The sequence below is a fragment of the Mycobacterium sp. ITM-2016-00318 genome (genome assembly GCF_002968285.2).
Lineage (GTDB): Bacteria > Actinomycetota > Actinomycetes > Mycobacteriales > Mycobacteriaceae > Mycobacterium.
The window spans coordinates 4,948,605-5,004,057 of sequence record NZ_CP134400.1; the positions used below are offsets into that span (position 1 = coordinate 4,948,605).

General features: G+C 66.6%; 58 protein-coding genes and 1 tRNA gene (2 of these 59 only partly in view). 28 read left to right on the plus strand and 31 right to left on the minus strand.

What is annotated here, in order from left to right; translation table 11 throughout:
• On the minus strand, positions 1-143 hold the 5' portion of the coding sequence (gene cspA / locus C6A82_RS24350) for a cold shock protein CspA (protein ID WP_066982775.1). 61 nt of this gene lie to the left of the window's left edge; the window shows 143 of its 204 coding nt (coding positions 1-143); its start codon is at positions 141-143; the stop codon falls past the left edge of the window.
• 265 nt (positions 144-408) lie between these two features.
• Here cspA and C6A82_RS24355 point away from each other — a divergent pair, with 265 nt between their 5' ends.
• Together C6A82_RS24355 and C6A82_RS24360 are read left to right on the plus strand one after the other, a co-directional pair.
• On the plus strand, positions 409-2,727 hold the full coding sequence (locus tag C6A82_RS24355; RefSeq protein WP_105348391.1) for a DEAD/DEAH box helicase: 2,319 nt from the start codon (positions 409-411) through the stop codon (positions 2,725-2,727).
• A 294-nt stretch (positions 2,728-3,021) separates the two neighbouring features.
• Positions 3,022-4,131 carry a PAS domain-containing protein gene (locus C6A82_RS24360; RefSeq protein WP_105348393.1) on the plus strand — a complete coding sequence of 370 codons (1,110 nt, stop codon included), beginning with the start codon at positions 3,022-3,024 and terminating at the stop codon, positions 4,129-4,131.
• 15 nt (positions 4,132-4,146) lie between these two features.
• Here C6A82_RS24360 and C6A82_RS24365 read toward each other — a convergent pair whose 3' ends face one another.
• The 8 genes from C6A82_RS24365 to ssd are packed head-to-tail and all read right to left on the minus strand — an operon-like array spanning position 4,147 to position 9,843.
• Positions 4,147-5,394 carry an oxygenase MpaB family protein gene (locus C6A82_RS24365; RefSeq protein ID WP_105348395.1) on the minus strand — a complete coding sequence of 416 codons (1,248 nt, stop codon included), beginning with the start codon at positions 5,392-5,394 and terminating at the stop codon, positions 4,147-4,149.
• 12 nt (positions 5,395-5,406) lie between these two features.
• Complete coding sequence (locus C6A82_RS24370; protein ID WP_233217130.1) at positions 5,407-5,745, minus strand: Rv3654c family TadE-like protein; 339 nt, start codon at positions 5,743-5,745, stop codon at positions 5,407-5,409.
• Positions 5,711-6,016, minus strand: coding sequence for a TadE family type IV pilus minor pilin (locus C6A82_RS24375; RefSeq protein ID WP_105348419.1), 306 nt, complete (start codon positions 6,014-6,016; stop codon positions 5,711-5,713). Before C6A82_RS24375 ends, C6A82_RS24370 begins: the two co-directional genes overlap by 35 nt.
• A gap of 23 nt (positions 6,017-6,039) precedes the next feature.
• On the minus strand, positions 6,040-6,243 hold the full coding sequence (locus C6A82_RS24380) for a DUF4244 domain-containing protein (protein WP_105348399.1): 204 nt from the start codon (positions 6,241-6,243) through the stop codon (positions 6,040-6,042).
• A 42-nt stretch (positions 6,244-6,285) separates the two neighbouring features.
• Positions 6,286-6,855: a type II secretion system F family protein gene (locus C6A82_RS24385; protein ID WP_105348400.1), complete on the minus strand. Its 570-nt coding sequence runs from the start codon at positions 6,853-6,855 to the stop codon at positions 6,286-6,288.
• Entirely contained in the window at positions 6,852-7,619 is a 768-nt protein-coding gene (locus C6A82_RS24390) for a type II secretion system F family protein (RefSeq protein WP_105348402.1), read from the minus strand. Before C6A82_RS24390 ends, C6A82_RS24385 begins: the two co-directional genes overlap by 4 nt.
• A complete protein-coding gene (locus C6A82_RS24395; RefSeq protein ID WP_105348404.1) occupies positions 7,616-8,782 on the minus strand; it encodes a TadA family conjugal transfer-associated ATPase in 1,167 nt (388 codons plus the stop codon). Before C6A82_RS24395 ends, C6A82_RS24390 begins: the two co-directional genes overlap by 4 nt.
• Positions 8,779-9,843 carry a septum site-determining protein Ssd gene (gene ssd / locus C6A82_RS24400; RefSeq protein ID WP_105348405.1) on the minus strand — a complete coding sequence of 355 codons (1,065 nt, stop codon included), beginning with the start codon at positions 9,841-9,843 and terminating at the stop codon, positions 8,779-8,781. The genes C6A82_RS24395 and ssd overlap by 4 nt, the downstream gene beginning before the upstream one ends.
• 418 nt (positions 9,844-10,261) lie before the next feature.
• Here ssd and C6A82_RS24405 point away from each other — a divergent pair, with 418 nt between their 5' ends.
• Entirely contained in the window at positions 10,262-11,119 is an 858-nt protein-coding gene (locus tag C6A82_RS24405; RefSeq protein WP_311101520.1) for an HAD-IB family hydrolase, read from the plus strand.
• Between the two features lie 415 nt (positions 11,120-11,534).
• Here the strand turns inward: C6A82_RS24405 and C6A82_RS24410 are convergent, their stop codons facing one another.
• Positions 11,535-12,278: an oxidoreductase gene (locus tag C6A82_RS24410; protein WP_105343112.1), complete on the minus strand. Its 744-nt coding sequence runs from the start codon at positions 12,276-12,278 to the stop codon at positions 11,535-11,537.
• 93 nt (positions 12,279-12,371) lie between these two features.
• Here C6A82_RS24410 and acs point away from each other — a divergent pair, with 93 nt between their 5' ends.
• Positions 12,372-14,321, plus strand: a complete 1,950-nt coding sequence (gene acs, locus C6A82_RS24415) for an acetate--CoA ligase (RefSeq protein WP_105343114.1) — start codon at positions 12,372-12,374, stop codon at positions 14,319-14,321.
• Between the two features lie 4 nt (positions 14,322-14,325).
• Here acs and C6A82_RS24420 read toward each other — a convergent pair whose 3' ends face one another.
• Entirely contained in the window at positions 14,326-15,018 is a 693-nt protein-coding gene (locus C6A82_RS24420; protein ID WP_396836653.1) for a S1 family peptidase, read from the minus strand.
• Between the two features lie 138 nt (positions 15,019-15,156).
• Between C6A82_RS24420 and C6A82_RS24425 the strand changes: the two genes are divergently transcribed.
• Complete coding sequence (locus C6A82_RS24425) at positions 15,157-15,726, plus strand: phage holin family protein (RefSeq protein WP_396836655.1); 570 nt, start codon at positions 15,157-15,159, stop codon at positions 15,724-15,726.
• Positions 15,726-16,673, plus strand: a complete 948-nt coding sequence (locus tag C6A82_RS24430; RefSeq protein WP_105343119.1) for an alpha/beta fold hydrolase — start codon at positions 15,726-15,728, stop codon at positions 16,671-16,673. Before C6A82_RS24425 ends, C6A82_RS24430 begins: the two co-directional genes overlap by 1 nt.
• Here the strand turns inward: C6A82_RS24430 and marP are convergent.
• From marP to nth, 4 genes are read right to left on the minus strand one after another with little or no spacing between them, the layout of a single operon-like run.
• Positions 16,670-17,857, minus strand: coding sequence for an acid resistance serine protease MarP (marP, locus tag C6A82_RS24435; RefSeq protein ID WP_105343121.1), 1,188 nt, complete (start codon positions 17,855-17,857; stop codon positions 16,670-16,672). The two genes, C6A82_RS24430 and marP, sit on opposite strands and share 4 nt — an antisense overlap.
• Entirely contained in the window at positions 17,854-18,636 is a 783-nt protein-coding gene (locus tag C6A82_RS24440) for a CoA pyrophosphatase (RefSeq protein ID WP_105343123.1), read from the minus strand. Before C6A82_RS24440 ends, marP begins: the two co-directional genes overlap by 4 nt.
• Positions 18,633-19,277 carry a TlpA disulfide reductase family protein gene (locus tag C6A82_RS24445; RefSeq protein WP_105343125.1) on the minus strand — a complete coding sequence of 215 codons (645 nt, stop codon included), beginning with the start codon at positions 19,275-19,277 and terminating at the stop codon, positions 18,633-18,635. The genes C6A82_RS24440 and C6A82_RS24445 overlap by 4 nt, the downstream gene beginning before the upstream one ends.
• A gap of 16 nt (positions 19,278-19,293) precedes the next feature.
• Positions 19,294-19,974, minus strand: a complete 681-nt coding sequence (gene nth, locus C6A82_RS24450) for an endonuclease III (protein WP_199193649.1) — start codon at positions 19,972-19,974, stop codon at positions 19,294-19,296.
• 251 nt (positions 19,975-20,225) lie between these two features.
• Here nth and C6A82_RS24455 point away from each other — a divergent pair, with 251 nt between their 5' ends.
• Positions 20,226-20,528 carry a hypothetical protein gene (locus C6A82_RS24455; RefSeq protein ID WP_105343133.1) on the plus strand — a complete coding sequence of 101 codons (303 nt, stop codon included), beginning with the start codon at positions 20,226-20,228 and terminating at the stop codon, positions 20,526-20,528.
• A gap of 98 nt (positions 20,529-20,626) precedes the next feature.
• Positions 20,627-21,301, plus strand: a complete 675-nt coding sequence (crp, locus tag C6A82_RS24460; protein ID WP_041312815.1) for a cAMP-activated global transcriptional regulator CRP — start codon at positions 20,627-20,629, stop codon at positions 21,299-21,301.
• Between the two features lie 48 nt (positions 21,302-21,349).
• On the opposite strand, the gene C6A82_RS24465 is transcribed toward crp, so the two are convergent.
• The 3 genes from C6A82_RS24465 to C6A82_RS24475 all read right to left on the minus strand — a co-directional run bounded on the left by C6A82_RS24465 (position 21,350) and on the right by C6A82_RS24475 (position 22,795).
• Positions 21,350-22,102, minus strand: a complete 753-nt coding sequence (locus C6A82_RS24465) for an MBL fold metallo-hydrolase (protein ID WP_311101928.1) — start codon at positions 22,100-22,102, stop codon at positions 21,350-21,352.
• Between the two features lie 79 nt (positions 22,103-22,181).
• On the minus strand, positions 22,182-22,637 hold the full coding sequence (locus C6A82_RS24470; protein WP_105341862.1) for a RidA family protein: 456 nt from the start codon (positions 22,635-22,637) through the stop codon (positions 22,182-22,184).
• Entirely contained in the window at positions 22,634-22,795 is a 162-nt protein-coding gene (locus C6A82_RS24475) for a DUF4177 domain-containing protein (protein ID WP_014817956.1), read from the minus strand. Before C6A82_RS24475 ends, C6A82_RS24470 begins: the two co-directional genes overlap by 4 nt.
• A gap of 48 nt (positions 22,796-22,843) precedes the next feature.
• Here C6A82_RS24475 and C6A82_RS24480 point away from each other — a divergent pair, with 48 nt between their 5' ends.
• Both C6A82_RS24480 and C6A82_RS24485 read left to right on the plus strand, forming a co-directional pair.
• The gene (locus C6A82_RS24480) at positions 22,844-23,863 is read left to right on the plus strand and encodes an ArsA family ATPase (RefSeq protein ID WP_105341864.1); all 1,020 of its coding nucleotides are present in this window, start codon (positions 22,844-22,846) and stop codon (positions 23,861-23,863) included.
• Complete coding sequence (locus C6A82_RS24485; RefSeq protein ID WP_105341865.1) at positions 23,860-24,993, plus strand: ArsA family ATPase; 1,134 nt, start codon at positions 23,860-23,862, stop codon at positions 24,991-24,993. The genes C6A82_RS24480 and C6A82_RS24485 overlap by 4 nt, the downstream gene beginning before the upstream one ends.
• A 15-nt stretch (positions 24,994-25,008) precedes the next feature.
• Here the strand turns inward: C6A82_RS24485 and C6A82_RS24490 are convergent, their stop codons facing one another.
• Positions 25,009-25,365, minus strand: a complete 357-nt coding sequence (locus C6A82_RS24490; protein ID WP_105341867.1) for a WhiB family transcriptional regulator — start codon at positions 25,363-25,365, stop codon at positions 25,009-25,011.
• Positions 25,366-25,656: 291 nt separating this feature from the next.
• On the opposite strand from C6A82_RS24490, the gene ponA2 reads away from it, so the two are divergent.
• From ponA2 to C6A82_RS24510, 4 genes are all read left to right on the plus strand, one after another.
• A complete protein-coding gene (ponA2, locus tag C6A82_RS24495) occupies positions 25,657-28,104 on the plus strand; it encodes a transglycosylase/D,D-transpeptidase PonA2 (protein WP_311101521.1) in 2,448 nt (815 codons plus the stop codon).
• A gap of 27 nt (positions 28,105-28,131) precedes the next feature.
• The gene (locus C6A82_RS24500) at positions 28,132-29,088 is read left to right on the plus strand and encodes a metallophosphoesterase (protein WP_105345424.1); all 957 of its coding nucleotides are present in this window, start codon (positions 28,132-28,134) and stop codon (positions 29,086-29,088) included.
• On the plus strand, positions 29,085-30,191 hold the full coding sequence (locus C6A82_RS24505) for a PLP-dependent cysteine synthase family protein (protein WP_105345423.1): 1,107 nt from the start codon (positions 29,085-29,087) through the stop codon (positions 30,189-30,191). Before C6A82_RS24500 ends, C6A82_RS24505 begins: the two co-directional genes overlap by 4 nt.
• A 295-nt stretch (positions 30,192-30,486) precedes the next feature.
• A tRNA-Pro gene (locus C6A82_RS24510) sits at positions 30,487-30,560 on the plus strand.
• A gap of 257 nt (positions 30,561-30,817) precedes the next feature.
• Here the strand turns inward: C6A82_RS24510 and C6A82_RS24515 are convergent.
• Positions 30,818-32,098: a serine/threonine-protein kinase gene (locus tag C6A82_RS24515; RefSeq protein ID WP_105345430.1), complete on the minus strand. Its 1,281-nt coding sequence runs from the start codon at positions 32,096-32,098 to the stop codon at positions 30,818-30,820.
• A 1,160-nt stretch (positions 32,099-33,258) separates the two neighbouring features.
• Positions 33,259-34,140: a YncE family protein gene (locus C6A82_RS24520; protein WP_233216933.1), complete on the minus strand. Its 882-nt coding sequence runs from the start codon at positions 34,138-34,140 to the stop codon at positions 33,259-33,261.
• Positions 34,141-34,418: 278 nt separating this feature from the next.
• Between C6A82_RS24520 and C6A82_RS24525 the strand changes: the two genes are divergently transcribed.
• The 3 genes from C6A82_RS24525 (at position 34,419) to C6A82_RS24535 (ending at position 37,048) form a co-directional block, all read left to right on the plus strand.
• Positions 34,419-34,844 (plus strand): metalloregulator ArsR/SmtB family transcription factor, encoded by a 426-nt coding sequence (locus C6A82_RS24525; RefSeq protein WP_105345428.1) that lies wholly within the window; start codon positions 34,419-34,421, stop codon positions 34,842-34,844.
• 116 nt (positions 34,845-34,960) lie between these two features.
• Positions 34,961-35,893: a cation diffusion facilitator family transporter gene (locus tag C6A82_RS24530; RefSeq protein ID WP_199193782.1), complete on the plus strand. Its 933-nt coding sequence runs from the start codon at positions 34,961-34,963 to the stop codon at positions 35,891-35,893.
• 135 nt (positions 35,894-36,028) lie between these two features.
• A complete protein-coding gene (locus C6A82_RS24535) occupies positions 36,029-37,048 on the plus strand; it encodes an iron-containing redox enzyme family protein (RefSeq protein ID WP_396836838.1) in 1,020 nt (339 codons plus the stop codon).
• Here C6A82_RS24535 and C6A82_RS24540 read toward each other — a convergent pair.
• Together C6A82_RS24540 and C6A82_RS24545 are read right to left on the minus strand one after the other, a co-directional pair.
• Positions 37,028-37,249 (minus strand): CDGSH iron-sulfur domain-containing protein, encoded by a 222-nt coding sequence (locus tag C6A82_RS24540; RefSeq protein ID WP_105345420.1) that lies wholly within the window; start codon positions 37,247-37,249, stop codon positions 37,028-37,030. The genes C6A82_RS24535 and C6A82_RS24540 overlap by 21 nt on opposite strands.
• Entirely contained in the window at positions 37,246-37,938 is a 693-nt protein-coding gene (locus C6A82_RS24545; protein WP_105345419.1) for a HemK2/MTQ2 family protein methyltransferase, read from the minus strand. Before C6A82_RS24545 ends, C6A82_RS24540 begins: the two co-directional genes overlap by 4 nt.
• Before the next feature lie 115 nt (positions 37,939-38,053).
• Between C6A82_RS24545 and C6A82_RS24550 the strand changes: the two genes are divergently transcribed.
• On the plus strand, positions 38,054-38,704 hold the full coding sequence (locus C6A82_RS24550; RefSeq protein ID WP_105345418.1) for a phosphodiesterase: 651 nt from the start codon (positions 38,054-38,056) through the stop codon (positions 38,702-38,704).
• 3 nt (positions 38,705-38,707) lie between these two features.
• Here the strand turns inward: C6A82_RS24550 and C6A82_RS24555 are convergent, their stop codons facing one another.
• A complete protein-coding gene (locus C6A82_RS24555) occupies positions 38,708-38,860 on the minus strand; it encodes a hypothetical protein (RefSeq protein ID WP_199193781.1) in 153 nt (50 codons plus the stop codon).
• Between the two features lie 104 nt (positions 38,861-38,964).
• Between C6A82_RS24555 and C6A82_RS24560 the strand changes: the two genes are divergently transcribed.
• On the plus strand, positions 38,965-39,549 hold the full coding sequence (locus tag C6A82_RS24560) for a hemerythrin domain-containing protein (protein WP_105345427.1): 585 nt from the start codon (positions 38,965-38,967) through the stop codon (positions 39,547-39,549).
• Positions 39,550-39,602: 53 nt separating this feature from the next.
• Here the strand turns inward: C6A82_RS24560 and C6A82_RS24565 are convergent, their stop codons facing one another.
• From C6A82_RS24565 to C6A82_RS24580, 4 genes are all read right to left on the minus strand, one after another.
• Positions 39,603-40,499: a manganese catalase family protein gene (locus C6A82_RS24565; protein WP_105345417.1), complete on the minus strand. Its 897-nt coding sequence runs from the start codon at positions 40,497-40,499 to the stop codon at positions 39,603-39,605.
• A gap of 72 nt (positions 40,500-40,571) precedes the next feature.
• The gene (locus C6A82_RS24570; protein ID WP_105345416.1) at positions 40,572-41,555 is read right to left on the minus strand and encodes an LLM class F420-dependent oxidoreductase; all 984 of its coding nucleotides are present in this window, start codon (positions 41,553-41,555) and stop codon (positions 40,572-40,574) included.
• Between the two features lie 36 nt (positions 41,556-41,591).
• Positions 41,592-42,056: a GatB/YqeY domain-containing protein gene (locus C6A82_RS24575; RefSeq protein ID WP_105345415.1), complete on the minus strand. Its 465-nt coding sequence runs from the start codon at positions 42,054-42,056 to the stop codon at positions 41,592-41,594.
• Between the two features lie 10 nt (positions 42,057-42,066).
• Entirely contained in the window at positions 42,067-42,750 is a 684-nt protein-coding gene (locus C6A82_RS24580; RefSeq protein ID WP_105345414.1) for an SIMPL domain-containing protein, read from the minus strand.
• Positions 42,751-42,815: 65 nt separating this feature from the next.
• Between C6A82_RS24580 and C6A82_RS24585 the strand changes: the two genes are divergently transcribed.
• The 5 genes from C6A82_RS24585 to C6A82_RS24605 are packed head-to-tail and all read left to right on the plus strand — an operon-like array spanning position 42,816 to position 48,096.
• On the plus strand, positions 42,816-43,973 hold the full coding sequence (locus tag C6A82_RS24585; RefSeq protein ID WP_105345413.1) for a glycerophosphoryl diester phosphodiesterase membrane domain-containing protein: 1,158 nt from the start codon (positions 42,816-42,818) through the stop codon (positions 43,971-43,973).
• A 1-nt stretch (position 43,974) separates the two neighbouring features.
• Positions 43,975-44,628 carry a DUF4129 domain-containing protein gene (locus tag C6A82_RS24590; RefSeq protein ID WP_105345412.1) on the plus strand — a complete coding sequence of 218 codons (654 nt, stop codon included), beginning with the start codon at positions 43,975-43,977 and terminating at the stop codon, positions 44,626-44,628.
• Positions 44,625-45,767, plus strand: coding sequence for a DUF4350 domain-containing protein (locus C6A82_RS24595; RefSeq protein ID WP_105345411.1), 1,143 nt, complete (start codon positions 44,625-44,627; stop codon positions 45,765-45,767). Before C6A82_RS24590 ends, C6A82_RS24595 begins: the two co-directional genes overlap by 4 nt.
• On the plus strand, positions 45,764-46,774 hold the full coding sequence (locus C6A82_RS24600) for an AAA family ATPase (RefSeq protein ID WP_396836665.1): 1,011 nt from the start codon (positions 45,764-45,766) through the stop codon (positions 46,772-46,774). The genes C6A82_RS24595 and C6A82_RS24600 overlap by 4 nt, the downstream gene beginning before the upstream one ends.
• Positions 46,774-48,096 (plus strand): DUF58 domain-containing protein, encoded by a 1,323-nt coding sequence (locus C6A82_RS24605; protein WP_311101522.1) that lies wholly within the window; start codon positions 46,774-46,776, stop codon positions 48,094-48,096. The genes C6A82_RS24600 and C6A82_RS24605 overlap by 1 nt, the downstream gene beginning before the upstream one ends.
• A 57-nt stretch (positions 48,097-48,153) precedes the next feature.
• Here C6A82_RS24605 and C6A82_RS24610 read toward each other — a convergent pair whose 3' ends face one another.
• A complete protein-coding gene (locus tag C6A82_RS24610; protein ID WP_105348293.1) occupies positions 48,154-49,146 on the minus strand; it encodes a stage II sporulation protein M in 993 nt (330 codons plus the stop codon).
• 28 nt (positions 49,147-49,174) lie between these two features.
• Here C6A82_RS24610 and C6A82_RS24615 point away from each other — a divergent pair, with 28 nt between their 5' ends.
• Positions 49,175-50,029 (plus strand): RDD family protein, encoded by an 855-nt coding sequence (locus tag C6A82_RS24615; RefSeq protein ID WP_105348294.1) that lies wholly within the window; start codon positions 49,175-49,177, stop codon positions 50,027-50,029.
• A 71-nt stretch (positions 50,030-50,100) separates the two neighbouring features.
• On the opposite strand, the gene C6A82_RS24620 is transcribed toward C6A82_RS24615, so the two are convergent.
• Complete coding sequence (locus C6A82_RS24620) at positions 50,101-51,441, minus strand: carotenoid oxygenase family protein (RefSeq protein WP_105348296.1); 1,341 nt, start codon at positions 51,439-51,441, stop codon at positions 50,101-50,103.
• Between the two features lie 77 nt (positions 51,442-51,518).
• On the opposite strand from C6A82_RS24620, the gene C6A82_RS24625 reads away from it, so the two are divergent.
• From C6A82_RS24625 to C6A82_RS24635, 3 genes are all read left to right on the plus strand, one after another.
• The gene (locus tag C6A82_RS24625) at positions 51,519-52,049 is read left to right on the plus strand and encodes a PadR family transcriptional regulator (protein WP_105348355.1); all 531 of its coding nucleotides are present in this window, start codon (positions 51,519-51,521) and stop codon (positions 52,047-52,049) included.
• 186 nt (positions 52,050-52,235) lie between these two features.
• On the plus strand, positions 52,236-52,961 hold the full coding sequence (locus C6A82_RS24630) for a PadR family transcriptional regulator (RefSeq protein ID WP_105348298.1): 726 nt from the start codon (positions 52,236-52,238) through the stop codon (positions 52,959-52,961).
• A gap of 49 nt (positions 52,962-53,010) precedes the next feature.
• On the plus strand, positions 53,011-53,892 hold the full coding sequence (locus tag C6A82_RS24635) for an oxidoreductase (protein ID WP_105348300.1): 882 nt from the start codon (positions 53,011-53,013) through the stop codon (positions 53,890-53,892).
• A gap of 51 nt (positions 53,893-53,943) precedes the next feature.
• Here the strand turns inward: C6A82_RS24635 and glpK are convergent, their stop codons facing one another.
• A protein-coding gene (gene glpK / locus C6A82_RS24640; RefSeq protein WP_105348302.1) for a glycerol kinase GlpK crosses the window boundary here: on the minus strand, positions 53,944-55,453 show its 3' portion. The gene runs 8 nt beyond the window's last position; the window shows 1,510 of its 1,518 coding nt (coding positions 9-1,518); its start codon lies off the right edge, out of view — the gene reads right to left on this strand; it ends in the stop codon at positions 53,944-53,946.

A 55,453-nucleotide genomic window follows, 5' to 3' on the forward strand; every position in this document is an offset into this window, starting at 1 on the left:
ACCTTCTGGTTCTCCTCAAGAGTCCGGAAGCCGGATCCCTGAATTTCCGTGTAGTGGACAAACACATCGGCGGAGCCGTCCTCGGGGGCGATAAAGCCGAAGCCCTTCTCCGCGTTGAACCACTTCACAGTTCCCTGTGGCATCTTTCGATATTTCCTTCTCTTCTACCGGGTGCGGTCCACCGACTTCCGGCGTCCCGGGCCCGTTCCGACCGCCATACCAACGCGTGTGTCGCCGGAACTTGACCCGACCTACAACCCTCGCAGGGACCGCGATCGCAACGTCGATCCTGCGGGTGCATATACACGAACACAGAAGCTGCGACCACCCTTAGTCAATCATGTTCCAAGCCCCAGCGACAGTCTTGTCGCGGCAACTAGGGGACAATTCGTGTGCAGGAGGGCAACGATGTCGGATTTCGGCCGCGAGCTGCTCGCCTGCGCGGTCGAAGGCACCGATCCGGAGGAGAAGCCGCTTCGCCATGTCGCGGATCTGCCGCCGCGACAGGCGCGACCTCAGGCCTGGCCCCACTGGGCCGACCCGGATGTGGTGCGGGCGTTCCATGATCGCGGAATCACCGCGCCGTGGTCGCATCAGCTCGAGGCCGCCGATCTCGCACACGGCGGCCGCCATGTCGTGGTCAGCACCGGCACGGCGTCGGGCAAGTCGCTGGCATACCAGCTGCCGATACTGACGGCGTGCGCAACCGATCCGCGTGCGCGCGCGCTGTATCTGTCACCGACGAAAGCCCTCGGTCACGACCAACTGCGCACCGCGCAGGCCCTCACCGATGCGGTGAGCTCCCTTGGTACCGTCGCACCGAGCGCCTACGACGGCGACAGCCCAAGCGAGGTAAGGCGTTTCGCCCGCGAGCGGTCGCGGTGGATCTTCTCCAACCCCGACATGATCCATCTGTCGTTGCTGCGCAACCATGCCAGGTGGGCGGTCTTCCTGCGCAATCTCCGCTACATCGTCGTGGACGAATGCCATTACTACCGCGGCGTTTTCGGCTCGAACGTGGCGCTGGTGCTGCGCCGCCTGCTCCGGTTGTGCACGCGCTATTCCGCGGCACCGACCGTTATCTTCGCCAGCGCGACGACGGCATCACCAGCAATCACCGCCTCGGAATTGATCGGCCAGACCGTACTCGAGGTCACCGAGGACGGTTCGCCGCAGGGAGCTCGCACCGTCGCTCTGTGGGAGCCCGCGCTACGCACGGATCTGGTCGGCGAGAACGGTGCACCGGTTCGCCGTTCGGCAGGCGCCGAAGCGGCACGGGTGATGGCCGACCTGATCGCCGAAGGTGCGCGCACCCTGACGTTCGTCCGCTCGCGGCGCGGAGCCGAGCTCACCGCGTTGGGTGCCCGCGCGCGGCTCGAGGACGTCGCACCCGACCTGGCCGGCCGGGTGGCGTCATACCGGGCCGGCTATCTCGCCGAGGACCGTCGGGAGTTGGAACGCGCACTGGCAGAGGGTGATCTGCGCGGACTCGCCAGCACCAACGCGCTCGAGCTGGGCGTCGACATCGCGGGGCTCGACGCCGTCGTGTTGGCCGGCTTTCCCGGCACCGTGACGTCGTTCTGGCAGCAGGCCGGCCGGTCCGGTCGACGCGGGCAGGGCGCATTGATTCTGTTGATCGCACGTGACGACCCCCTGGACACCTATCTGGTGCACCATCCGGCGGCCCTGCTGGACAGGCCGATCGAGCGGGTCGTCATCGACCCTCAGAACCCCTATGTGCTGGGCCCGCAATTGCTCTGCGCCGCAACGGAACTTCCCCTCACCGACGCGGAGGTGCGTGCCTGGAGCGCCGAAGCAGTGGCAGAGACACTCGTCGATGACGGGCTTCTGCGTCGTAGGCCGAGCGGCTACTTCCCAAGCCCTGGCGTCGATCCGCATCCGGCCGTCGACATCCGCGGGTCGTCGGGCGGACAGATCGCGATTCTGGAGACCGAGACCGGCCGCCTGCTCGGCAGCGCTGATGTCGGGCGCGCACCGTCAACCGTTCACCCGGGCGCCGTTTACCTGCACCGAGGCGAGTCGTACCTGGTGGACTCACTCGACTTCGAGGACGGCGTCGCATTCGTGCATGCCGACGATCCCGGTTACACGACATTCGCGCGCGAGGTCACCGACATCGCTGTCACCGGACCGGGCGAACGGAATACGTTCGGGCCTATCACCATTGGGCTTGTTCCGGTTTCGGTGAGCAACACGGTGATCGGCTATCTACGGCGGGAGCTGACCGGCGAGGTGATCGACTTCGTCGAGCTCGACATGCCGACCCGCACGTTGGAAACCAAAGCGGTCATGTGCACCATCACCCCGGAAGCGTTGCGAGACAGCAATGTCGAACCGCTACGCATCCCGGGTTCACTGCATGCGGCCGAGCATGCCGCCATTGGGTTGCTGCCGTTGATCGCCAGTTGCGATCGCGGAGATATCGGCGGATTGTCCACTGCAGTGGGACCGGTCGACGGTCTGCCGACGATATTCGTCTACGACGGCTATCCGGGCGGCGCCGGCTTCGCCGACCGCGGGTTCGAGCAGATCGCGACGTGGTGGGGCGCGACGGCCGACGCGATCCAAGCATGCGAATGCCCACTCGGCTGTCCGTCATGTGTGCAGTCGCCGAAGTGCGGTAACGGAAACGACCCGCTCGACAAGGTGGGCGCCGTTCGTGTGCTGCGGTTGGTACTGCGCGAACTGCGGCGAGGGAAGAACTGAAGTCCACGGCGACGGCCGACCCCTCGACGGCCGCCCCCGTGGACCAGCAATCGACGGTGCCGGATGCTTGGGCACGCCGAGCGCCTCGGCGTTGAGACGACACGGAGTACAACGCAATCCGTATGTTGCCTCTCACTGTTAGGCGCAGACGTAAATTACCTCGTCGGAGCACTGAAAGCAACTCAAATGGCCATTTGCGGGAACGTCAAATCGATGGTCTATACCAAGAAACTGCGGATTCCGTAGCTCGGTCACCTGCAGTTTCGTAAACCGCAGCCCGGTAGAATGTCCGCAATGACCCACGACTGGCTGCTCGTGGAGACGCTTGGCAGCGAGCCGGTTGTGGTCGCGGACGGGCGTCAAACCAAGAATCTCATCCCCATCAGCGTCTTTCTGCGACGAAGTCCTGACCTGATGGCCATTCAGACCGCGATATCCGATTCAGTGCGCGCAGCCGAGGCGATGAGCACCATCACCCCGAGGAACGACCGCGTAATCCGTACCGAACCCGTAGTCATGTCAGACGGGCGCGTTCACGGCGTGCATGTATGGATCGGGCCGCTCGAGATGGAACCGCCCGAACGATTCGCTCCCGGCCCGCTGAAGTGGGACCTCACCGCGGGGGTCGCCACCGACACGCCCGAGTCGATCTACAACAGCGGCCGAGATCCGTCGACCGAGGCCACCCACGGCCGGACGTTCGCCGAAGATCTGCCGATGCGCGCCCTCAACGCGGACGAGGCCGAGGTGCTGGCGATGGCGATCAAGGGCAAGCCCGGCATGAAGATGTGCAGCACGTGGACCGTCACCGACTATCAGGGTGAAACAATCAACGTCGGCTTCGTTGCCCGTGCGAACCCGGAGACCGAAGACGACGGCAGCGAACACCTCATCTGTCGCGCCATGAACTGGCGCGCCGAACCCGAAGGCCCGTCGCTGCCGCCCGTTCACCTGGCACAACGGATCCTCGACGGCCTCGCGTGCCCCGGCGTGCACCGCGCGCTGGTCGACCCGGTCAATTGGACGCTACTGAAATGGCTCGACGAGCCCGCGCCGTTCTTCGACTGGCGCGCGCGCGAGGCGGGACGGCCATCGGTCAATCCCGCGGACGCGATGCACATGGCGCGGATGACGCTGGAATTCGCCAACGGCGCCACAAGCGGGATTCTGCGGTTGCGCACGACCGACGACGACTGGACGCCGGTGCACATGACGATCAATCGAATCGAACTCGAGCCCGGCACTTTCGCCGCTTTGATGGCGCTGCGCCTGCCGACCGAGGCGGAGTTGGAGGTGGTGGAGTTTGCCTCCGACGGCGACGATGACGAGCCGGCACCGGGTACGAAGCCTCGAAAAGACAAGAAGCGCAAGAAGAACAAGCAAAAGAAGTCCGGGGGCGACTAGGGCGGCGACCGGCCCTCAGCGTCGCAGGGGCGTCGCGGCTTCGAACTCCGCCGCCTTTCCGGCCGACTGCCATCGCAACCAGGCGTCCCACCGTCTGACATTGGCCTGCTGCCATCGACGGTCCACCCGTGACGATGCCCGCCGCATCAATTCAACGGCGACGATGAGCGGAGATCGCAACAGCAGCAGGACGATTCCGGGAAGTGCCGACGGTAGGCGGTAGCGTCGGCGATTCCACGGCAGCATGTACAAGCCCAGGTACCCGGCCTGTACGCGGTAGTGGTATTCGGCGCGCAACCGCGCAAGGCCACGGTGGGATGCCGTGGGCGCAAACGCGGGCACGAAGGATTCGACGAGTTCGGCACCGCTGTCGGCACTGTCGTAACTGCGCGCCGTGTCTGCCATCAACAGGATGCGCCAGGCGTCGCCGACGGTCTCGGGAAAGTAGCCGTCGCAGCGCACACCGACGAGGTGCCCGCAGTAGCGGTTGAAGTGCAGGACGGCGCGCATCTCGCGCGGCGAGGTCAGATGCCCGAGAAGGAAGAGACCGAACGCCGGAGCGACGCTCCCGCCGAGCAACGTCAGCAGCATCGCCGACTGGCTGATCGGCAGACCCCAGCGTTCGGCATCCCACTCCGGATGCTGCCGCACCCGGTCGCGGACGCTGACGTGCATGATCCGCACATGCAGGGAGATGTTGCGGCCCAACGACCCTGGCGTGAGGATGGCGCCGGGTCGGCAGACCTCGATCCACCACCGCGACGTTTCGAGGTAGCGGTGCAGGGCGCGTCGGCCCGCATAGCCACCCGATAGTGACAGCGGCACGGCGAGCCAGCCCTCGGTGTAGGTGTCGTTGGTGCCCGCGTTGCCGAGCGCTCCGAGCGCATAGGCCCAGCGGCGCCAAACGGCCGCGCCTTCTTCCACGAGTTCGGGAACGACCCAATCCGGCAGCTGCTCGAACTCCTCGAAGAGCACGCGCATGGACTCGGGCGCCTCTGGCACCTTGTCGATGCCGTCTCGCTGAGCCTTCTCGACGAGATCGCGAGCGTGCCGCGCGCCGAGCTCGCCGTGATAGGTCTCGGCGACGAACCGCTCTGCGACCGGGTCGCCGTCGTTGAGCCCGTCGATGAAAGCCTGCGCCACGGCGTCGGACGGCAGCAGATCGACGCCGCTGAGCCGCTTCACCAGCGCGCGTAGCCGAACGCGTCGGCCGCCCGCGTTCGGATACCGGAATGCGGTGGGCGCGGCGGCTGAAATCGCCATGGCTCAGTCATATCAGGCCGGACCCGCCCGCGCGGCGGCGTGAGCCTTCCCGGCCGCGACGGTGATCACGACGTCGAGGTCATCCACCGCGCAGTCGATGACGGCCACGTTCATCGCCTGCGCGATCACCGAAGCCCGACCGCAGGCCGCGGCGACGCCCTCCGGCAGCTGTGCAGCGGCAGCCAACGCCGCCAGATCGGCGGCGGCCTGCGCGCGGTGCCGGGCGACGACAGCCGACCCGATGTGGAACCCGCCGACGGTGAACGCCAGCAGCACTGCCATCATCGCGACGGCGATCAGTGTCGCCGAACCTGCCTCATCCCGCAGCCGGCTCGACAGCGGCCACCGCACTCGCACCGATCGCGATGCCCGGCAACAGGACCGAGCGCGACGCGACCGTTGCGACGACCACATCGCCGTCTCTGCGAATGTCGAGTGCGGCGTCGACCGGCGCGATGGCGCGGCCCGTCTGCGCAGCCACCGCATCGTCGCCGCGTGCCGCGAGCCGGGCCGCCTCCCTGGCCGCATCGATGCACCGCACCTGCATCGACATCGCGGTGAGCCCGGCGACGCACAGCGCCAGCACCGCCACAAGCGCGGAGATGGCGAAGGCCGCCTCGATAGTGGTAGCGCCGCGTTCACCGGTCAGACGTTGGTGTTGAGCGCCCGGTTGATGATGTTCGTCAGCGCGGTGACGATCGAGTCGCCGGTGACGACCGTGTATAGGATCGCGCCGAACGCCGCGGCCGCGATCGTGCCGATGGCGTACTCCACCGTCGACATGCCGCTGTCGTCGACCAGCAGGAGCATCATTCGCGCCTTGGTTCGGCGAATCATCCTCTGCATCATGCTTTTCCCTCTCCGTTGGTTTACTGGACAGTCCGCGAAACGTCATGCCAGCCCCGACCCAAGCACGTCGCCTGCCAGGCCGGCGACGATCGGCACGATGCCGAGGCACACGAAGGCAGGCAGGTAGCACAGGCCGAGCGGGCCCGCTATCAGGACCGAAGCCCGTTGGGCCCTCGCATCGGCAGCGGAAGCAGCAGCGTGGCGGGATTGGTCGGCCAGCTCGGAAACACCCTGGGCTAGCGCGGCTCCCGATGTCGCCGAGCGGCGCGCGAGCCGAAGAAGAGCTTCGCCGTGGTCGTCGAGCGGCAGGTCCGGATTCGACCATGCCGCAGACGCATCCGCACCGAGCGCCAACATGTCGGCGGCTCGGCGGAGCACCGCGCCGAGCCGGATCGGTGCCGACGGCGCGGCTGCACCAGCCGCTGATGACACCGCCATACCCGATGTGAGGCAGGCAGCGAACACGTCGAGGGTGGATGCGACAGCGAGCGCATCCGAGTCGCTCGACGGCGCGATACGCGTTGAGGCGCTGTCGACTGCGGCGCGTCGGCGAACGCGCGACGGCGCACCGGCAACCAGCAGTGCGGCCGCGAGCAGACAAGAGGGAATCATGCCTGCGCCCTACCTGTGATGGCATCCGACCACAGCAGTCCGCAGCAGGCGAGGATGACACCGGCGACGAGTAGCCAACCGCCGACACCGCCCGAGAGCAGGAATCGCACCGGGTCGGCTCCGATGAGTTGGCCGAGGCCGATGCCGAGCACGGGCAGTCCCGCCAAAACCGCAGCCGTGGTACGGGCGCCCGCCATCCCGGCATCGACGCGTGCCGAGAACCGCTCCCGCTCGACGATGTCGCGGTGCGCGGCGCGCATCAACGTGGCGATCGCCAAACCGTGAGCCTGCGCCAGTAGCCAGAACAACGCCAGCCGCTCCCAATGCCCGGGCAGTCGCGACGACGCCGCGAAGCTCCGCAGCCCCGCCGCGACGTCTGCGCCAAGCCGGGCCCGTGCCGCCACGGCACTCAAGCTGCTCGCGACGGCGCCGTCGACCTCTGCGGCGGCGACCTCGAACGCGGACACGGGATGTGCGCCGATGCGCAATTCGCTCACCAGTACCTCGAGCGCACTCTGCAGCGCAGCAGCTTCCACGGCGCGCACGCGCCGGATTGCCATGCGTCGCCTGCGCACCAACACGGTGCCGACGACCACGGCGGCTGCCACCGCAACCGACATGGGCAGCACCACCGCCACCGCGGCGCCGAGAGCAACCGCTGCCGCCATCATCGGCAACCGACGCCGACGGAGTAGTGGCAGCAGCCGATGCCGCGACGGTACGACGACGACCGCCAATGCCAGCACAAGGGCCGCGACGGTCACGCGGCAACCCGCCTCTGCAGCATCGTCTCCAGTTGATCAGTGCCGCTGCCGAATCCGCGGTCAGCGTGCCAGGCCGTCGCAACTCTTACCAAACCGCCGTCATCGCGAAGAAGCACCGCGATCTCGTCGAGCCTTCGCTTGCCATCGCAGTCCCGACCGACGTGCAACAGCACCTGAACCGCGGCCGCGAGCTGGCTGTGCAACGCGAAGCGGTCGAGGCCGCCCAGGGCAGCAAGTGCTTCGAGGCGAGCGGGTACTTCAGCGGGATTATTGGCGTGCACCGTTCCCGCCCCGCCGTCATGACCGGTATTGAGGGCGGCCAGCAGGTCGACGACCTCCGCGCCGCGCACCTCGCCGACGACGATGCGATCGGGTCGCATCCGCAACGCCTGCCGCACCAGGTCGCGCACGGTGATCTCGCCTACCCCTTCGACATTCGCGCACCGTGCAACGAGCTTCACCACGTGTGGGTGTCGCGGCTGCAGCTCAGCGGCGTCTTCGACGCAGATGATGCGCTCACTCGGCGCGACCGCACCGAGGGCGGCGGACAGCAGCGTCGTCTTGCCCGCCCCGGTACCGCCGGAGACCAGGAGCGCCAGCCGCGCGGCGATGATCCTGTCGAGCAGCACCGCGGCCTGCGCCGCGATCGCCCCCACCCGGGTGAGCGTCGCAAGGTCCTGCGTCGCGGGCCGCAGCACTCGCAACGACAGACACGTGCCCGCCGATGCGATCGGCGCGAGCACCGCGTGAAGTCGAACAGTGAACTGGTCGGCGGTCACGCCGACCAACTGGCCGTCGACCCACGGTTGCGCCTCGTCGAGTCGGCGTCCCACGCTCAATGCGAGCCGCTGCGCCAGCCGCCGCACCGCACTCTCATCGGCAAACCGGATAGAGCTGCGCCGCAACCCCTTTCCGTCGTCGACCCAAACGGCGTCAGGCGCCGTGACCAAGACATCCGTCGTGCCTTCGGCACGAAGCAGCGGCTCGAGGACTCCGACGCCGGTCAGCTCCGTCTGCAGCGTCCGCAGATTGCTCAGCACCTCCGTGTCACCGAGCACCCCTCCCGATTCGGCGCGAATCGCCGCGGCGACCACGTTCGGGCGTAGCGGAGCCGACTCGGACGCAAGCCGCTCACGGACCCGGTCGATCAACGACTCACTCATGCCACCTCCGCCGACGGATGCTGCGCCAACACCGAAAGCACCTGTCGTGCCGCGGTGGCGAGCGGCGACCGCCTGCCCATCCGCAGGCCGCCCCGTTCCAGCATCGACGCGAGATTGGGCTGCGCCCGCATGGCGGCCAGCAGCGGCAACCCGACAATGCGCGCCACATCAACCGAGCGCAGACCCGCAGGCGACGGCCCACGAACCACGAGCCCGACATTCGGGTTGATCGCGCCGAGCGCCGATGCGACCGCCGTCGCCGAAGCGCAGCTGCCGACATCCGCCGTCGCGACGAGTACCACCAGATCCGCTGCGTCCGCGACGATCTCGACCGATCTGCTGATCTGTCGGGGTAGATCGCAGATCACGGTGGCGCCACCCCGCCGGCCCGCATCGATGACCGCCGCCAGCGGCCCCTGCTCGACGTCGTTGCCCGAACGGACACCCGACAAGACGCTCAGCCCGTCGAGCCTGGGCAATGCCTGACGCAACGCCGCGAAGTCCAACCGGCCGTGCTCCAGCGCCAGATCGGGCCACCGCAGTCCCGGCTTGTCCTCACTGCCGACGACGAGGTCGATCCCCCCGCTCCATGGATCGGCGTCAATCAGGAGGGCTTGGCGTGCCGACTGCGCGAGTGCGGTGGCGAACAGCGAGGCCCCCGCACCGCCACGACTTCCCATCACGGCGACGACCGCACCTCTGCGCTCGGCATCGCGGCCCGACTCGGCGGCTTCTGACAGCGCGGCGACGAGCCGGCCCTCGTCGGCGGGCATCGTCATCACGTCCCGGGCGCCCACGGCGATCGCCGTCTGCCATCCGGTGGCGTTCGGCTCGCCGCTGCTGAGGATGAGGACGTGGCTGCGTCGAGGCAGCCCGGCGGAGGCACAACCGACCGCCGCCGCGACGTCGAGCAGTACTGCCGATGCGCCGCTCCAGGCTTGCCGGCCCGGCGGCTGCGCAACGTGAACGACCGCCACGCCTGCAGCTGCTGCGACGCGGTCCACTGCGTCGCGCATCGCAGTTTCAGCGACCATCGCGAGCACACTGCTGCGTGCGTTCATCAGCCCACCGTGCTGCAGCAATCCGGCACGGGCCAGAGCCGTTTCGCGCTCTGTGGACTACGCCTCAACTGTGCATGGAACGTGTGGCAACTCGCACAGCGAAAATGCGATTCCGCAACCTAACGGGACTTCCCCACCTATCCGGCCAACGAAAGGGCTCCAGAAAAGGGACGACCCCCGCCAGGGGGGAGGAGGCGGAGGTCGTCGTGTATCAGCCCCGGGGGGTCGGGCTGATGCACACCCGGCATAAGCCGAGTAATCCTCACTATACACACGGAAAGCCCAAGAGGCGCAAGTACTGCTTGCCATAGGAAGCACCCGGCATCGCCGCAGAGGGCGGCCATCGGCACCTGTCGTGAACTGCCATTTTGAATGCTTGGCCGGTGCCCCGCCGTGGCCGCGCCCTATGCTGGGCGTCGTGACCGCAACCGACTCGGCGGCCGCGGAGGGTGACGCACCGCAGACGACGCCGGAAACCGGGCAGCCCGTTCGCACGGCGGCCTTCTTCGACCTCGACAAGACGGTGATCGCGAAGTCCAGCACGCTGGCTTTCAGCAAACCCTTCTTCGACCAAGGGCTAATTAATAGACGGGCAGTACTCAAGTCGACTTACGCACAGTTCCTGTTCCTCATGTCGGGCGCTGACCACGACCAGATGGACCGTATGCGCAACTACGTAACCAATATGTGCGCCGGGTGGGACGTCGAACAGATCAAGTCGATCGTCGGCGAAACACTGCATGACATCGTCGACCCGTTGATCTTCGCCGAGGCGGCCAATCTCATCGCCGACCACAAGCTGTGCGGACGCGACGTGGTCGTCGTCTCGGCCTCGGGCGAGGAAGTCGTCGGTCCGATTGCCAGCGCCCTTGGCGCCACCCACGCGATGGCCACGCGAATGGTCGTCGTGGACGGGAAATACACCGGCGAGGTGGCGTACTACTGCTTCGGCGAGGGCAAGGCCGAGGCCATCCGCGAACTGGCCGCACGCGAGGGATATGCGCTCGAGCACTGTTACGCCTACTCGGATTCGGTCACCGATCTGCCGATGCTCGAAGCGGTCGGCCATCCGACTGTGGTGAACCCCGACCGAGGGCTGCGCAAAGAGGCGGTCGCGCGCGACTGGCCGGTTCTGACGTTCTCGCGGCCGGTCCCGCTGCGCGACCGCCTTCCCACTCCCTCCGGCGCTGCTGTCGCCACCACGGCGGCAGTCGGCCTCACCGCCTTGTTGGCCGGTGCACTGACGTACTCGCTGCTGCGTCGATTCGCCATCTGACGTCCGACCGTACGTAGTAGCTGACGCGCCGACGGTAACGATCGAATTTCACGCACGATTCGCTCTTGCTGTGATCGGGGTCACGGAGTACAAAGGAACCAAGGAAGCCTGGCAAGGCCAAGCGCGAGCCGGAAGAGAAGGCTCGAGCTCCCGCGACAGGCTACCCAGCACGGATCCCGGCACCCACGCGGAGCTAAAGCCGCGAAATAGGCAAAAGTGTTGCGGGCCTGCGTAATTGTGAAGAGCGGACGACCACGACGGCCTCTTGGGTGGGGCTGCAGCCGTAGCGCATCGCAGGGACGCCGAGGCCACCCACGCACACCCGACCAGCACGCTTGGTAACCGGAATCCGTGCTAGCGGGCGGCGAGCCGAACCAGTTTCGGAGCGTCGCCCGCTTTCACTTTGCTGGAGGCACTACTTCGAGGCACCTTCTGCGATCGAGAGCGCCTCCCTCGCACCCGCTCGCAGCGCCTCGCTGCTGAGCACCAACCACGCAGCAAGTCCGTCGGGCGTGCCGGAGGCGAAGCCGCGCGCGCCCGCGTGGTAGTCACCCGAACGTCGCATCCAGGCGACCTCGGGGACCCCGAGCCCGTGCGGGTCCAGCCCGCTGGCGATCGTCACCAGCCGCGACACCCCGCGAGCGACGATTCCGTCGGCGGTGCCGAAGGGAGCCAACGTCAAGAGCTCCCCGTGTGCGACGGCGGCCAGCACCGTGGCGGGCACTGCGGATTTGCCGGTGACGAGCTCGATCAGGAGTTCCAGCCGCGGAACGACGTCGGCGTCAACGCGCGGCCGTCCGAGTCGCTCGTCGTCGACGAGATCTGCGGCGGCCAGGGCGTGCATTCGCGCCAGTGCCTGGCTCGGCGCCTTCTGCCAGACGCTGACAAGAGACGTCGCGCCGCCCTCGAGTGCCTCCGACACTCGAAGTGCCCCTGCGAGCAGCGGGTCGGGTTTCCCGGTTTCGGATTGATGCAAGGAGCCGCCCTCGAGCACGGCGGACGCCCTGGCGGCCCGCAACGCGGCTTCCGCAGCGGTGGCGGGCCACCCCCGGAGGTTGGTGCGGTGGCGGTGGGCCTTGCCGAGCGCCTCGCGGGCCTCCTCTCCGGCGGCCGCGACACCGGGCAGCTCGGCCAGCGGGGCCAATGGGTGCGATGTCATTCGGGCAAGGCTACGGCGTGCGACCGGGTACTGAATTGGGATGCAACCCAACGCAACGTTGCTGCATCGCGCCAGGTGACTAGGCTCACAATCATGTCGCAATCCCACGCCGAAGGGCCATCCACGTATCCCCCAGCCGACGACTTCGCCGCGCAGGCGAACGCGACCGCCGAGCTGTACAGCGAGGCCGAGAAGGATCGCCTGACGTTCTGGGCGAAGCAGGCCAACCGGCTGGCCTGGGACACCCCGTTCGACGAGGTCCTTGACTGGTCCGAGGCCCCGGTCGCGAAGTGGTTCGTCGGTGGCAAGCTCAACGTCGCCTACAACTGCGTCGACCGACATGTGGAGGCGGGCAACGGCGATCGGGTCGCGATCCGCTGGGAGGGCGAACCCAAGGACGACAGCAGGGAGATCACCTACTCCGAGCTGCTCGCCGAGGTGTCGAAGGCGGCCAATGCGCTGACCGACCTCGGCCTGGTCGCAGGCGACCGGGTCGCGATCTACATGCCGATGCTGCCCGAGGCCATCGTGGCGATGCTGGCCTGCGCCCGCCTCGGTGTGCTGCACTCGGTGGTGTTCGCCGGGTTCTCGTCGTCGGCGCTCGCGGCCCGCATCGAGGACGCCGAAGCCAAACTCGTCATCACCGCCGACGGCCAGTTCCGGCGGGGCAAGCCCGCCTCGCTGAAGGAATCAGTCGACGAGGCGGTTAACGGGCAGAAGTGTGTCGAGCATGTGCTTGTGGTGCGCCGCACCGGGATTGACACGCCGTGGACCGATGGCCGTGACCTGTGGTGGCACGACACCGTCGACAAGGCATCGCCCGAGCACACACCGGAGGCGTTCGACTCCGAGCACCCGTTGTTCCTGCTCTACACGTCGGGCACCACGGGCAAGCCCAAAGGCATCATGCACACCTCGGGTGGCTTCCTGACCCAGGCGTCCTACACGCACCACTATGTCTTCGACGTCAAACCCGAATCCGACGTCTACTGGTGCACAGCGGATATCGGCTGGGTCACCGGCCACACGTACATCGTTTACGGACCCCTGTCCAACGGTGTCACCCAGGTCGTCTACGAGGGCACGCCGAACTCTCCCAACGAACACAGGCACTTCGAAGTCATCGAAAAGTACGGCGTGACAATCTATTACACCGCGCCGACGCTGATCCGGATGTTCATGAAGTGGGGTCGCGAGATTCCCGACGCTCACGACCTGTCGAGCTTGCGACTGCTGGGCTCGGTCGGCGAGCCGATCAACCCCGAGGCGTGGCGATGGTATCGGGATGCCTTCGGCGGCAACAGGACTCCGATCGTGGACACCTGGTGGCAGACGGAGACCGGCGCGATCATGATTTCACCGCTACCCGGTGTCACGGCGGCCAAGCCCGGCTCGGCGATGACACCGTTGCCGGGAATCTCGGCGATCATCGTCGACGAGGACGGCAAGGAGCTGGTGCCGGGCGCCGACGAGGCCGAACACGTGACCGGTTATCTGGTGCTCGACCAGCCGTGGCCGGCGATGCTGCGCGGCATCTGGGGCGACCCCGAGCGCTACCGGGAGACCTACTGGTCGCGGTACGCCGACCAAGGCTGGTACTTCGCAGGCGACGGGGCCCGCGTCGATTCCGACGGCAACATCTGGCTGCTCGGCCGCATCGACGACGTGATGAATGTGTCCGGCCATCGGATTTCGACGACAGAGGTTGAGTCGGCTCTCGTCGGTCACTCCGGTGTTGCCGAGGCTGCCGTTGTTGGCGCCTCCGACGAAACCACCGGCCAGGGCATCTGCGCGTTCGTCATCCTCGAATCGCACGCCAAGGACAACGACAACATGGTCGACGAACTGCGTGAGCAGGTGGCGAAGGAGATCGGAAAGATCGCGCGCCCGCGCGAGATCCACGTCGTGCCCGAACTCCCGAAGACCCGTAGCGGAAAGATCATGCGACGGCTGCTGCGCGACGTCGCCGAGGGACGCGAGCTCGGTGACACGTCGACGCTGGTCGATCCCTCCGTGTTCGAGGCGATCAAGGCGAGCAAGTAGGGCGCTATACCGGGGGAGCCGCTCCCACGGGTACGAAGCCCGAGCCGGGCCGGTTCTTGGCGACGATGTCGGCCAGCTGCGTGTTGATCGACATCGCGACGGCCGGCGTGTGCAACGGGATGAACTTCACGACGCAGGTCGGTAGGTCTTCGGCGAATGCGCCGTGGATCATGCCGACCAGCCGATTGTTGACCGTGACCGGTGCCCCCGAGTCGCCGGGCTGCCCGCACACCTGGCTGACGATAGTGCCGGGCTCCTGGCCCGGGCCCCACACGACGCCGCACGAGTAGCCGGTGGTGCGGCCGAGCTTGCAGGCCACATCACCGGTCACGGGGTCGGGTCCCAGGCCGTCGATCTGGAAGTTGTCGACGTTGTTGAGCGGAGTGACCTTCTGCGGGTCGAATTGAATCACCGCGTAGTCGAGCGCATCGTTGCCTGCCACCATCGCGCCGAGGACACCGCTGCCCTCCGTGCCTTCAGCGCCAACCTGTGCACCCGGGCCGCCGCAGTGAGCGGAGGTGAAGCCGATCAAGTTTCCGCGGTTGTCGTTACCGATCGAGGTCAGCGTGCACATCGTGTCGCCGTTGACGACCAGCCCGGACCCGCCGCCCAGCGGCACCGGCTCGTCGGCGTGCGCCACCGGCGTGAACGAAACCAACAGGGCGACGGCCGTCAGCATCGCGGCAATCGAACTCATGCGCCATCGGTGTTCGGTCCTCAAGAACCCATCCCCCATCAACGTCCCGACCACCTACTCGACTGTGACGGTCAGTCTAACGTTCGGCCGGCATCGTCTGGCTCGACGCTACGTGGCAACATGATTTCCCAAGAAACAATGAAATCGGGAGGATCATCCGTGAGCAGTGCTGACGGGAAGAATGGCGTACCCACCACGGTGACCTCGATACCGTTGGTCGATCCGCATGCTCCCAAGCCAGATCCGTCGATCGGTGACCTCGTCAAAGACGCGACGGCGCAGGTGTCCACACTGGTGCGCGCCGAGGTGGAACTGGCCCGCGCCGAGATCACCCGCGATGTCAAAAGGGGCCTGACGGGCAGCGTCTTCTTCATCCTCGCGCTCGTGGTCCTCTTCTACTCCACGTTCTTTTTCTTCTTCTTCGTCGCCGAACTCCTCGACACCTGGCTATGGCGGTGGGTGGCGTTCCTGATCGTGTTCGGCATCATGGTCCTCGTCACCGCCGTGCTCGCCCTGTTCGGCTACCTCAAGGTGCGCCGCATCCGCGGCCCGCAGAAGACCATCGAATCGGTCAAGGAGATTCCCGAGGCGCTGACGCCCGGCCACGACAAAACCAAGGCGTTGGCTGGTTCTTCGGACGCGAGGAGCGGCACGGCCAGAGACGGAAAGGCCGCGGCGAACCCGACCGCGGACCCGTCCGGCTGGTAATGGCCCCACCCGACCCGTCGATCGTCCGTATCGACGGTCCGTGGCGCCATCTCGAGGTGCACGCCAACGGCATCCGGTTCCACGTCGTGGAAGCTGAGACCAGGGCCGACGACTCCGCTGAGCCGCTCACCGAGCGGCCGTTGGTCATCCTCCTTCACGGGTTCGGCTCGTTCTGGTGGTCGTGGCGACACCAGCTGCGCGGCCTGCGCAACTCCCGCGTCGTCGCCGTGGACCTGCGCGGATACGGCGGCAGCGACAAACCGCCGCGCGGTTACGACGGCTGGACGCTGGCCGGCGACACCGCAGGCCTCGTCCGGGCTCTCGGCCATCCGTATGCGACGCTGGTCGGCCATGCCGATGGCGGACTTGTCTGCTGGGCAACCTCGGTGCTGCATCCCCGCATGGTCCGCGCGATCGCGGTGATCAGCTCACCGCATCCTGCGGCGCTTCGCTCCGCGGCGCTGACGCGGCGCGATCAAGGACGGGCACTGCTGCCGTGGATGCTGCGTTACCAGGTGCCGATATGGCCGGAGCGCTCGCTGACGCGGCACAACGCAGCCGAGCTGGAGCGGCTGGTGCGCAGTCGCGGCAGCGCGAAATGGACTGCCTCAGAGGACTTTTCCGAGACCATCGCATGTATGCGGCAGGCCATCCAGATCCCGTCGGCAGCTCACTCGGCGCTGGAGTACCAGCGCTGGGCGGTGCGCAGCCAGCTGAAGAGCGAGGGCAGGCGCTTCATGCGGTCGATGAAACGGCCCCTCACCGTGCCGATGTTGCACATCCGCGGCGATGCCGATCCGTACGTGTTGGCCGAGCCGGTCAATCGCACGCAGCAGTACGCTCCGCACGGCCGTTACGTATCCATCGCCGGCGCAGGGCATTTCGCTCACGAAGAGGCGCCGGACGCGGTCAACGAGGAGCTGACGCGTTTCCTGGAACAGCGCTAGGTGACGCAGGTGCCGGTGGGGACCTGCGCGGTATTGCCGATCTTGCCGAGCTGGTGACCGACCTCCCTGGTGGTCAGCACGAAGCCGGTCTCCGCGTCGTCGACCGCGGCGCCGAACACCACGCCGAGAACCTGACCCTGGCGATCGATCATCGGGCCACCCGAGTTGCCCTGTCGCACAGTGCCTCTGATGGTGTACACCTCACGATCGACCGTCTTGGTCTTGTAGATGTCGGGACCCTTGAGCTCGATCGTCTCGCGCACGCGCGCAGGCGTCGCCTGGAAATCGCCGCCGCCGGGATACCCGAGCACCAGTGCGTCGGTTCCGCTCTTGGCCGGCTCCTGTGCGAACGGCAGCGGCGCGGCGGGCAGGCCGGGGACGTCGAGGACCGAGATGTCGGCGTCCGGGTCGTAGGACACCACCGTCGCGTCGAACGTCTGGCCGTCGGACTCGACCGTCACGGTCTCGGCGCCTGCGACGACGTGCGCGTTGGACATCACGCGATTAGGCGCGACGACGAAACCCGTGCCCTCCAAGACTTTTTGGCAGCCGGGCGCGACACCGCGGATCTTGGTGATGCTCGGCCGCACGGCCGCGACGACAGGGTCGTTGATCAGCGCCGCATCGGGGGCGTCGACGTTGGCGATCGGTGTGCGACCGAACGGCTGAAGCACTTCCGGCAGACCGGAAGTGTCCAGCAGCGCCTTGAGACGGTTGGGCACGGCCTTCAGCCACGGCGGGGCCACCGAGTCGACCTGGCTCAGCACCTTCGAACCGCGCACGGCGGCGGCCAGGTTCGGCTGGTTGGTCGACGTCAGCGGCGTCGCAAGCAGATACGCCACCACGGCGACCGCCAACACCATCACGCCGACGCCGATCACCGAGTCGAAGGTGCGCAGCGTGCGGTTGCGGATCGCGCCGCGCACCGCCCGGCCCAGCACCACGCCCGCGATCTCGCCGATGACCACCAGCCCAAGGATCAGGAACAGCGTGACGAAGAGTTGCGTTCGCGTGCCGGTGAAATTCGTGACGATGTGCGGCGCAAGCAGCACTCCGGCGACGGCGCCGAGCACCACGCCGATGAACGACAGCAGCGAGCCAAGCGCGCCCGATCGCCAGCCCGAGATCGCCGCGACGAACGCGACCGCCAGCACGGCCATGTCGAGCCACTGCGAAGACGTCATAGTTGGTCCTCCCGGTCGGTCTCATCATGACCGACAAGGGCCATCGCGTCGTCCAGCTCCCGCACGTCGTCGGTGTTCCAGGGCTCCGCCCACCCCGCCACGTCGAGAATCGCCGAGATCACCTGACCAGTGAACCCCCAGACGAGCATTTCGTTCAGCAGGAAGGCCGGCCCGGCGAGGCGCCGCGTGTTCTCCCTGCGGTACACCATCAACCGATTCTCCGGATTGATGAACGCCCGGACCGGCACCCGCGCCACGACCGCTGTCTCGGATTCGTCGACGACAGCCACCGGGCCGGGATCCGGCGAGTAGGCAAGCACCGGCACGACGTGGAAGCCCGATGGCGGGATGAACAACTTCTCCAGCGTCGCGAGCGGCGCCAACCTGCCGATGTCGATGCCGGTCTCCTCGTTCGCCTCGCGCAGCGCGGTGTGTATCGGACCTTCGTCACCCGGATCGGCTGCCCCGCCGGGGAACGCCGCCTGTCCGGCGTGGTGGCGCAGCGTCGACGCCCGCACGGTGACGAGTAGATCGGCGTCGTCGGGCAGCCCGCCGGTGGGTGAGTCCTGTGGGCCGGAGAAGAGCACGAGGACCGCGGCGTCGCGGCCCGAACCGGTCAGCGCGGCCTTCGCGTTTGCGGCGGTGACGACCGCGAGCAGTTCGGCGGGCACCCGGCGTCGATAGGCCTTCTTGACGGCGTGAGCGTTGTCGACCAGCGGCTTCAGCCAGGCCGGAGCGGCGTCGGGAGTCAGCAGACTCCATTCGCTCTCCGAATTCACCCCGGCACTCCTATCTCTGGATCGACCGCGGCGGCTATTTCCTCGGCACTGGCGAACGAACGCGGCAGGATTTCGGCAACGCTACCGTCCGGCCGCAGCACCACCGTCGCGGGCATCACGTTGGGCACCTGCAGAGCCGCGGCGATCAAACGCCTGCCGTCCTGCAGCGTCGGCAGGTGTACGCCCAGTTCGGCGAGCCGCAGCAGCGCGGCGGTCTCGTTCTCGTCCTGGTGCACCGTCACCACCGTCACCGCCGCACCGGCGCGCCGCTGATACTCGGCCATCGCGGGCAGTTCCTCGGCGCACGGCCCACACCAGTAGGCCCACAGATTGAGCACCACCGCCCGGCCTGCCACTGCCTCGGCGACGTCGACGTCCGCGCCGTTTCCCGCGCACTCGACGGTGATCCCCCGCAGCTTCTGGGGTCCCCGGCCCGGCCCGTTCCCTGGGCACGGGGCCAGCGCGGCGCGGGCGCGTGGTTCGGCGAGCGCTTCGGGGGTGTCGGCGTCGCGGTGTTGGCGTGCGGGCGCCGGACCCGACTCGCCGGTCGAGGTGTCGTGGTCCAGCTGCATCCACAGTCCCGCACCGAGCGCGACGATGACGACGAGCACCACCACGGTCCATCGGGTCGACGAGCTCATGACGCGGGTCGGTCGGCTACAGTCCGGCAAGCGCCAGCAGGTGTTCGGTCTCCGGGCCTTTGACCAGCGGCGCGGCGATGAGCGGATCGGTCGGTCCTGCCCCGAAGGACGGGCAGTCCTTGGCGAGCACGCAAACCCCGCAGGCCGGCTTACGGGCGTGGCACACCCGGCGGCCGTGGAAGATCACGCGGTGGCTGAGCAAGGTCCACTCCTTGCGCTCGATCAGCTCGCCGACCGCGTGCTCGACTTTGACCGGGTCTTCGAGATCGGTCCACCGCCAGCGCCGCACCAGCCTGCCGAAGTGGGTGTCGACGGTGATGCCCGGAATACCGAAGGCGTTGCCGAGGATCACGTTGGCGGTCTTACGACCGACGCCGGGCAGCGTGACGAGCTCGTCGAGAGTGGCGGGCACCTGGCCGTCGAAACGCTCGACGAGCTCCTGACCCAAGCGGATCAGCGAGCTGGCCTTGTTCCGGTAAAAGCCCGTCGGGCGGACCATTTCTTCGAGTTCGGTGCGATCTGCCTGTGCGTAGTCCTTGGCGGTGCGGTATTTCGCGAACAACGCGGGCGTGGTCAGGTTGACGCCCTTGTCGGTGCTTTGCGCCGACAGGATGGTGGCCACCGTGAGCTCCAGCGGATTGGTGAAGTCCAGTTCGCAGTACACGTGCGGAAACGCATGCGTCAGTTCGCGATTCATTCGCCGCGCACGTCGGACCAGGCCGATGTGGGTCTCCGAGTCCCACTTGCGCGCAGACGGCCGCCTCGGCGGCTTTGGCTGCGATTTTTTTCCGGTCGAAGGCTCACCAACAGTCACGGCTGCAAGCGTACTGAGACGGCCGACAATTGATACTGCGGACCGGTGACAATTCGTGATCCCGCCGAGACCTTCGCCGTGTTAACTACCTGCTTGTGTCGTGGTTGCTCGTGGTGTTCATCCCGGGGTTGCTGATGCTGGCCACCTTCGGGCTCCAGCGCCTCGAATCGGGCCTCGACAGCGAGACCTTCTCGGCCACCGACGTCGCCGAATTCCTGGAGCAGGCTCGGGCCGACGACGTCCGCACGCTAGTCCGGGAGGGTATGCCGGAAGCGCTGGACGGGATGCATCGCCGGTTACAGGAACGCGTTTACGAACTCGAGATCGCCAAGCTCTACATCGCCGACGACGAGTGGTCGAATTTGCCCACACCGCGCTATGCCGACAACGTCGCGAATACTGAATTTCAGCAGTCTCCGCATGCCAATCGTGTGTAGCGTGGCTACGCACGAAATGACCAGCCTCTAGACTGATCTCGAACGCGGTTAGAGGTCGGCGCGCCTGTCATATCACTCAACAGCTTAAGAGGGGCAACGTGGACGAGATCCTGGCAAGGGCCGGAATCTTCCAGGGAGTCGAGCCGAGCGCCGTTTCCGCGCTGACGAAGCAACTGCAGCCCGTCGACTTCCCGCGGGGGCACACCGTGTTCGCCGAGGGCGAGCCCGGCGACCGGCTGTTCATCATCATCTCGGGCAAGGTGAAGATCGGCCGCCGGTCTCCGGACGGACGCGAGAACCTGCTCACGATCATGGGGCCGTCGGACATGTTCGGCGAACTGTCGATCTTCGACCCGGGCCCGCGGACGTCGAGCGCCACCACGATCACCGAGGTGCGTGCGGTGTCGATGGACCGCGATGCTCTACGCGCCTGGATCGCCGATCGGCCCGAGATCGCCGAGCAATTGCTGCGCGTCCTGGCCCGCCGCCTGCGTCGCACCAACAACAACCTCGCTGATCTGATCTTCACCGACGTGCCGGGCCGGGTGGCCAAGCAGCTGCTGCAGCTGGCGCAGCGCTTCGGCACCCAGGAGGGTGGCGCGCTGCGAGTGACGCATGACCTCACCCAGGAGGAGATCGCCCAGTTGGTCGGTGCCTCCCGAGAGACGGTCAACAAGGCCCTCGCCGATTTCGCCCACCGCGGCTGGATTCGGCTGGAGGGCAAGAGCGTGCTGATTTCCGACAGCGAGCGGCTGGCCCGCCGCGCCCGTTAGCGATTTCGGCGCGGCTGGTCACGCTGAGCGTCGATTAGCGCGCCGAAATCACGAGGCGCGGAGGTAGTCGAGCTGGGCCTGCACGCTCCATTCCGCGTAATCCCATAGCTTTTCGTCGACGTCGGTGTAGACGTGCTCGACGACCTGACGTGCGGTGGCGTCGTCGCCGAGCGCCCGAAGCGCGCCGCGCACCTGCTCCAACCGTTCCTCGCGGTGCGCCAGGTACATGGCGGTGACGGCCTCGAGGTCGTCGAGATCAGGGCCGTGCCCCGGCAGCACAGCGCGGGGGCCGAGACCCTGCAACCGCTGCAGTGAGTCCAGATACTCGCCGAGAGCGCCGTCCTCGGAGTCGATCACCGTCGTGCCCTGACCGAGCACCGTGTCCGCTGTCAACACGGCGTCGTCGAGTACGAACGATAGGGAGTCGGCGGTATGCCCCGGCGTCGCCATCACCGTGATGCGCAGGCCCGCGGCGTCGATCACCTCGCCGTCGGTCAGCGGGCCGCCGAGACCGCGCAGGAAACCGCTGCCGACCGCGCGGACCACCGCCCCGGTGCGCTCGACGACCTTGTCAATGGCGCCGGTGTGGTCGTCGTGCTTGTGGCTGATCAGCACCAGCGGGATCTTGCCGAGTGCGGCGATGTTGCCGATGTGCTCGTCGTCGTCGGGTCCGGGATCGACGATCACCATCTCGTCGCTGTCCTTGCCGCGCAGCACCCATGTGTTGGTGCCGTCGAGTGTCAACAGTCCCGGGTTGTTGCAGAGCAGCACCAATGCCGTATCGGTCACCGGCCGCAACATCCCGTAGGCGGGATGCCGCACGTCGCTCACGCGACCTCTGCCTGATCGTCGCTCAGCGCGACCTCTGCCGGATCGTCGCTCACGCGACCTCGACGATCAGCTCCACCTCAACCGGCGCGTTCAGCGGCAGCTCGGACACCCCGACCGCGGACCGGGCATGCGCCCCGGCGTCGCCGAAGACCTCGCCGAGAAGGAGCGAAGCGCCGTTGATGACGCTCGGCTGACCGCCGAACCCCGGCGCGGAGGCGACGAAGCCGACCACCTTGACGATGCGGACGATGGAGTCGAGCCCGACGAGCGAATCCACGGCGGCCAGAGCGTTGAGCGCGCAGATCCGCGCCAGCTGCCTGCCCTGCTCCGGAGTGACCTCGCCGCCGACCTTGCCGGTTCGGGCCATCTCACCGGCCACCATCGGCAGCTGTCCTGCTGTGTAGACGAGGTTCCCGGTCTGGACCGCCGGCACGTAGGCGGCGACGGGTTTGACCACGGACGGCAGCTCGATGCCCAGCTCGGACAGCTTTGCCGACCAGCTCATTTCGGTCGCTTCAGATACGCGACGTGCTGCTCGCCGGTCGGTCCGGGCAGCACCGAGACCAGCTCCCAGCCGTCCTCGCCCCACTGATCGAGAATCTGCTTGGTGGCATGGGTCAGCAGCGGGACGGTGGCGTACTCCCAGCGGGTCGGTTCGCTCATGTGGCTGAGCTTATCGGGCGGTGCACGAGGCTTGGCTAGCATGCAGTGATGGCTACCGAAGCGAATGACCGCAGGGGGGTCGGCTGGCCTTCACGCCTGACGAAGGCACGGCTGCACTTCGTCACCGGCAAGGGCGGGACCGGCAAATCGACGATAGCGGCATCGCTGGCCTTGGCGCTGGCCGCGGGCGGCCGGAAGGTGCTCCTGGTCGAAGTCGAAGGGCGCCAAGGCATTGCGCAGCTCTTCGATGTTCCGCCGCTGCCTTACGAGGAGGTCAAGATCGCGACCGCCGACGGCGGCGGCACGGTCAACGCGCTGGCCATCGACATCGAGGCGGCGTTCCTCGAGTACCTGGAGATGTTTTACAACCTCGGGCTGGCAGGCCGCGCCATGCGCCGGATCGGCGCCGTCGAGTTCGCCACGACGATCGCACCCGGCCTGCGCGACGTGCTGCTCACGGGCAAGATCCGCGAGATCGTCACCCGGGCGGAGAAGGGTAAGCACCCCGTCTACGACGCCGTCGTGGTCGACTCGCCCCCGACCGGACGCATCGCCCGCTTCCTTGACGTGACCAAGGCGGTGTCGGATCTGGCCAAGGGCGGCCCGGTGCACTCTCAGGCCGAAAGCGTCGTCAAGGTGCTGCACTCCGACCTGACCGCCATCCATCTGGTCACGCTTCTGGAGGCGCTGCCGATGCAGGAGACGCTCGAAGCGATCGACGAGCTGCAGGCCCTCGAGCTGCCGATCGGCAGCGTGATCGTCAACCGGAACATCCCGGCCTACCTGTCGCCGGACGCTTTGGCCAAGGCGGCCGAGGGTGACGTCGACGCCGACACCGTGCGCGCCGATCTGACCAAGGCGGGAATCACGTTGTCCGACGATGATTTCGCCGGGCTGCTGACGGAAGCGATTCAGCACGCCACCCGCATCACCGCACGCGCTGAGAGCGCCGAGCAGCTCGAGGAGTTAGAGGTGCCGAGGCTCGAACTACCCGCGATACCCGACGGTGTCGACCTCGGCAGCCTCTATGAACTCGCCGAAGCGCTCAACCACCAGGGGGTCAGATGAGCACCACCACACCGCCCGCACTCGATCTGGCGTCGATCCTGCACGATACGTCCAACCGCGTCGTGGTCTGTTGCGGCGCAGGCGGTGTCGGCAAGACCACCACCGCCGCGGCGATGGCGTTACGGGCGGCGGAATACGGCCGCACTGTGGTCGTGCTGACCATCGACCCGGCCAAGCGGCTCGCCCAGGCGCTCGGCATTAAGGACCTCGGGAACACCCCGCAGCGGGTTCCGCTGGCCCCCGAGGTGTCCGGTGAACTGCACGCGATGATGCTCGACATGCGGCGGACGTTCGACGAAATGGTGATCCAGTATTCGGGACCCGAACGCGCACAAGGGATCTTGGACAACCAGTTCTATCAGACCGTGGCGACCTCCTTGGCGGGCACTCAGGAGTACATGGCGATGGAGAAGCTCGGTCAGCTGCTGGCCGAGGACCGGTGGGACCTGGTCGTCGTCGACACGCCGCCGTCGCGCAACGCCCTGGACTTCCTGGACGCACCGAAACGCCTTGGCGGCTTCATGGATAGCAGGCTGTGGAAGCTGCTGCTAGGCCCCGGCCGCGGCATCGGCAAGCTGGTGTCGGGAGCGATGGGGCTGGCCATGCGGGCTTTGTCCACCGTGCTCGGCTCCCAAATGTTGTCCGACGCGGCCGCTTTCGTTCAGTCGTTGGACGCCACCTTCGGCGGTTTCCGCGAAAAGGCCGACCGCACGTACGAGCTGTTGAAGCGGCGCGGCACTCAGTTCGTGGTGGTTTCCGCGGCCGAACCGGACGCGCTGCGCGAAGCCTCGTTCTTCGTCGACCGGCTGTCCGAGGAACACATGCCGCTGGCGGGCCTGATCCTCAACCGGACTCATCCGACATTGACGTCTCTGCATGCCGAGAAGGCCGCTGACGCGGCGGACGTGCTGGCGGCCGAGGATCCCGAGTCATTGACCGCCGCGGTGCTGCGGATTCACGCTGACCGGGCCGGGACGGCCAAGCGGGAGGTCCGGCTGCTGTCGCGGTTCACGGGCGCCAACCCGCACGTGTCGATAGTGGGCGTGCCGTCGCTGCCGTTCGACGTGTCGGATCTCGAGGCGCTGCGCGTGATCGCCGATCAGATCACCGGCGAAGTGGAAGCCGCGTAGGGCGGCTCAGGAAACTTAGACGGCGCTGCGATGTTTGCGTTGGGCGGCGAAGAAGTCAGCCCAGGAAACGACTTCGGGGTGCTGCTTGAGCAGTGCGCGACGCTGACGCTCGGTCATCCCGCCCCAGACGCCGAACTCCACCCGGTTGTCGAGGGCATCGGCGCCGCACTCGAGGATCACCGGGCAGTGCCTGCAGATGACGGCGGCTTTGCGCTGCGCCGCACCGCGGACGAACAATTCGTCGGGGTCGGCCTGCCGGCAACGAGCTTGGGAAACCCACGCGATACGGGCCTCGGCCTCGGCGCCCTGGACCGAACTGGTGGGAAGAGAGGTAGTAGTTGTCCTGCGCGCAACTGGCCTTGTGCTCGACACCAGCGTTTCCCCTTAAGTCCAGCCGCCGTTACTTGACGGCTCAGTCCCTCGGTGTAGAACGCTGATGCGATCTACGCCACATTGCGCAGGTCTTTGTTACCTGAATCGCACTGTAGGTACAAGCTAGGTGGTCACACGCTATTTACGCAACAGTTTGTTTGCCCCTTTTTTGGGACAACCGTCCAGACTCGCCGACGGGGAGCTTCGCAATCTGGACCGTGATCCCGTTTATGCTGGGAATCTTAGGTGCGCGGAGCGAGACCGGGCGCCTATCTGGCTACTCTGTAGGGCATGCCGGAGCGCCCGACGAATCGACCGCCGGCCACGGTCACGGTAATCAAGCTGGCGTGGTGTTGCCTGCTGGCCAGCGTCGTCGCCGCCGGAATGATGTTTCCGGTCGTCGGCGGGTTCGGCCTGATGTCGAACCGGGCCTCGGATGTGGTTGCTAACGGTTCGGCCCAGCTCGTCGAGGGCGAGGTGCCCGGGGTGTCGACGATGGTGGACGCCAAGGGCAACGTCATCGCGTGGCTGTATTCGCAGCGCCGGTTCGAGGTACCGGGTGACCAGATTGCGAACACCATGAAGCTGGCCATTGTCTCGATCGAGGACAAACGGTTTGCCGAGCACAACGGTGTGGATTGGCAGGGCACCCTGACGGGCCTTTCGGGCTACATGTCGGGCAATCTGGACACCCGCGGCGGCTCCACCATCGAGCAGCAGTACGTCAAGAACTACCAACTGTTGGTGATCGCGCAGACCGACGCCGAGAAGCGCGCCGCCGTCGAGACCACCCCGGCCCGCAAACTCCGCGAGATCCGCATGGCGCTGACGCTGGACAAGACCTTCACCAAGCCGGACATCCTGACCCGTTATCTGAACCTGGTCTCTTTCGGCAATAACGCCTTCGGCGTTCAGGATGCCGCACAGACCTACTTCGGTATCGACGCCTCGGCGTTGAACTGGCAGCAGTCCGCGCTGCTGGCGGGGATGGTGCAGTCGACCAGCACACTGAACCCCTACACGAATCCCGACGGCGCGCTGGAACGGCGCAACGTCGTTCTCGACACCATGATCGAGAACATGCCGCAGGAGGCCGACGCGCTGCGCGCGGCCAAGCAGGAGCCGCTCGGCATCCTGCCGCAACCGCAGGAGCTACCGCGCGGCTGCATCGCGGCCGGCGACCGCGCGTTCTTCTGCGACTACGTGCTGGACTATCTCGCGCGCGCAGGGATCAGCAAGGAGCAGGTGGCCCGAGGCGGCTACCTGATCAAGACGACGCTCGACCCTGATGTGCAGGCGCCGGTGAAGGGCGCGATCGACGGCATCGCGGCCCCGGACATCTCGGGTATAGCAAGCGTGATGAGCGTGATCAGGCCGGGCAAGGACAACCACGCTGTGCTGGCAATGGCCAGCAACCGGACATACGGCCTGAACCTCGATGCGGGCGAAACCATGCAGCCGCAACCGTTTTCACTCGTCGGCGATGGTGCCGGCTCGGTCTTCAAGGTGTTCACCGTGGCCGCGGCGATGGACATGGGCCTTGGCATCAATGCGCAGCTCGACGTGCCTGGTCAGTTCAACGCCAAGGGACTTGGCAGCAGTGAAACGCCAGGCTGTCCGGCCGCGACCTGGTGCGTCAAGAACGCAGGGGGCTATCGCGGCGCGATGAACGTGACCGATGCGCTGGCCACCTCGCCTAACACAGCGTTCGCCAAGCTCATCTCTCAGATCGGGGTGCAGCGCACGGTGGATATGGCGGTCAAGCTCGGTCTGCGCTCCTACGCACTGCCCGGAACCGCCCGCGACTACGACCCGGAGAGCAACGAAAGCCTCGCCGACTTCGTCAAACGACAGAACCTCGGCTCGTTCACACTCGGCCCGATCGAGGTCAACGCCCTCGAGCTGTCCAACGTCGCAGCGACCCTGGCGTCCGGCGGCGTGTGGTGCCCGCCCGACCCGATCGACCAGGTCTTCGACCGGTCCGGCACCGAGGTGTCGGTGACAACCGAAACCTGTGAGCAGGTGGTTCCCGAAGGGCTGGCCAACACGCTGTCCAACGCGCTGAGCAAAGACGACAAGGGCGCAGGAACGGCTGCTGGTTCAGCCGGATCTGTCGGCTGGGATCTGCCGATGTCCGGCAAGACGGGCACCAGCGAAGCGCACCGCTCCTCGAGCTTCCTCGGCTTCACCAACACCCTGGCGGCCGCCAACTACATCTACGACGACTCCACCGAACCGGGTGAGCTGTGCTCGTTCCCGCTGCGCCAGTGCGGCTCGGGAAACCTGTTCGGCGGCAACGAACCCGCTCGCACGTGGTTCACCGCGATGAAGCCGATCGCCAACAACTTCGGTCCGGTCTCGCTGCCCCCGACGGATCCGCGGTTCGTGGACGGGGCAGCTGGATCGCGGGTGCCGAGTGTCGCAGGCATGAACCAGGACCTGGCGCGGACGCGGCTGAGAGAGGCCGGCTTCCAGGTCGCCGATCAGACCAGCTCAGTCAACAGCGCCTCGTCGGCAGGCGCGGTTGTCGGTACCTCCCCTTCGGGGGCGACAGTGCCGGGCTCGATCATCACCCTCCAGGTCAGCAACGGCATTCCGCCTGCGCCGCCGCCCCCGCCGGCGGGCATTCCGGGTCTGCCGCCGGTCGCGGGCTCGACGGTCGTCGAGATACCGGGCCTGCCGCCGATCACGGTTCCGGTGCTCGGGCCGCCGCCCCCGGCGCCGCCGCCACCTCCCTAGACGGCGCTTGGCAGTAGGCTGCCAAGCATGCCCGCCGCTTCCACCCTGAAGAAATCCGCTGCAGTGGCCGCAGGCACACTCGCGGCCGGTATCGGCTACGCGTCGATCATCGAGCGCAATGCGTTCGTGACGCGCGAGATCACCATGCCGGTGCTGACCCCGGGCTCCACGCCGCTGCGGGTGCTGCACATCAGCGACATTCACATGCGGCCGAACCAGCGGCGAAAGCAGGCGTGGCTGCGCGAGCTGGCGGGGCTGCAGCCCGATCTGGTGGTCAACACCGGTGACAACCTGGCCCACCCGAAGGCGGTGCCCGCCGTCGTGCAGACGCTGGGTGACCTGCTCTCGGTGCCGGGCATTTTCGTGTTCGGCAGCAATGACTACTTCGCACCTCGGCTGAAGAACCCGGCCAACTACCTGACCAAGCCGTCGCATCGGGCGCACGGGGAACCGCTGCCGTGGCAGGACCTGCGGGCCGCGTTCACCGAGCGCGGCTGGCTCGACATGACCCACACGCGCCGCGACGTCGAGGTGGCCGGGCTGCGGATCGCCGCCGCGGGCGTCGACGACCCGCACCTCAAGCGCGACCGCTACGAGACCATCGCGGGGCCCGCCGATCCGACCGCCAACCTTCGGCTCGGCATCACTCATTCGCCCGAACCACGGGTGCTCGACCGCTTCGCCTCCGACGGCTACCAGCTGGTGATGGCGGGTCACACCCACGGCGGCCAGCTCTGCCTGCCGTTCTACGGCGCCGTCGTCACCAACTGCGATCTCGACCGGTCGCGCGCCAAGGGCGCCTCGCGCTGGGGCGCCAACACGGCGTTGCACGTCTCGGCGGGCATCGGCACATCGCCCTTCGCTCCGCTGCGGTTCTGTTGCAGGCCGGAGGCGACGCTGCTGACCCTCGTGGCGGCCCCGACCGGGGGGCGTGACGCCGGGACTCGGGTGGGGCAGTCCCATCCGACCGCTTCGGTGCGGTGACTGACGCGCCGACGAGCGCGACTCGTAGCCGGCCACGCGAGTGGGCGGACAACGCCGTCCGGCTGATCGAGGCTGACGCCAGGCGCAGCGCCGACACGCATTTGCTTCGCTATCCTCTCCCGTCCGCCTGGTGCGACGGCATCGACATCGAGCTGTACCTGAAGGACGAATCCACCCACATCACCGGCAGCCTCAAACACCGGCTCGCGCGGTCACTGTTCCTCTACGCGCTGTGCAACGGATGGATCGGCGAGACCACCACCGTGATCGAGGCGTCGTCGGGTTCCACAGCGGTGTCCGAGGCGTACTTCGCTGCACTGCTCGGTCTGCCGTTCATCGCGGTGATGCCAGCGTCGACGAGCGCATCGAAGATCAAGCTGATCGAATCGCAAGGTGGCCGTTGCCATTTCGTCGCAGAGTCCTCACAGGTGTACGCCGAGGCAGAGCGGTTGGCCGAGGAGACCGGCGGGCACTACCTCGACCAGTTCACCAACGCCGAGCGGGCCACCGACTGGCGCGGCAACAACAACATCGCCGAATCGATCTATGTGCAAATGGGCCACGAGGCCCATCCGATCCCGGAGTGGATCGTCGTCGGTGCCGGCACCGGCGGAACCAGTGCGACCATCGGCCGCTTCATTCGGTACCGCCGCTTCGCCACCCGGCTGTGCGTCGTCGACCCGGAAAATTCGGCGTTCTTCCCCGCATACGCCCAGGGCCGCGGCGACGTCGTCACCGGTATGTCGTCGCGGATCGAGGGGATCGGGAGGCCACGTGTCGAGCCGTCGTTTCTGCCCGATGTGGTCGATCGAATGCTGACCGTGCCCGACGCCGCATCGATCGCGGCGTCACGCCACGTCAGCCTGGTATTGGGGCGTCGCGTCGGGCCGTCGACGGGCACCAACCTCTGGGGCGCGTTTCGCCTGCTCGCCGAGATGGTCGCCGAGGGGCGCAGCGGTTCTGTCGTCACGCTGATCGCCGACAGCGGTGACCGCTATACCGACACCTACTTCAGCGACCAGTGGCTGGACAGCGCCGGGCTTGACACGTCAGCGGCGGCCGAGGTGCTCGTGGAATTCGAGCGATCCGGCTGCTGGCCGTGAGCATCGTCGTCCCGAATGAGGGGGCCGTCGGAGGTGAGGAAGAGCCACAGCGCGGCCAAGACGAAGAAACCAATGTAGATGGACGCTCCCAACCCGGTCATCTCGCGCCTCGCCTCATCCGATCTGCCGATAAGCGGCTCACTGCCGTCATTGTGCATAACAACACCGACAGTTCAGATCCATCCCTCGGCGTGGCGTGACCTGCATCGCTGAATCGTGACGCGGCGCCCGCCCCGGGGTCGTTATCGATTTGGCGGCGAACCTGGCGGGTGCGATACGCTGTCGTGGCTTCACGCGGGGTGTGGCGCAGCTTGGTAGCGCGCTTCGTTCGGGACGAAGAGGTCGTGGGTTCGAATCCCGCCACCCCGACTCGCGTAAGGTCTGGCAGTGGCCCTGATTCGGATAGTCCCGGTCGGGTCCGCTTGCGTACCGGGTACGTTTTTGTTGCTGGTCGATCGATGTGACTGACTGCGGTCTAACTCGCGGTGATCAGCGACGGCACTTCGAGAGCGGTTGCACGAGCGTGGTCGAGTACGTCGGCGAGGGCGTGTTTCGCGGGATGTCGTCACCGAGCGAGTCGCGAGCGGGATTGAATACGCGTCGGGTCATCGTTGCGGCAAGACTTCTTACTCGCGCTTCTTGTCCCCGCCGCCTTGGTTGCCCTCGTTTCCGTTACCGCCGCCTTCGTTTCCGTTACCGCCCCCCTCTTCTTTCTTCTTTTCTTCTTTCTTCTCTTCGTCTTTCTTCTCGTCCTTCGGCGCTTCGGGTTGCTCGAGCACCGGAGCAACCGACGGCGGCGGAGGCGGAGGTGGGGGCGTGCTAACCGGTGTGCTTGCGCTGACCGGTTCGGTGACGCGAGACGACGATGACGGGTCGGTCGCGAGGGCAAGGCCGCTCACAAGCAAGGCGAACAGCGCGCCTGCCGCTGCGAGCAATTTCTGGTTGCGGCTGAGCGAGCGCCTTCGGCGGGGAGGCACATAGAAGTCTGCGTACGGCGATACGAACGTGCCTGGTCCACCGATGGGCACTGGCTGTTCGAGGATTTTGGTCGCTGGGCGCGGCGCTGCTGCCGGAGCGGCACCGGCGAAGAGCGCGCTACGGTCGCCTGCCAGCGCAGCTCGCATCTGCTCGGCGCTGAGGAACCGTTGCTGCTTGTCGGGCGTCATCGCCCGGTCAATCACCCCAGCCAGCAGCGGGTCGATGTCAGGGCGGGCTGCGGCCACACTGGGCGGCGGAGCATTCATGACAGCATGGGCGAGGCTCGCTGGGTTGTCTTGCGGGAACGCTCGAAGCCCGGTCAGCGCCTCGTAACCCACGACGCCGACGGCGTAAAGGTCGTCAGCGACGGACGCCGGTGCCCCGGCGATGCGCTCAGGGCTCATGTAGGCCATCGTCCCGATGATCTGTCCGGTCATCGTCTGCGCTGCGCCGGCGGTCTTCGCGATACCGAAGTCGGCGACCTTCATGGTGGTGCCGTCCGATGACACCAAGACGTTGGCCGGTTTGATGTCGCGATGCAGTACCCCAGCGGAGTGGGCCACGGTAAGCGCGGCGAGCATATCGTCGAGGACCCGCTGCACGCGCTGTGGCGGAAGCGGCCCTTGCGCGATGTGGTCGTGCAGGGTATCTCCGGGGAGGCGTTCCATGATGATGAACGGCTTGCCGTCGTCGTCTCCGCAGTCGTACACGCTGACGATGTTGGGATGGCTCAGCGCGGCTGCGGAACGCGCCTCGTCCTCGAAACGCCGACGTATGTCGGGCTGAACGTTGAGTGCGGGATGCAGCAGCTTTATCGCGACAGGCCGGTTGAGCCGGGTGTCCCAGCCGTCGCGGACTTCCGCCATGCCGCCACACCCGAGGACCCCTCGGAGCTCGTAGCGGGCCGCGAGCATTTCTTGCCCGGACATTGCCATAACGTAGCCTGCATCACTTCGGCGTAAACCCAGCGACTCTGGTAAGTCACCGGAACCGGAGCGTGCTAGTGCCAGCCCTCAGGCAAATGACCCCAGGGCACAGCGTTTTGCCAATTGGGTACATTGCCCCAGCCGGGGAGCTCTCCCCATCCCGGGCCGGGGGTACCAGGATTCCAGAAGCAGTTATTGCCAGACTCGCATTTCCACGGATCCGCCGCTGCCGCCCCTGCAGCAGCCGTAGCGCCAACGAACAATGCGCTGAGAGTGACCGCGCCAGCGGCCAAAGCTGCTGTCATTCGGTTCATGCCTTGATTATCGCCCCTACCCCGCCGAAGCGTTATCGGTCCGCTCCCATTCGGCGCTAACTGCACGTCACGCCGTTTCAGTGTCCACCCATTCGCCTCTGTTGCGCCATGACGTCTCCACTAGCTGAGGTTGCCACCCTGAACCCATAGGCGAAATGCGGGGTCCGCTGCCCACACTGAGGCGGCCCACCTCAATCTTGCGCCCAAACGGTCCTCGCTCAAGCATGTACCGGTCATAACATCGCCAACACTCGAAGTTCGTATCCTCATTCAAGACGTGCTGTCGCGCATCACAACGCGGGCATACGACCGTGATCCGCCCATGCGGTGCACGACGCTCGCGCGGGCGACCTGCCGCCGCCGCGAATCCGACTCCGAGCGGCCCGAGGAATAGCAGCGTCACAACCGCAAATTGCACTGAGCGCCCCTTTGGGGCACAGATAGCCGCACCGATTGCGCAACTCCACCAAATCACGACGACCGCAGCCGCGACAGGGAGGAACTCCGGCACAACAACTTCGAATCGCTCGTTCACGGCATTCCTTTAACCGCCGAGCTAGGGCGACAGGTCGTCCCAGCCATGTACTCGCGACCCCCGGCAGTGCTCTACCCTTTTGGGTCCAGCCGAAACGCTGGGTTAGCGCAGACCCCTATCCGACCATCTCGAAACTCGAGATTTGAGGGTGTCCATCCAGAGTGGTTGAACGGTCGCCCCAAGGCGCTAGACGGATCGAAGCCGCGCTCGCACAGCGGATGCACGCTACCGGTAGTCGGCCACAACAATCGCCGCCACCCTTGGCGTAAGCCGTGCAACGATCAATCGCATTCTCGCAGAAGCGGATATGCCGATTAGCCAATCGGGGAGCGAAGCGGGCACCTCAGGTGGGTTCGTACTCCCGCAGGACGGGTGAGCCGTTGCGGTCCTTGGGGATCGGAATGAAGGCGTGGTGCGTCGTGGGGTCGAGAGCCAGTGAGTGCGCCCCGTCCGCGAGGAAAGCAGAGCCACGAGCCGTAAGGTGGCCGTGGTCCTGATCGAAGATGCTGACCCAACCGCTTTCCGCAGCGACGTAGACCCGGTTGGCGCCGGAATCGAAACGCCAGCACGTCGGGCGTTTCGCCTACTCCGTGATGATCAACGACATTTCGGTTGGCCAGGTCAACTGTGACCATGGTGGCGTTGGCTTCACATCCGACAAACATCACCTGGCCGGTGACATCGAGAGCCTGCCCGTGCGGGTGCTCGCAGCCTGGTGTGGGAATGCGTTCCGTCACAGCGAAACTGACGGGATCGATGACGGCCAACTCGTTGCGGCCTTGCACTGCGACCACCATCCGGTCGGTATACGGGTCGTAGACGACGTTTCCCACCTCACCGCCCAGTGGAACGGTGGCGCGTACTGCGCCGCTTTCGGCGTCGATCACCGTTTCGGTGCCCGCACTCTCGTTAGTCGTCCATACCGCGCGCCTGACCGGGTCGTAGGCCAGTCCGTCTGCATAGGTGTCTGTGGGGGCGCGGAACACGACTTGACCGGAGTCTTCATCGATAGCGACCAACTGGTTGTCTCCGGTCGCGGTCGCATAGACCCGATGCTTGTCCGGAACCACGATCACGCCATGGACGTCAGGCAGATTCGGCACCGTCCGTCCGCACCACAGCGTGCGCCCGCACATCAACGTCGATAAGTTCACCGGCACCCATATGCGCGATGAATAGCCGACCCCGCTCGTCATCCAGTGCGGTGTAGTCGAACCGAATGGGACCACCACTGAGTGCCATCTCTGATACCTGTCGCAGCGGTAACTCAGCCGACTGCTGCGGCGACGTGCTGCACCCCACGACGGTGGTGGTCAACGCCGCCCCAGCCAGCAGCCGTTTCGACCATCGCACCGCCGTCACCCTTCGCTGACACATGCGCACGCTTCGAAACTGCGCTGGTGCCGACGCTACGCGCGAGCACGCATCAGCCGGCGTGTTGCCCTCACATGTCAAGGTCACCTATTATCTGCGTATGAATGCAGATAGGGGAACTTGGAATCGACGGCTCTCCGACGACCAGGTCGACCTGGTCGTCGAAGTATTTCGGATGCTGGCCGATGCCACGCGTGTCCAGGTGCTGTGGGCACTTGTGAGCCGAGAGATGTCGGTGAATGACTTGGCGACCCATATCGGGAAGCCCGCCCCCTCGGTTTCTCAGCACCTGGCGAAGCTGAGGATGGCGCGGCTTGTGCGCACCCGCCGCGACGGCACCACCATCTTCTACAGCCTCGACAACGACCACATCGGGCAACTGGTCACCGACGCGGTCTTCAACGCGGAGCACGCGGGACCGGGTGTGCCCGGCCATCATCGCGACACCGCCGAACTCGCGACCCTGCACCCCGACACCATCGACGCCAAGCCAACCGCGGCCCGACCGAAGGGCCGCGGAGCGTGACCCACGAGGCGCACCCCGACACCCCAGCAGACGGACACCACCGCGCCGCGGGCCACAGTCACGACCACGGTCACGGACACAGCCACGGCGGGCGCGCCGGCAAGGTCGGTGCCGCGCTGCGGGAGGTGTTCGCCCCGCATAGCCATGACGCCTCCGACAGCATCGACGGCGCACTGGAGTCCAGTGCGGCTGGTATCCGGGCGGTGAAGATCAGTCTGCTCGCCCTCGGTGTCACCTCGATTGCTCAGTTGGTGATCGTGCTCATCTCAGGATCGGTGGCGCTACTGGCAGACACCATCCACAACTTCTCCGACGCCTTGACCGCCATCCCGTTGTGGGTTGCCTTCGCGCTCGGCACCAAGGCCGCCACCCGGCGCTACACCTACGGCTTCGGTCGTGCCGAAGACATCGCGGGACTGTTCGTGATCGCGATGATCACCCTGTCGGCCATCATTGCCGGCATCGAATCAATCCGCCGTCTCATCAATCCGGTCCCCATCGAGCATGTCGGCTGGGTAGCCGCAGCCGGACTGGTCGGTTTCATCGGCAACGAACTCGTCGCCATCTACCGCATCCGCGTCGGGCGTCGCATCGGCTCAGCCGCCCTCGTCGCCGACGGATTACACGCTCGCACCGACGGATTCACATCGCTGGCCGTCCTGTTCGGAGCCGCTGGCGCCGCCTTGGGCATCCCCCTGGCCGACCCACTCATCGGACTGCTCATCACTGTGGCCATCCTCGCCGTCCTGCGCACTGCAGTTCGCGACATCTTCCGTCGCCTCATGGACGGCGTTGACCCCGCCCTCGTCGACACCGCCGAAGCTGCACTGGCCGCCGAACCCGGCGTCACCGATGTCCGCAGCGTGAAGATGCGCTGGATCGGCCACCGCCTACACGCCGACGCCGAGCTCGACATCGACCCGGCCACGAGCCTCACCGACGCGCACCGCATCGCCCACGAAGCCGAGCACACCCTGACGCACGCTGTCCCGAAGCTGTCGTCTGCACTCGTACACGCCTACCCAGCGACAATCCCGGACCATTGTTGACCGCGCCGATAGCGTCGCCCTCGCACGGCTCACAAGTCGCCGACGGATTGTGGGCAGCGCACGTCCGCGTCATCAAGCCGAGAGGCGCCTCATTCTGATTGTTTGATGCGCTACGAATCGGGAATCATCAACAGCGTGACGTTGGCATCACCCAGACTCGAACCTGCCCTGCCGTGGGCCGCAGGGCCGCTGTCGTCGACCGTCCTCGGTCTGCTGGCCTGCCGCCCGCCGCAGCGCTCGTTCACCCCTGTCGCGGTGCCGATCAGCGAGGCGGATCCCTACGGACTCGACCTGCATCTGGCGCTCTACGTCTGCTACGAGCTGCACTACCGCGGGTTCGCCGGGGTTGATCCGCGCTGGGAGTGGAATCCGGTCCTTCTCGCGGTCCGCGGCCAGCTCGAGGATGTGTTCCTCGATGCGGTGCGGCGCGACGTCGGCGACATCGACACCGCTGAGCGCGCCTCGGCGGAGATGGACGCGCTGTGCGTCGAGCCAGCCGACGGCACGGGCCCGTCGTATTTCCTGCGCGACAACGGCACATGGGACCAGATGCGGGAGTACTTCGTGCACCGCTCGCTGTATCACCTCAAAGAGGGAGATCCCCACGCGTTCGCGATCCCGCGGTTGACGGGCCAGGCCAAGGCCTCGTTTGTCGCGATCGAGTTCGACGAGTTCGGTGGCGGCCACGGCAGCCGGGTGCATCAGCAGCTGTTCGCCGACCTGATGGATGCCGCCGATCTGGACTCTTCGTACCTGGCGTACCTCGACGCCGTTCCCGCCGAGTCGCTTGCCGTGGTGAACCTGATGTCGATGTTCGGCTTGCACCGCGACCTACGGGGCGCCGCGATCGGCGACTTCGCTTCGACCGAGATCACCTCGTCGCCGGGTTCCCGCCGGATCGTCGACGCGCTGCGCCGGATGGGTGCGCCCGAGCCATGTGTGCGCTTCTACGCCGAACACATCGAGGCCGACGCCGTGCACGAGCAGATCGTCCGTACCGACGTCGTCGGCGACATGGTCACCAACGAGCCCCACCTCGACAGCGATGTCGTGTTCGGGATCAGGGCGAAGGATCTGGTGGAGGAACGTCTGGCCGCTCACATGTTGGGGTGCTGGGCGGAGGGACGGTCGTCGCTACGCAGGCCGCTGAGCTGACGGAGGCGCGCTGCGCTGACGCTTGCGGTGGCTCGTGTCGCACAGTGGGTAGTTCTTCGAGCGCTTGCACGCGCAGATCGCCACCATGAAACGATCCGATTCGACGACGCTGCCGTCGGGCATCTCGATGCGTACCGGGCCCTGCACCATGACGGGGCCGGACGGAACAACCCGCACGGTGCGAACATCGGGATCGCTCATGCTTTGTCCGCTCTGATGACGACCAGCTCCTCCTCGCGGCGACCCGCCTCGAGCCGTCCCGTGTCTTCCAGCCACTGCGCGCGTGCTGATAACACCGGCCCGAACGGAATCCACTCCCAGGCAAGGATTTCGGCGTCCAGTCCGCAACTTGCGAGTGCAGCCAACGTCTTGCGGGGCTCGGCGAACTCGGATTGCACCAACAGCATCGTGCCCCCGTCGGCGAGCAGGCTCCGCATGGACGCGCACAGCGGGTCGAGCACCATTCGTCCGTCGTACCCGGCGTCCCAGGCTTGTGCCGGTCCGACGTGCGACGGCACATCGGGTTCGTCGATGTTCGGGTCGTGCGGGACGTAGGGCGGATTGCAGACAACGAGGTCGTACGGACCGAACTCTGCCGCGCGCGCCCATGAGCCGAGATGCACATTTACATCGACGCCCGCTGCCAGCACCTGCTGGCGCGCGAAACGCACTGCGCGTGGGCTGATGTCGAACGCCGCCACCTGCGCCGCACCCTGCTCGGCTGCCGCGACGGCGACGACTCCGCTGCCCGTGCACAGATCCGCGACGCGGCGCCCGCATGCCAGCCCCGTCTTGTCCATGACTTCGATGAGCAGCTGAGAGTCTTCCTGAGGCGGGTAGACACCGTCGGCGACGACTGCTTCGTCCCAGTCGTTGTAAGCAGTGGTCAACTTCGGCCTTTCGAACGTGATCGATAGTGGTCAGGCCTTGAATTAATGCCCGATATCGACTTTGTTAAACCAGGGCTACGGGTTTGCTCAGGCGACGGCGGGGCAAACAGGAACCGTGCAGATTTCCGATATCGCCGCGCTGCCGGTGCGCCTGGGCTCCGCTGTTCGCAACCGTCGGCTGTTTCATCCCGTCGGCGTGCTCGCCGAAGGCACCCTCGAACGGCTCGCCCCGCCCGGCGAGGGTCTGCCGATGACGTCCGGCGACGTGATCGGTCGGGTGTCGAAGGCGATCGGCCTACCGGGAGCGGTCCCCGACATCGCGGGCCTGGCGTGGCGGATGCAGCCCGACGGGTCGACTCCCTGGGACGTGCTGCTGGCATCGACCGTGCGGGGGCGTCTGCTGCTGGCACCGGCAGTCACATGGACGGGCACAGTGTTCTCCAGCCTGATGCCGTTCGGCCACGAGGGCGGCGTGTGGTGGATCCGTGCCCGCCTCACGACGGCAATCGAGGTGCCCGGACTTCCGCTCGATGCCATTCGGAGTCATCTTCGTTCGACTGGCGTCGAATTCGTGATCGAGCAGGCGGCCGGCACCGGAGAATTCCTGCCGCTGGCACGCCTGGCCCTCCACCGCCCGCACATGCAGGACATCGCGTTCGATCCGGTTATCAACACCGACCCGGCCGTACACCCTCTGCCGCAGTGGCTGACCGACTTCCGCCGCGCCGCCTACCGACGCAGCCGCCAAGGCCGCGACGCCGAGTAGGCGTCACGCTGTCGGTTCTTCGCCGCCCTCTGCGACGTCAGGCGCGTTCTCCCGAGTAGCCATACCGCCGTCGTCACCCTGGTCGGTCGGACCGGGCCTGCCGCCCTTCTTGTCGTCGCCCTTCTCGTCATCGTAGATTCCGCTTCCGCGAGTCATGACACCCTCCTTCGTCCCTTCCGGAGCTACCCGGGACGGTGTCGTTTCAACCGCATCGCCGGGGGTATGTGCTGCGCACCCTCAATCCAGCGGAAGGCAACGACATGGACGCTTTGACGTTCTTGCGAGAGGACCACAAGAGCGTGCTCGGCATGCTTGAAGTGCTCGACGGCGCACCGTCTGGCTCCGGCGCCCAGGAGAGCGGCTTGGAGACCATGGTGACCAATCTGATCATCGCCGAGTCCCAGCATGAGGCCATCGAAGAGCAGTTCTTCTGGCCGGCAGTACGCAAGGCGCTGGAAAACGGTGACGCGCTTGCCGACGAAGCGATCGCTCAGGAGCAAGCTGGGAAGAAACTGCTGCAGCGACTCGAGGACGGCAAGCCAGGCGACGCCGACTACCACGACGCTCTTCAGGAATTCGTCAAGCTCGGCCGCGAACACATCCTCTATGAGCAGGAGGTGGTTTGGCCGGTGTTCGAAGCCGCGGTCGAGCAAGCGGAACGAGAGAAGATCGGCGAGAAGCTCGAAGTGGCAAAGAAGGTCGCGCCCACCCGGCCGCATCCGGACACCCCGCCCAATGCAACGGTGCAGAAGACGATGGGCACTGGCGCTGCGATGCTAGATCACGCCCGTGACATCGTCAGTGGTCGGGAATCGGACAATCCCCCGGACCCGCAAGTGAAGTGATGACATGAAGAAGGCCGGCGCCTGTTACGGCGCCGGCCTTCTATCACGCACGATTACGTTGTCGGCGTGTGCTGTTCGTGGGTAAATGGCTTCCCGCCCTTTACGGACGGCTCGCCGGCTGGGTTCTGCTTGGCACCCTTGTTCTCTCGGAGCTTGGTGCCAAGCCACTCTTCCTCAGGCTTGTTCACGTACTTCCATTTCATGCCCTCCGGCCACGGGCCCTGCCCCTGGTTCCACGGCCCACGCACCGACCGGCCGCCGCCATTGGACATGTTGAATGCGACGTTCTGGAACCGGTCGTCACCAGGAAGCTGGCCGGGCGGGAAGTTCACCGGCAACTCGTTGAGTGCGGCGGTGAACTGCTGATAGTGAGCTATTTCCCTGGTCATCAAAAAGGTCAACGTGTCTTGGACGCCAGGATCATCAGTGAACTGCTTGAGGTACTCGTACACAACCTTGGCACGCGACTCCGCCGCAAGATTGTTTCGCAGATCGACTGTCGGGTCTCCGTTCGCGTCGATGAAGGCACCTGTCCAGTTGTTACCGGCCGAATCCTTGGCATCCGGCCCCCCGCCGCTCAGCACGAAGAACAGAGGGTTCACCGCGACCTGGTGGATGGCTTGCTCACGGTCGTCTGCGTTCGCCACGGCCGGCATCCAGTCGCACCGCTCGTTGGCCATCTTCAAGTCGTCATTCAATCCGTCGAGCAGCATGGTGATGGTGGCACCCACCATTTCGAGGTGACTGAGTTCCTCCGTCGCGATATCCATGAACAGGTCATACATCTTGGGATTCTTCTGGCGAAGTACGAATGCTTGAATGAAGTACTGCAGCGCCGCCGTCAGTTCGCCATTGGCACCACCGAATTGCTCCATCAGCAAGGAGGCGAACCGCGGATCCGGCTTCTCCACGCGTACTTCGAATTGAAGGTCTTTGTTGTGGACGAACATATGCGCCTCCGGGCTGTCGATGTTGAGCAGATCGCCGCGAGTACCCGCGTTTGGCGGCGCCAAACAAGTCGGCTATGCAGCCCTGCGCAGCTTCTCGAGCAGCGGCTCGGCCGCCTCCTTAAAGAAGAGCTCCTGCGCGCCGCCGCCAACCTGAACCAGCGCGATATCGGTGAAGCCGGCTTCCCAGTACTTGCTGACGGCCTCGACGATCGCGTCCAGATCCGGTCCGCACGGAATGGACTGCGCCACATCGTCGGGCTTGACGAACTGCGTCGCTCCGTCGAACCCGGCCGTCGTCGGCAGATCGGAGTTCACCGCCCAGCCGCCTGCGAACCACCGGAATTGTTCATGGGCGCGCGCGACTGCGGCGTCGCGATCGGGATCCCAGCAGATCGGTATCTGGCCGATCACACGGACGCCGCCCGGCAGGCCGGTTGCCCGGCGCGCGTCGTGCCAGGAATCGACCAGGTCCTTGTTCGGCTCGACGGCGATCAGGTGATCGGCCAACGGTGCAAAGGTCTCGACCGACCGATCTCCGGAGACCGCCGCCGCGATCGGGACAGGGATCTCCGGCACGTCCCATATCCTGGCGGAGTCGACCTCGAAGTGCTCGCCTTTCCAGTCCACGAGTTCACCCGTCCACAGTTCGCGGATGATCTGAATCGCTTCCCTGAGCATCTCGTGCCTGCGCGCGACCGTCGGCCACCGCTGTCCCACGACGTGCTCGTTGAGGTTCTCGCCGCTGCCGACACCGAGGGTGAACCGGCCGTCGGCCAGAATCTGCAGAGTGGCGGCCTTCTGCGCTACGACGGCGGGGTGGTAGCGAAAAGTCGGACAGGTGACGTACGTCATCAGCTCCACGCGTTCGGTGGCGTGCGCTACCGCGCCGAGCACCGTCCACGCGTACGGCGCGTGGCCCTGTGCTGCCAGCCACGGGAAATAATGGTCGCTGGACACTTCGAAGTCGAATCCGGCGCGCTCCGCCGAAACGGCATAGCGGACAAGGTCTTTCGGGCCGCTCTGCTCGGTCATCAGGGTGTAACCAAAACGCGTCATGACACCGGGTTACCCGGGTGGTCGACGCCGAAACGGCTACAGCCGGGCTTTGACCACCGCCGAAAGTCGCGCTCCGTCGGCCTTGCCGCCCGCGATCGCGGTCGCGGCCTTCATCACCTGGCCCATCTGCCTCATGCCGGGTGCTTCACCGTTCTTCTCGGCGACCTCGGCGATAGCTGTGTCGACCACGTCGGCCAGTTCCGCCTCGGTCAGCGGCGTCGGCAGATACTCGTCGATGATGCGGGCTTCGGCGTGCTCGTTGGCCGCGAGCTCACCGCGGCCGTTCTGCGTGTAGATCTCCGCCGATTCGCCGCGCTTCTTGGCTTCCCTCGCCAGTACTTTCAGCACATCGGCGTCGGACAGTTCGCGCGACTCCTTGCCCGAGACCTCCTCAGCCTGAATGGCAGACAGCAGCATCCGCAGCGTTGCGGTGCGCAGTTTGTCCTGCGACTTCATGGATGCCGTCAGATCTGTACGCAGCCGGTCCTTGAGTTCCGCCATGTGTGCAAACCTACGCCGTCTGCCGATCGTCCTCGCCGACGAACCGCGCGTCGACAGCGGCCGACACCTCGATGTCCTCGGGTATCAGCTCGATGTCGGACTCGCCGCCCGATGCGGCTGCCACCCGCATGAAGGCCGGACCTCCGCCGCTCTCGGGATGAAATGCGCCCAACATGCCGGCATCGGCGATGGCGAGTGGGCGGATCGTGCCGAGACCGAGCGCCTCGGCGTACTCGCGCGCCTTGGCGACCGCGTGCTCGACGGCCCTGATGCGGGCCTGGCGCTGCAATTCCTTGCGTCGTTTCGACGTCAGTGCCCACTCGATGTGGGATATCCGGAACCCCTGCGTGTTCGCGACGTGACTGCCGACCCATCGCGACAGCGACGCGAAGTCGCGAAATTTCACCTCGACCCCGACGCTCGCATGATGAACCAGCGGAAGTTGGATCCCGTCCTTGTTCCACGGCCGGTTCGACCACGTCCGCAGTTGTTCGGCCGACCACCACGTCACCGGGCCGTGGTCACCGGTCTTCAACGGGGTGACGGTCGCCTTCACCGACTCCAGGTCGCGCGCCACGCGGTCGTAGACGGGTTCCATAGCCGGCCCCGCGAAGGCGATGGTCGCGTGCACGGTTGCGCGTTCGGGCGCCTGGAATGTACTGAACGTCCCTCGCACGGTGATTTCGGTGGCCATTCGGTCACCGTAGCGCCGGCCGTGCGCCGCCGGTCACATTGTCAATCTTCCCGGTGATCGACAGGATGGTGGCCATGAGCAACCCCGGATACCCGCCGCCCGGGTATCAGGGCTACCCGCCGCCCGGGTATCAGGCGTACCCGCCGCCCGGGTATCAGGGCTACCCGCCGCCCGGGTATCAGGCGTACCCACCCCCCGGCTATCCCGGCTATCCGCCGCCTGCCTACGGCGCCCTCCCGCCGGTGCCGCACGCAATCAACCCCGGCGTCATCCCGCTGCGGCCGTTGGCTTTGACCGACATCCTCAACGGAGCGTTCTCCTATATCCGGACCAACCCGAAGGCGACGCTCGGGCTGACGACCGTCGTCGTGGTGATCGCTCAACTCATCGGTTTGGTTCTGCAAATCGGGCCGTTGGCCGCGATGGGAGAGCTCGGTGCGTTGCGCGGTGAGGACGCCTCCACCGCCGCGGAACTCGGTTCATCAGCGTCGGGGCTCGCCAGCGCGATCACCACGCTGCTGTCCGGCATCGTGCTCAGCGGCATGCTGACGGTCATCATCGGCCGGGCGGTGTTCGGTGCGAGCATCACAATCGGGGAAGCATGGCAGCGGGTACGCGGACGATTCCTGCCCCTCATCGGCTACACCCTGTTGTGGCTTCTCGCCGTGGCCGTTCCCGTGTTCGTCGTCGTCTTCGTCATCGCAGTCCTGGCTTCGGTCAGCGGCGTAGCCGCGTTCATCGTGGCATTTCCGCTGGTAATCGGCTTGATTGCGCTGCTGATCTACCTCTGGACGGTGCTGAGTTTCGCCGCCCCGCTGATCGTGCTGGAGCGCCTCGGCGTCTTCCCGGCAATCAAACGGTCGATCAGGCTGGTGAAGGGTGACTTCTGGCGCGTGCTCGGGATCCGGCTGCTGGCCACGCTCGTTGCGGGCGTCGTGGCGGTCGCGGTGTCGATACCCTTCAGCTTGGGCGGCCAACTCCTGCTGCTCGGTGGGGAGTCCACTACGACGACCCTGATCGCACTGGTGCTCGTGGCCATCGGTGGAGCTGTCGGGCAGATCATCACGGCGCCGTTCAGCGCGGGCGCGGTGGTGCTGCTCTACACCGACCGGCGGATGCGGGCCGAGGCGTTCGACCTGGTACTCCAGACGGGCGCGGCGTACGCCGCGCCGGGGGCGCCGCCCGACTCCACCGACCACTTGTGGCTCACCCGGCAGTATTGACGTGCCCGCCCTCGACATCGACCGGGATGCCGCGCACGACGCGGCCCAGCGTGAGCTCGCCAAGCCGATCTACCCCAAAGCATCTCTGACCGAACGCTTTACCGACTGGCTCCAGGACCTGCTCTACCGCATCGCCAAGGAGGGGTCGCAACTTCCTGGCGGCTGGTTCACGATCTCCGTGCTGCTCATCATCCTCGCGGTGGCGATCGTTGTCGCCGTGCGGATAGCGCGCCGAACCATGCGAACCAACCGCGGCGGCGAACGCGCGTTGTTCGATTCGCACGAGCTGACGGCCGCGCAGCACCGCGCCATCGCCGAGCAGTATGCGACGCAGGGTAACTGGACAGCGGCGATCCGCCATCGCCTCAGAGCGGTCGCCCGCCAGCTGGAAGAAGACCGCGTGCTCGACGCGGTTCCCGGCAGAACGGCGACCGAACTCGCCACTGACGCAGGCGTCGCGGCACCTGAGCTTGTCGGCGAATTATCACGCGCCGCAATCGCTTTCAACGACGTCACCTATGGTGAGCGCCCCGGCACGGAGGCCGCGTACCGCATGATCGCCGACCTGGACGGCCATCTGCGGTCACGCGGTCCGGCGAAGCCCGCCGCGTCCGCGGCACCCGCACCGGCTGAGGGCTGGACATCGGTGCGATGACCAGCACTGCGACCGCAGTCGAGCCCACAGTCAGACAGCGCTGGCGTACGGGCCGCTGGGTGGTACTTGCGATTGTCGTCATCGGCGTCGTCGGCACGGTCAGCACGCTCCTGACGGCACCCCGGCCGGGCGGCCGAATGGACCCCGCCGCAACCTCTTCCGAGGGCGCCCACGCCCTCGTCAGCATGCTTCGCGACCGTGGCGTCGACGTTGTGGTCGCCGAGGACATCGCCGCTGTCGAACGCGCGGCGAGGCCCGATTCGTTGGTGCTGACGGTACAGACCCGAGATCTTGTCGACGACGATGTGCTGCACCGGCTGGCCGCGGTGCCCGGCGACCGTCTGGTGATGGAACCGATATCGCGGACAAGGGAGATCCTCGCGCCGGGAGTGCGTCGATCGGCGGGGGGAACGCAGGGCGGCCCTCCCGACTGCGATCTGCGGGAAGCCGAGCGCGCAGGCGACGTGCGATTCGGCGCCAGCGACACTTTCGAGGCGGTGGACGATGCGCCGGTGACGAAGTGCTACGAGGGCGCGGTAGTCCGTTACAGCAGCGCCGGCCGCACCGTCACGGTCGTGGGCAGCGCCGACTTCATGGCCAACGCAGGTCTGCTCAAAGAGGGTAACGCGGCATTGGCGATGAACCTCGCCGGAACACAGCCGCGGCTCATCTGGTACGCACCACAACATCCCGAGGGCGACTCTTCGGGCGCAGCAACGCTTTCCGACCTCATCCCGCCCAACGTCAAGTGGATGGTCGTGCAGCTGTGCCTCGTCGTGCTGCTCCTCGCCGTATGGAAGGGCCGGCGCCTTGGCCCTCTTGTCGCCGAGCATCTGCCTGTGGTGGTGCGCGCGTCGGAGACCGTCGAGGGCCGCGGACGGCTCTACCGGTCACAGCGCGCGAGCGACCGTGCCGCCGATGCGCTTCGGACCGCCACGCTCCAGCGGCTCGTGCCACGCCTCGGTCTCGGCCCCAATGCCGACGACGCCGCGGTCGTCGCTGCCGTCGCGCAGCGATGCGGCCGTGATGCAGGCGCGGTGGGACACCTACTGTTCGGACCGCCGCCCGCAGGCGACAACGACCTGGTAAACCTTGCCAACGCACTCGACGACATCGAAAGGCAGGTCGCACAGTCGTGACTCAGCCCGTAGCCCACCCTCAAGCCACCGACCCGAACGACGGAGCCGCAACGACGGCGACGCCGGAGTCAGCGCGTAACGCATTGCTCGCGCTGCGCAACGAGATCGCCAAGGTGGTCGTCGGTCAGGACGCCGTCGTCAGTGGCCTGGTCATCGCGCTGCTGTGCCGCGGCCACGTGCTGCTCGAAGGCGTGCCTGGCGTCGCCAAGACGCTGCTCGTTCGAACGCTCTCTGCGGCACTGCAGTTGGAGTTCAAGCGCGTGCAGTTCACTCCCGACCTGATGCCCGGTGACGTCACGGGCTCGTTGGTGTACGACGCCCGCACCGCCGAGTTCGAGTTCCATCCCGGTCCCGTGTTCACCAACCTGATGCTCGCCGACGAGATAAACCGAACACCGCCGAAGACGCAGGCGGCGCTGCTCGAGGCGATGGAGGAACGCCAGGTCAGCGTCGAGGGCGAAGCGCGCCCGCTGCCCGATCCTTTCATCGTCGCCGCCACCCAGAACCCGATCGAATACGAAGGCACCTATCAGCTGCCGGAGGCGCAGTTGGACCGGTTTCTTCTGAAGCTCAATGTGCCGCTGCCCCCGCGGGATCAGGAGATCGCAATCCTCGACCGGCATGCGCGCGGCTTCGACCCGCGCGACCTCTCCGCGGTGCAGCCGGTTGCCGGCGCGGCCGAGTTGGCCGCGGGGCGTGCCGCGGTTCGCGGAGTTCTGGTCGCCGACGAGGTGCTCGGTTACATCGTCGACATCGTCGGAGCGACAAGGCATTCCCCGTCGCTGCAGCTCGGCGTGTCACCACGCGGCGCGACGGCCCTGCTCGCGACCGCCCGGTCGTGGGCGTGGTTGTCCGGCCGCAACTACGTAACACCCGACGACGTGAAGGCGATGGCGCGCCCGACGCTGCGGCACCGGGTTGCGCTGCGGCCGGAAGCCGAATTGGAGGGCGCCAGCCCCGACGGCGTGCTCGACGGCATTCTGGCTGCCGTGCCGGTGCCGCGATAGTGGTCGTCACCGGCCGTGCCGGCCTGGTGGCAGTGCTCTGCTTGCTGCCGATCGTGCTATCGCCCTGGCCCGCAGCGGCGTTCGTCGTTTTGCTCGCTCTTCTGGCGTTGGGGTTGGCGGCCGACATCGCGCTTGCCGCAAGTACGCGTCGCCTGTCGTTCGTCCGGTTCGGGGATACCGCAGCGCGGCTGGGGCAGCCGGTCGCCGCGGGATTGGCGATCGAGAACGTCGGGAGGCGCCGTTTCCGCGGCGAGATGCGCGACGCGTGGCCGCCGAGCGGCCGGGCGCAACCCCGTACCCACGCGGTGAAACTGGCTCCCGGCCAACGGAGCACCGTCGAGACCTGGCTGCGGCCCGTGCGCAGGGGTGATCAGCGGTCAGCGTTGATCACCGCCCGTGCGATCGGACCGCTCGGGCTCGCGGGCAGGCAGAGCTCACACCGCGTGCCGTGGCAGATCCGCATCCTTCCGCCGTTCCTCTCCCGTAAGCATCTGCCCTCGCGGCTGGCGAAGCTTCGCGAGCTGGACGGGGCGGTTCCGGTGCTTATCCGCGGCCAGGGAACGGAATTCGACTCGCTGCGTGAATACGTCATCGGTGACGACGTGCGGTCCATCGACTGGCGCGCCACGGCTCGCCGCGCCGATGTCGTGGTGCGCACCTGGCGCCCTGAACGCGATCGCCGGGTGGTGATCGTGCTGGACACCGGGCGCACGTCGGCGGGCCGTGTCGGCGTCGATCCCACGCGGGCCGATCCTGGCGGGTGGCCGCGGCTGGACTGGTCGATGGACGCTGCCCTGCTGTTGGCGGCGCTGGCATCCCGGGCCGGCGACCACGTCGACTTCCTCGCCCACGACCGGGTCAGCCGCGCAGGCGTGTTCAACGCCAACCGGACCGAACTGCTCGCGCAGCTTGTCAACGCGATGGCACCGCTGGAGCCCGCCCTCGTCGAGTCGGACGCCACCGCGATCGTGGCTGCCGTGCAGCGCCGGGTCCGGCGGCGTGCGTTGGTGGTGCTGATGACGGACCTGAACGCGTCGGCCCTCGACGAAGGTTTGATGGCGGTGTTGCCGCAGCTGTCGGCCAGACATCAGGTGCTGCTGGCCGCGGTCGCCGATCCCCGGGTCGATCGCCTGGCCGCAGGCCGGGCCGATGCGGCGCAGGTGTACGACGCGGCGGCCGCCGAGCGGGCCCGCAACGACCGGCGCACGATCGCGTCGCGGCTGCGCCGCCACGGGGTCGACGTCGTCGACGCGCCTCCCGAGGAGTTGGCGCCCGCGCTCGCCGACCACTATCTGGCGATGAAGGCAGGCGGCAGGCTTTAGTCGCACGACGATCGAGCGGCGAGGGACGAGCCGCGTTGAGAAGTGCGACCCGACATTTTAGCCGGTCGGGACCACGTCCGGTGCGTCGTCGATGTCACCGGTCTCACCCGCCGCAACGGCCTTGCGGCCGAAGTGGATCACGTAATAAAGGAAGACGATTTCGGCGGCCACGCCGATCGCGATGCGCATGACGGTCGGCAGCGGCGACGGCGTGACGAGCGCTTCGATCAGGCCGGAGACGAGCAACACGGCGACCAGTCCGACAGCCACGGACACCACCGCCCTGCCCTTCTCGGCGAGCGCCTGACCGCGCGGGCGATTGCCGGGCGAGATCGCCGTCCAGCCGAGCTGCATGCCCACTGCGCCGGCAAGGAAGACGGCGGTCATCTCGAGCAGCCCGTGCGGCGTGAGGAGGCCGAGCAATATGTCGCCCTTCCCTGCGTCGAACATCAGGCCGCCTATGAGCCCGAGGTTGGCGGCGTTCTGAAAGAGGATGTAGGGGATGGGGATTCCGAGCAGCAATGCGAACGCGATGCACTGCGCCGCCACCAGCGAGTTGTTCGTCCATACCTGCAGCGCGAACGAGGCCGCGGGGTTCTCGCTGTAATAGTCGGCGACCTCGTGGTTGACCAGATGCTCGATCTCGGCGGGTGTTCCGATGGTCGCCTGCACGCCCGGATTGCCCGCCACCCACATCGCAATGACGACCGTGACGGTCAAGAACACCACCGCGGTCGCCACCCACCACCGCCACGACCGGTATGCGGCGACCGGGAAAGACACCGTCCAGAACCGGATGAACTCGCTCCACAGCGATGCGTGCGCGCTGGTGACGGCCGATCTGGCCCGCGCCACCAGCGACGACAATCGGCCCACCAGAACCGAATCGCTCGACGCCGTTCGCACCATCGACAGATGAGTCGACACCCGCTGGTAGAGCTCGACCAACTCGTCGACCTCGGCGCCGGTCAGCCTGCGACGCCGCTTGACCAGCTCCTCGAGCCGATTCCAGGTCGGTCGATGGGCGAGCACGAACGCATCGACATCCACCCCGCGAATCCTAGTAGCGTTGATCTCCATGGTCGGGCAGGCGGAACAGGTGGTGACGGGCGACGCCGTCGTCCTCGACGTGCAGATCGCGCAGCTACCGGTGCGGGCGCTGTCGGCCCTCATCGACGTCGCGGTGATCTTCGTCGCCTACCTCGCGGGCGTCATGCTGTGGGCGATCACTCTCAGCGAGTTCGATCCCGCCCTGTCGGCCGCTGTGCTGATCATCTTCACCGTGCTGACGATCATCGGCTATCCGGTGATCTTCGAGTCCGCAACCCGCGGCAGGACGCTCGGCAAGATGGCGCTCGGGCTGCGGGTGGTCTCCGACGACGGCGGCCCGGAGCGGTTCCGGCAGGCGCTGTTTCGCGCGCTGGCATCGTTCATCGAGATCTGGATGTTCTTCGGTGGCCCCGCGGTGATCTGCAGTTTGCTGTCGCCGAAGGGCAAGCGTCTCGGGGATGTGTTCGCAGGCACCGTGGTGATCAGCGAGCGCGGGCCAAAGCTCCCGCCACCCCCGGTGATGCCGCCGTCGCTGGCGTGGTGGGCGTCGTCGCTGCAATTGTCGGGCCTCGGTCCTGAGCAGGCCCAGTTGGCGCGCCAGTTCCTTTCTCGAGCCCCGCAATTGCACCCTCAGACGCGAGACCAGATGGCCTATCGCATTGCGAGCGACGTCGTCGCACGCATCTCACCGCCGCCACCTCCCGGTGTTCCACCGCAGTACATGCTCGCAGCGGTTCTGGCCGAGCGGCACCGCCGCGAGTTGGAGCGGCTGAGGCCCGCGCCCGGGCAACCGCCGTCGCCGCCGGGCCCGCCGATGTATCGGCCGGCGCCGACGGTGCCGCCCGCAGCACCGCACGATGGCGGCTTCGCCCCACCGGGCTAGCGGTAACACCCGCCGATCAGCATCAACCCGCGGCGCTGGCGATCGCGGCGAGGGCCGAGCATTCCGCCTGACTAGCCGCTGATCCAGTTGCCATGGAAGCCGTGTGGAACACGCTGCGGCAGTTTGATTCTCGCCACCGGATCAGCGGAGAAGTCCGACGCGTCGATAATCACCAGATCGCTGCCGTCGCGAGCCGGGTCGTACACGTAACCCAGGTACCAACCGCTGCTTTCATCCGCGGGCCCTGTCGTCGACGGCACGAACACCGCCTCACCGGGCTGACCGGGCGACTGCTTACTACCCAGCGCGTGCTCGACCGAGACGCCGGTGTCGAGGTCGTACCGGAGCAGGCTGCCGTCACCAACCGACACCGCATAACGGGCCCGCAGCCCCGCCAGCCGGTCGTCGATGCGTGGGAACTCCACCGCACGGTCGTCGAGCTGACGTTCGGCGACCCGCCCGGTCTTCAGGTCGACGGTCCAGCTCCACAACACTCCGTCGGTCTCGAACCCGCTGGTACCCCGCCACAGCTCTCGATACCGGACCGCCTGTAGCACAACGGAATCACCGTCGTCGTAGGCATTGGCGACGTGGAACACGTAACACGGGTCGATGTCGAACCAGCGCACCTCGCCGTATGGGTCGTCCCGGGGTAGCACACCGAACCTGGCCCCGTAGTCGTCGTCCCAGCGGAAAGGCATGTCGCGACCTGCCGATTTCATGATCTCGACGTCAAAGACGACCGGCAGGTCCATGAAGACGACGTGGCCTGCGGTCATCGCGAAGTCGTGCATCATCGTCAGCGCTGGAACTTCGAGCGGCCGGTTGATCGTCAGCTCGCCGCTTGCCTCGGCGCGGTGATACGTCACGTGCGGTTCGAAGATGTTGCCGTACCCGAAGAAGTGCAACTCACCCGTCGTCGGGCAGATCTTCGGGTGGGCGGTCATCGAATCGGCGAGCTTGCCGCCGAAGTCGTAGGCGCCCACCGTCTTCAGGTCGTTGGTGATCTCGTATGGCAGCGACGACTCGACAAGCGCCAGTGTCTTGCCCGCATGGTTGATCACGTGGGTGTTGGCGACGCTGGAGTGCAGATTGCGGGTTCCGTCGGCGTTGTAGATCGGAAACTCCTTGTCGAAGCTCTCGGTGCGCACCCAGCGGTTGCGGTACCAGGCGGCGCGGCCGCCTTCGATGCGGACGCCGTGGATCATCCCGTCGCCGCTGAACCAGTGCCCGCTGGCCTGCCGCGGGTTGGGACCGTTGCGCAGATACCAGCCGTCGAGTTCGGCCGGTATCGCGCCTTCGACCGGCAGATCGAATTCGGTGAGTTCGTCGGCGATCGGCGCGAAGTTGTCGAGTTTGAAGAAGTCGCCGGTGTTGAACAGGGCCGACGTGTCCGACCTGGTTTCCGTCATGGTGGTCTCCTGTCGCTTACCGCCTCAATCTGACATTTCACTAGTGACATGTCAAGACTGGCATGTACGATTCCTCCGTGAGTCTTCGGATGGCGGCGCTCGGGCTGTTGGCCCAACAGCCCGGCAGCGGCTACGACCTGCTGAAGACTTTCGAGAGGTCGATGGCGAACGTCTGGCCGGCCACGCAGAGCCAGCTCTACGGCGAACTCAACAAACTCGCCGACAACGGGCTCATCGAGGTGACTGACATCGGACCCCGCGGCCGCAAGGAGTACCGCATCACGGCGGCCGGGCGCACCGAACTTCAGCGCTGGATGATGAGCCCCGAAGACGATCCACCTTTCCGTGACGCCTCGCTTCTGCGCGTCTTCCTGCTCGGCGAGATCGAGCCGGATCAAGCCCGCAGGCACATGGTTGCGGTCGCCGAACACGCCGACTCCGAGGTCAAGCGGCTCGAAGCGCTCAAGGACTCCATCGACTGGAAGGACGGCGTCGACCTGTTCTTCGGCGGGGCCGCACTCGAGTACGGCCTGCGCCTCGGCGCGATGGAGGCCACGTGGGCGCGGTGGGTCATCGACCAAATCGACGGACGCCGGAAAAAGCTGTAAGCAGCCGCACGCCGCTGCTCCTCCATGTGAGGTCGGTCCGACGCCGAACCGTGGTGACAGACCAAGCTCGCCTACTGCTCGCGCGAGCCCGAGCGTCTGGGCGTTGCATCACGATAGATTCCGATATATCGTTGACGTATCGGAAGCGCATTCGGCGTTTCCCGACGAACGTAAGGACTTTCCGCAATGAACGACCCATTCACCCCACCACCCGGTGGTTTCGGCTTCGGCTTCGATCCGGAGCAGCGCCGCGGCCTCCACGAACACCGTCGGCAGGCCCGGCGGGATTTCCGTGAACACGTGCGCGAACACGGCACCGGCCGGAACGGCCCGTTCGGCCCCGGCTTCCAGGCCGGCTTCGGCGGATTCGGGCCCGGCCGCGGTGGCTTCGGCTTCGACCCGCGCGGCGGCTTCGGATTCGGCGGACCGCGCGGCCGACGCGGCGGAGGCAGGCGCGGTAAGCGCGGCGACGTCCGCGCCGCCATCCTGGTTCTGCTCGCCGACCGCGCGATGCACGGCTACGAGATGATCCAAGAGATCTCCGAACGCAGCAACGGCCTCTGGCGCCCGAGCCCCGGATCCGTCTACCCGACGCTCCAGCTTCTGGTCGACGAGGGTCTCATCGCCGGAACCGAAAGCGACGGCAGCAAGCGGCTTTTCGAGCTGACCGATGAAGGCCGCGCCGCGGCCGAGAAGGTCGAGACACCGCCGTGGGAAGAGATCGCCGAAGGCTGGAAGGATCAGGCTCCCGGCCAGCTCAATCTGCACACCGCGGTCACCCAGCTGATGGGCGCGGTCGCCCAGTCGAACTTCGCCGCGACAGAGGAGCAGCAGCAGCGCGTCGCCGACATCGTCAACAATGCGCGCCGCGAGATCTACAACATCCTCGGTGAGACGGACGAGACCGAGTAGTCGCAATCGGACCGGAATAAGCCCGGCGGAAATGGTGTACGCACTAACTATGCAAACCTTTCCGCTGGGCTCCTTCCATGTCGGTCGTGTCGGATACGGCGCCATGCAGTTGCCCGGTCCGGGAGTTCTCGGGCCGCCGCGCGACCACGACGAAGCGCTGGCCGTGCTGCGCAGGGCCGTCGAATTGGGCATCAACCACATCGACACCGAGCAGTTCTACGGGCCCAACATCGCCAACGAACTCATCCGTGAGGCCCTGCACCCCTACCCTGCCGGCCTCGCTCTTGTCAGCAAGGTGGGCGCTCGCCGCGATGACGCGGGCGCATGGTTGCCCGCCCAGCAGCCCGACGAGTTGAGGGCCAGCATCGAGGAGAATCTGCGCACGCTGGGCACCGACCGGCTCGCGGCGGTCAACCTCCGCGTGCACGACGAAGCCGCCGACCCGAACGCGGCCGCAGCCGTGAACCGCGAGCTGTTCGACCGTCAGCTCGACGCCATGATCAAGGCTCGCGACGAAGGGCTGATCGGCGGCATCGGATTGTCCAGCATCGTGGCCGACGATCTGCGAATCGCGTTGGACCGCACTGAGATCGTCTGCGTGCAGAACGCATACAACCTCGTCGACCGGACTTCGCAGCCGGTACTCGACGCCTGCATCGAACACGACATCGCATTCGTTCCGTTCTTCCCGCTCGGCTCAGCGTTCACCGCCGACAATCCCGTGCTCGGACATCAGGCGGTCAAGCGTGAGGCGGAGAAACTCGGCCGCACCCCGGCGCAGATCGCGCTGGCGTGGACGTTGTCGGTCGCACCGAACGTGCTGCTGATCCCCGGCACATCGTCGGTGGCGCATCTCGAGGAGAACACCGCCGTCGCCGACATCCGACTGGACGACGACACCAAGCGTGAACTCGACGACGCCGCCGCTTAGTTGCGATTTCGGCGCGCTGACGTGCGCTCAGCGTCGATCAGCGCGCCGAAATCACTCGACGTCGACCCAGTCGAGCGTGCGTTCCACCGCTTTCTTCCAGCCGGCGTAACCGGCCTCGCGCTGGTCGTCGCTCCAGTTCGGAGTCCAGCGCTTGCCCTCCTGCCAGTTGGACCGCAGGTCGTCGGGGTTCTCCCAGAAGCCGACGGCGAGGCCCGCCGCATACGCGGCGCCGAGCGCGGTGGTTTCGGCGACCTCCGGCTTGACGACGTCGACGCCGAGGACGTCCGCCTGGATCTGCATGCAGAGGTCGTTGGCGGTGATGCCGCCGTCGACCTTCAGCACCTCCAGGTGCACCCCGGAGTCGGCCTCCATCGCGTCGACGACGTCGCGGCTCTGATAGCAGATGGCCTCCAGCGTCGCGCGCGCCACGTGGGCGTTGGTGTTGAACCGCGAGAGGCCGACGATCGCTCCGCGGGCGTCCGAACGCCAGTAGGGTGCGAACAGCCCCGAGAAGGCGGGCACGAAGTACACCCCGCCGTTATCGGAGACCTGGCGGGCCAGCGATTCGCTCTGTGCCGCGCCGCTGATGATGCCGAGCTGGTCGCGCAGCCACTGCACCGCCGAACCGGTGACTGCGATCGAACCCTCAAGTGCGTAAACGGGTTTCGCGTCGCCGAATTGGTAGCAGACCGTCGTCAGCAAGCCGTTCTCCGAGCGGACGATTTTCTCGCCGGTGTTCAGCAGCAGGAAGTTGCCGGTGCCATAGGTGTTCTTCGCCTCGCCCGAATCCAGGCACACCTGCCCGACCATCGCGGCCTGCTGGTCGCCGACGATCCCCGTCATCGGGACCTCGCCGCCGACCGGTCCACTGTCCAGGGTGATGCCGTAGGACTCGGGATACGACGACGGTTTGATCTCGGGCAACATCTGCCGCGGGATGTCGAAGAACGACAGGAGTTCGTCGTCCCAGTCGAGCGTCTCAAGATTCATCAGCATCGTCCGGCTGGCGTTGGTCACATCGGTGGCGTGCACGCCGCCGCGCGGTCCACCGGTCAGGTTCCACAGCACCCACGTGTCCGCGGTGCCGAATATCGCGTCGCCCTTCTCGGCGTCCGCGCGGACACCGTCGACGTTCTCCAGGATCCACTGCACCTTGCCGCCGGCGAAATACGTGGCGGGTGGAAGACCGGCCTTGCGCCTGATCACATCGCCGCGACCGTCGCGGTCCAGCGCCGAAGCGATGCGATCGGTCCGGGTGTCCTGCCAGACGATGGCGTTGTAGTACGGCCTACCGGTCCTGCGGTTCCACACCAGCGACGTCTCCCGCTGGTTGGTGATGCCAAGGGCGGCAAGGTCTCCGGCGGACAGCTTCGTGGTGTTCAGCGCCGACGTCAAAACCGATGCGGTGCGCTCGACGATTTCCACCGGATTATGCTCGACCCAGCCGGCCTGCGGCAGGATCTGTTCGTGTTCTAGCTGGTGGCGGCCGACCTCGGCGCCGTCGTGGTCGAAGATCATGCAGCGGGTGCTGGTGGTGCCCTGATCGATCGCCGCTACGAAC

Bases quoted from the DNA above. Each gene is read 5' to 3' on its own strand.
- C6A82_RS24485 (WP_105341865.1), top strand. From the start codon at position 23,860: ATGAGCACCACCACACCGCCCGCACTCGATCTGGCGTCGATCCTGCAC.
- C6A82_RS24515 (WP_105345430.1), bottom strand. From the start codon at position 32,098: ATGTCCGGGCAAGAAATGCTCGCGGCCCGCTACGAGCTCCGAGGGGTC.
- C6A82_RS24635 (WP_105348300.1), top strand. From the start codon at position 53,011: ATGCAAACCTTTCCGCTGGGCTCCTTCCATGTCGGTCGTGTCGGATAC.
- C6A82_RS24425 (WP_396836655.1), top strand. From the start codon at position 15,157: ATGAAATCGGGAGGATCATCCGTGAGCAGTGCTGACGGGAAGAATGGC.
- C6A82_RS24380 (WP_105348399.1), bottom strand. From the start codon at position 6,243: ATGATGCAGAGGATGATTCGCCGAACCAAGGCGCGAATGATGCTCCTG.
- marP (WP_105343121.1), bottom strand. From the start codon at position 17,857: ATGACGTCTTCGCAGTGGCTCGACATGGCCGTGCTGGCGGTCGCGTTC.
- C6A82_RS24555 (WP_199193781.1), bottom strand. From the start codon at position 38,860: ATGACTCGCGGAAGCGGAATCTACGATGACGAGAAGGGCGACGACAAG.
- C6A82_RS24595 (WP_105345411.1), top strand. From the start codon at position 44,625: ATGACCAGCACTGCGACCGCAGTCGAGCCCACAGTCAGACAGCGCTGG.
- C6A82_RS24520 (WP_233216933.1), bottom strand. From the start codon at position 34,140: ATGACGAGCGGGGTCGGCTATTCATCGCGCATATGGGTGCCGGTGAAC.
- nth (WP_199193649.1), bottom strand. From the start codon at position 19,974: ATGAATCGCGAACTGACGCATGCGTTTCCGCACGTGTACTGCGAACTG.
- ssd (WP_105348405.1), bottom strand. From the start codon at position 9,843: ATGAACGCACGCAGCAGTGTGCTCGCGATGGTCGCTGAAACTGCGATG.
- C6A82_RS24480 (WP_105341864.1), top strand. From the start codon at position 22,844: ATGGCTACCGAAGCGAATGACCGCAGGGGGGTCGGCTGGCCTTCACGC.
- C6A82_RS24570 (WP_105345416.1), bottom strand. From the start codon at position 41,555: ATGACGCGTTTTGGTTACACCCTGATGACCGAGCAGAGCGGCCCGAAA.
- C6A82_RS24360 (WP_105348393.1), top strand. From the start codon at position 3,022: ATGACCCACGACTGGCTGCTCGTGGAGACGCTTGGCAGCGAGCCGGTT.
- C6A82_RS24615 (WP_105348294.1), top strand. From the start codon at position 49,175: ATGGTCGGGCAGGCGGAACAGGTGGTGACGGGCGACGCCGTCGTCCTC.
- C6A82_RS24540 (WP_105345420.1), bottom strand. From the start codon at position 37,249: ATGAGCGATCCCGATGTTCGCACCGTGCGGGTTGTTCCGTCCGGCCCC.
- C6A82_RS24580 (WP_105345414.1), bottom strand. From the start codon at position 42,750: ATGGCCACCGAAATCACCGTGCGAGGGACGTTCAGTACATTCCAGGCG.
- C6A82_RS24355 (WP_105348391.1), top strand. From the start codon at position 409: ATGTCGGATTTCGGCCGCGAGCTGCTCGCCTGCGCGGTCGAAGGCACC.
- C6A82_RS24455 (WP_105343133.1), top strand. From the start codon at position 20,226: ATGCTGGCCACCTTCGGGCTCCAGCGCCTCGAATCGGGCCTCGACAGC.
- C6A82_RS24630 (WP_105348298.1), top strand. From the start codon at position 52,236: ATGAACGACCCATTCACCCCACCACCCGGTGGTTTCGGCTTCGGCTTC.
- C6A82_RS24430 (WP_105343119.1), top strand. From the start codon at position 15,726: ATGGCCCCACCCGACCCGTCGATCGTCCGTATCGACGGTCCGTGGCGC.
- C6A82_RS24410 (WP_105343112.1), bottom strand. From the start codon at position 12,278: ATGACATCGCACCCATTGGCCCCGCTGGCCGAGCTGCCCGGTGTCGCG.
- C6A82_RS24365 (WP_105348395.1), bottom strand. From the start codon at position 5,394: ATGGCGATTTCAGCCGCCGCGCCCACCGCATTCCGGTATCCGAACGCG.
- C6A82_RS24465 (WP_311101928.1), bottom strand. From the start codon at position 22,102: ATGTTGCGGCCGGTGACCGATACGGCATTGGTGCTGCTCTGCAACAAC.
- C6A82_RS24445 (WP_105343125.1), bottom strand. From the start codon at position 19,277: ATGAGCTCGTCGACCCGATGGACCGTGGTGGTGCTCGTCGTCATCGTC.
- C6A82_RS24560 (WP_105345427.1), top strand. From the start codon at position 38,965: ATGGACGCTTTGACGTTCTTGCGAGAGGACCACAAGAGCGTGCTCGGC.
- acs (WP_105343114.1), top strand. From the start codon at position 12,372: ATGTCGCAATCCCACGCCGAAGGGCCATCCACGTATCCCCCAGCCGAC.
- ponA2 (WP_311101521.1), top strand. From the start codon at position 25,657: ATGCCGGAGCGCCCGACGAATCGACCGCCGGCCACGGTCACGGTAATC.
- C6A82_RS24395 (WP_105348404.1), bottom strand. From the start codon at position 8,782: ATGAGTGAGTCGTTGATCGACCGGGTCCGTGAGCGGCTTGCGTCCGAG.
- C6A82_RS24470 (WP_105341862.1), bottom strand. From the start codon at position 22,637: ATGAGCTGGTCGGCAAAGCTGTCCGAGCTGGGCATCGAGCTGCCGTCC.
- C6A82_RS24620 (WP_105348296.1), bottom strand. From the start codon at position 51,441: ATGACGGAAACCAGGTCGGACACGTCGGCCCTGTTCAACACCGGCGAC.
- C6A82_RS24475 (WP_014817956.1), bottom strand. From the start codon at position 22,795: ATGAGCGAACCGACCCGCTGGGAGTACGCCACCGTCCCGCTGCTGACC.
- C6A82_RS24575 (WP_105345415.1), bottom strand. From the start codon at position 42,056: ATGGCGGAACTCAAGGACCGGCTGCGTACAGATCTGACGGCATCCATG.
- C6A82_RS24420 (WP_396836653.1), bottom strand. From the start codon at position 15,018: ATGAGTTCGATTGCCGCGATGCTGACGGCCGTCGCCCTGTTGGTTTCG.
- C6A82_RS24585 (WP_105345413.1), top strand. From the start codon at position 42,816: ATGGTGGCCATGAGCAACCCCGGATACCCGCCGCCCGGGTATCAGGGC.
- C6A82_RS24525 (WP_105345428.1), top strand. From the start codon at position 34,419: ATGAATGCAGATAGGGGAACTTGGAATCGACGGCTCTCCGACGACCAG.
- C6A82_RS24565 (WP_105345417.1), bottom strand. From the start codon at position 40,499: ATGTTCGTCCACAACAAAGACCTTCAATTCGAAGTACGCGTGGAGAAG.
- C6A82_RS24385 (WP_105348400.1), bottom strand. From the start codon at position 6,855: ATGATTCCCTCTTGTCTGCTCGCGGCCGCACTGCTGGTTGCCGGTGCG.
- C6A82_RS24500 (WP_105345424.1), top strand. From the start codon at position 28,132: ATGCCCGCCGCTTCCACCCTGAAGAAATCCGCTGCAGTGGCCGCAGGC.